At 63.3% G+C, this 57,671-nt stretch carries 52 protein-coding genes (1 of these 52 running past the window's edge); 30 read left to right on the top strand and 22 right to left on the bottom strand.

Annotated features, from left to right (window positions below; genetic code table 11):
• On the top strand, positions 1-507 hold the 3' portion of the coding sequence (locus FJ548_RS10805; protein WP_140764955.1) for an alpha/beta hydrolase. The gene continues 309 nt to the left of window position 1, outside the view; only the last 507 of its 816 coding nucleotides appear in the window; its start codon lies off the left edge, out of view; it ends in the stop codon at positions 505-507.
• 9 nt (positions 508-516) lie between these two features.
• On the opposite strand, the gene FJ548_RS10800 is transcribed toward FJ548_RS10805, so the two are convergent.
• The 6 genes from FJ548_RS10800 to FJ548_RS10775 all read right to left on the bottom strand — a co-directional run bounded on the left by FJ548_RS10800 (position 517) and on the right by FJ548_RS10775 (position 8,982).
• Positions 517-666, bottom strand: a complete 150-nt coding sequence (locus tag FJ548_RS10800) for a DUF3096 domain-containing protein (protein ID WP_140606758.1) — start codon at positions 664-666, stop codon at positions 517-519.
• 157 nt (positions 667-823) lie between these two features.
• Positions 824-1,579, bottom strand: coding sequence for a hypothetical protein (locus tag FJ548_RS10795; protein ID WP_319022895.1), 756 nt, complete (start codon positions 1,577-1,579; stop codon positions 824-826).
• A 161-nt stretch (positions 1,580-1,740) separates the two neighbouring features.
• Positions 1,741-4,056 (bottom strand): EAL domain-containing protein, encoded by a 2,316-nt coding sequence (locus FJ548_RS10790; protein ID WP_140606756.1) that lies wholly within the window; start codon positions 4,054-4,056, stop codon positions 1,741-1,743.
• A 91-nt stretch (positions 4,057-4,147) separates the two neighbouring features.
• Positions 4,148-7,627 carry an indolepyruvate ferredoxin oxidoreductase family protein gene (locus tag FJ548_RS10785; RefSeq protein WP_140777858.1) on the bottom strand — a complete coding sequence of 1,160 codons (3,480 nt, stop codon included), beginning with the start codon at positions 7,625-7,627 and terminating at the stop codon, positions 4,148-4,150.
• A gap of 217 nt (positions 7,628-7,844) precedes the next feature.
• The gene (locus FJ548_RS10780; RefSeq protein WP_140777857.1) at positions 7,845-8,378 is read right to left on the bottom strand and encodes a hypothetical protein; all 534 of its coding nucleotides are present in this window, start codon (positions 8,376-8,378) and stop codon (positions 7,845-7,847) included.
• On the bottom strand, positions 8,371-8,982 hold the full coding sequence (locus tag FJ548_RS10775) for a CGNR zinc finger domain-containing protein (RefSeq protein ID WP_140777856.1): 612 nt from the start codon (positions 8,980-8,982) through the stop codon (positions 8,371-8,373). Before FJ548_RS10775 ends, FJ548_RS10780 begins: the two co-directional genes overlap by 8 nt.
• A 211-nt stretch (positions 8,983-9,193) precedes the next feature.
• Between FJ548_RS10775 and FJ548_RS10770 the strand changes: the two genes are divergently transcribed.
• The 4 genes from FJ548_RS10770 (at position 9,194) to FJ548_RS10755 (ending at position 13,711) form a co-directional block, all read left to right on the top strand.
• On the top strand, positions 9,194-10,099 hold the full coding sequence (locus FJ548_RS10770; RefSeq protein WP_140777855.1) for a branched-chain amino acid ABC transporter permease: 906 nt from the start codon (positions 9,194-9,196) through the stop codon (positions 10,097-10,099).
• 180 nt (positions 10,100-10,279) lie between these two features.
• Positions 10,280-10,882, top strand: a complete 603-nt coding sequence (locus FJ548_RS10765; RefSeq protein ID WP_140777854.1) for a TRAP transporter small permease subunit — start codon at positions 10,280-10,282, stop codon at positions 10,880-10,882.
• Positions 10,879-12,672 carry a TRAP transporter large permease subunit gene (locus tag FJ548_RS10760; RefSeq protein WP_181168762.1) on the top strand — a complete coding sequence of 598 codons (1,794 nt, stop codon included), beginning with the start codon at positions 10,879-10,881 and terminating at the stop codon, positions 12,670-12,672. Before FJ548_RS10765 ends, FJ548_RS10760 begins: the two co-directional genes overlap by 4 nt.
• 13 nt (positions 12,673-12,685) lie before the next feature.
• On the top strand, positions 12,686-13,711 hold the full coding sequence (locus tag FJ548_RS10755; protein WP_140777852.1) for a zinc-dependent alcohol dehydrogenase family protein: 1,026 nt from the start codon (positions 12,686-12,688) through the stop codon (positions 13,709-13,711).
• A 106-nt stretch (positions 13,712-13,817) separates the two neighbouring features.
• Here FJ548_RS10755 and FJ548_RS10750 read toward each other — a convergent pair whose 3' ends face one another.
• Positions 13,818-14,927, bottom strand: a complete 1,110-nt coding sequence (locus tag FJ548_RS10750; RefSeq protein ID WP_140695338.1) for a TRAP transporter substrate-binding protein — start codon at positions 14,925-14,927, stop codon at positions 13,818-13,820.
• Between the two features lie 263 nt (positions 14,928-15,190).
• On the opposite strand from FJ548_RS10750, the gene FJ548_RS10745 reads away from it, so the two are divergent.
• A complete protein-coding gene (locus FJ548_RS10745) occupies positions 15,191-15,964 on the top strand; it encodes a gamma-glutamyl-gamma-aminobutyrate hydrolase family protein (RefSeq protein WP_140606747.1) in 774 nt (257 codons plus the stop codon).
• Here the strand turns inward: FJ548_RS10745 and FJ548_RS10740 are convergent, their stop codons facing one another.
• From FJ548_RS10740 to FJ548_RS10715, 6 genes are all read right to left on the bottom strand, one after another.
• Positions 15,965-16,366 carry a hypothetical protein gene (locus FJ548_RS10740; protein WP_140606746.1) on the bottom strand — a complete coding sequence of 134 codons (402 nt, stop codon included), beginning with the start codon at positions 16,364-16,366 and terminating at the stop codon, positions 15,965-15,967.
• Positions 16,367-16,448: 82 nt separating this feature from the next.
• A complete protein-coding gene (locus FJ548_RS10735) occupies positions 16,449-17,432 on the bottom strand; it encodes a 2-hydroxyacid dehydrogenase (RefSeq protein WP_140606745.1) in 984 nt (327 codons plus the stop codon).
• Positions 17,429-18,451 (bottom strand): LacI family DNA-binding transcriptional regulator, encoded by a 1,023-nt coding sequence (locus FJ548_RS10730; protein WP_140606744.1) that lies wholly within the window; start codon positions 18,449-18,451, stop codon positions 17,429-17,431. Before FJ548_RS10730 ends, FJ548_RS10735 begins: the two co-directional genes overlap by 4 nt.
• A 124-nt stretch (positions 18,452-18,575) precedes the next feature.
• Positions 18,576-19,460, bottom strand: coding sequence for a DMT family transporter (locus FJ548_RS10725; protein WP_181168761.1), 885 nt, complete (start codon positions 19,458-19,460; stop codon positions 18,576-18,578).
• A gap of 197 nt (positions 19,461-19,657) precedes the next feature.
• The gene (locus tag FJ548_RS10720) at positions 19,658-20,110 is read right to left on the bottom strand and encodes a GFA family protein (RefSeq protein ID WP_246678618.1); all 453 of its coding nucleotides are present in this window, start codon (positions 20,108-20,110) and stop codon (positions 19,658-19,660) included.
• A gap of 189 nt (positions 20,111-20,299) precedes the next feature.
• On the bottom strand, positions 20,300-20,707 hold the full coding sequence (locus tag FJ548_RS10715) for a DUF2000 family protein (RefSeq protein ID WP_140777851.1): 408 nt from the start codon (positions 20,705-20,707) through the stop codon (positions 20,300-20,302).
• 53 nt (positions 20,708-20,760) lie between these two features.
• Between FJ548_RS10715 and FJ548_RS10710 the strand changes: the two genes are divergently transcribed.
• Positions 20,761-21,630 carry an AraC family transcriptional regulator gene (locus FJ548_RS10710; RefSeq protein WP_140777850.1) on the top strand — a complete coding sequence of 290 codons (870 nt, stop codon included), beginning with the start codon at positions 20,761-20,763 and terminating at the stop codon, positions 21,628-21,630.
• Positions 21,631-21,647: 17 nt separating this feature from the next.
• Here FJ548_RS10710 and FJ548_RS10705 read toward each other — a convergent pair whose 3' ends face one another.
• Entirely contained in the window at positions 21,648-22,118 is a 471-nt protein-coding gene (locus FJ548_RS10705; protein WP_140744370.1) for a MarR family winged helix-turn-helix transcriptional regulator, read from the bottom strand.
• Positions 22,119-22,539: 421 nt separating this feature from the next.
• Between FJ548_RS10705 and FJ548_RS10700 the strand changes: the two genes are divergently transcribed.
• The 7 genes from FJ548_RS10700 (at position 22,540) to FJ548_RS10670 (ending at position 29,561) form a co-directional block, all read left to right on the top strand.
• Positions 22,540-23,607 carry a GTP-binding protein gene (locus FJ548_RS10700; protein WP_140777849.1) on the top strand — a complete coding sequence of 356 codons (1,068 nt, stop codon included), beginning with the start codon at positions 22,540-22,542 and terminating at the stop codon, positions 23,605-23,607.
• An 82-nt stretch (positions 23,608-23,689) separates the two neighbouring features.
• A complete protein-coding gene (locus FJ548_RS10695) occupies positions 23,690-23,968 on the top strand; it encodes a DUF1778 domain-containing protein (RefSeq protein WP_140606738.1) in 279 nt (92 codons plus the stop codon).
• Positions 23,965-24,492, top strand: coding sequence for a GNAT family N-acetyltransferase (locus FJ548_RS10690; RefSeq protein ID WP_140777848.1), 528 nt, complete (start codon positions 23,965-23,967; stop codon positions 24,490-24,492). Before FJ548_RS10695 ends, FJ548_RS10690 begins: the two co-directional genes overlap by 4 nt.
• Before the next feature lie 88 nt (positions 24,493-24,580).
• A complete protein-coding gene (locus tag FJ548_RS10685) occupies positions 24,581-25,555 on the top strand; it encodes a WD40 repeat domain-containing protein (protein WP_140777847.1) in 975 nt (324 codons plus the stop codon).
• A gap of 186 nt (positions 25,556-25,741) precedes the next feature.
• Complete coding sequence (locus FJ548_RS10680) at positions 25,742-27,124, top strand: aspartate aminotransferase family protein (RefSeq protein ID WP_140777846.1); 1,383 nt, start codon at positions 25,742-25,744, stop codon at positions 27,122-27,124.
• Between the two features lie 32 nt (positions 27,125-27,156).
• The gene (locus FJ548_RS10675; protein ID WP_181168760.1) at positions 27,157-28,542 is read left to right on the top strand and encodes a glutamine synthetase family protein; all 1,386 of its coding nucleotides are present in this window, start codon (positions 27,157-27,159) and stop codon (positions 28,540-28,542) included.
• A gap of 284 nt (positions 28,543-28,826) precedes the next feature.
• Positions 28,827-29,561 carry a UdgX family uracil-DNA binding protein gene (locus FJ548_RS10670; protein WP_281407066.1) on the top strand — a complete coding sequence of 245 codons (735 nt, stop codon included), beginning with the start codon at positions 28,827-28,829 and terminating at the stop codon, positions 29,559-29,561.
• Between the two features lie 241 nt (positions 29,562-29,802).
• Here the strand turns inward: FJ548_RS10670 and FJ548_RS10665 are convergent, their stop codons facing one another.
• The 4 genes from FJ548_RS10665 to FJ548_RS10650 all read right to left on the bottom strand — a co-directional run bounded on the left by FJ548_RS10665 (position 29,803) and on the right by FJ548_RS10650 (position 34,362).
• A complete protein-coding gene (locus FJ548_RS10665) occupies positions 29,803-31,068 on the bottom strand; it encodes a glycerate kinase (protein ID WP_140606733.1) in 1,266 nt (421 codons plus the stop codon).
• 175 nt (positions 31,069-31,243) lie between these two features.
• Positions 31,244-31,750, bottom strand: coding sequence for a heme-degrading domain-containing protein (locus FJ548_RS10660; protein WP_140606732.1), 507 nt, complete (start codon positions 31,748-31,750; stop codon positions 31,244-31,246).
• 78 nt (positions 31,751-31,828) lie between these two features.
• Positions 31,829-33,142, bottom strand: coding sequence for a guanine deaminase (gene guaD / locus FJ548_RS10655; RefSeq protein WP_140606731.1), 1,314 nt, complete (start codon positions 33,140-33,142; stop codon positions 31,829-31,831).
• Between the two features lie 2 nt (positions 33,143-33,144).
• Entirely contained in the window at positions 33,145-34,362 is a 1,218-nt protein-coding gene (locus FJ548_RS10650; RefSeq protein ID WP_140606730.1) for a urate hydroxylase PuuD, read from the bottom strand.
• Positions 34,363-34,499: 137 nt separating this feature from the next.
• Between FJ548_RS10650 and FJ548_RS10645 the strand changes: the two genes are divergently transcribed.
• From FJ548_RS10645 to FJ548_RS10635, 3 genes are all read left to right on the top strand, one after another.
• Positions 34,500-35,420 (top strand): LysR family transcriptional regulator, encoded by a 921-nt coding sequence (locus tag FJ548_RS10645; protein ID WP_140606729.1) that lies wholly within the window; start codon positions 34,500-34,502, stop codon positions 35,418-35,420.
• Between the two features lie 127 nt (positions 35,421-35,547).
• Positions 35,548-36,540 (top strand): LLM class flavin-dependent oxidoreductase, encoded by a 993-nt coding sequence (locus tag FJ548_RS10640; protein ID WP_140606728.1) that lies wholly within the window; start codon positions 35,548-35,550, stop codon positions 36,538-36,540.
• On the top strand, positions 36,537-37,790 hold the full coding sequence (locus tag FJ548_RS10635; RefSeq protein WP_181168759.1) for an LLM class flavin-dependent oxidoreductase: 1,254 nt from the start codon (positions 36,537-36,539) through the stop codon (positions 37,788-37,790). Before FJ548_RS10640 ends, FJ548_RS10635 begins: the two co-directional genes overlap by 4 nt.
• A 13-nt stretch (positions 37,791-37,803) precedes the next feature.
• Here the strand turns inward: FJ548_RS10635 and xdhC are convergent, their stop codons facing one another.
• The 4 genes from xdhC to uraH all read right to left on the bottom strand — a co-directional run bounded on the left by xdhC (position 37,804) and on the right by uraH (position 43,302).
• The gene (xdhC, locus tag FJ548_RS10630) at positions 37,804-38,802 is read right to left on the bottom strand and encodes a xanthine dehydrogenase accessory protein XdhC (protein WP_140606727.1); all 999 of its coding nucleotides are present in this window, start codon (positions 38,800-38,802) and stop codon (positions 37,804-37,806) included.
• A gap of 62 nt (positions 38,803-38,864) precedes the next feature.
• Positions 38,865-41,228: a xanthine dehydrogenase molybdopterin binding subunit gene (xdhB, locus tag FJ548_RS10625; RefSeq protein WP_140690793.1), complete on the bottom strand. Its 2,364-nt coding sequence runs from the start codon at positions 41,226-41,228 to the stop codon at positions 38,865-38,867.
• A gap of 214 nt (positions 41,229-41,442) precedes the next feature.
• Positions 41,443-42,924 (bottom strand): xanthine dehydrogenase small subunit, encoded by a 1,482-nt coding sequence (gene xdhA, locus FJ548_RS10615; protein ID WP_140777843.1) that lies wholly within the window; start codon positions 42,922-42,924, stop codon positions 41,443-41,445.
• 3 nt (positions 42,925-42,927) lie between these two features.
• Entirely contained in the window at positions 42,928-43,302 is a 375-nt protein-coding gene (gene uraH / locus FJ548_RS10610; protein ID WP_140690797.1) for a hydroxyisourate hydrolase, read from the bottom strand.
• Between the two features lie 182 nt (positions 43,303-43,484).
• Here uraH and puuE point away from each other — a divergent pair, with 182 nt between their 5' ends.
• The 13 genes from puuE (at position 43,485) to FJ548_RS10545 (ending at position 57,553) form a co-directional block, all read left to right on the top strand.
• Positions 43,485-44,903, top strand: coding sequence for an allantoinase PuuE (gene puuE, locus FJ548_RS10605; RefSeq protein WP_140777842.1), 1,419 nt, complete (start codon positions 43,485-43,487; stop codon positions 44,901-44,903).
• 10 nt (positions 44,904-44,913) lie between these two features.
• Positions 44,914-45,777, top strand: coding sequence for a bifunctional allantoicase/(S)-ureidoglycine aminohydrolase (locus FJ548_RS10600; RefSeq protein WP_140690801.1), 864 nt, complete (start codon positions 44,914-44,916; stop codon positions 45,775-45,777).
• Positions 45,774-46,280 (top strand): ureidoglycolate lyase, encoded by a 507-nt coding sequence (locus FJ548_RS10595; RefSeq protein WP_140690804.1) that lies wholly within the window; start codon positions 45,774-45,776, stop codon positions 46,278-46,280. Before FJ548_RS10600 ends, FJ548_RS10595 begins: the two co-directional genes overlap by 4 nt.
• Entirely contained in the window at positions 46,277-46,870 is a 594-nt protein-coding gene (locus FJ548_RS10590; protein WP_140777841.1) for a nucleoside deaminase, read from the top strand. The genes FJ548_RS10595 and FJ548_RS10590 overlap by 4 nt, the downstream gene beginning before the upstream one ends.
• Before the next feature lie 236 nt (positions 46,871-47,106).
• The gene (locus FJ548_RS30380; RefSeq protein WP_246678615.1) at positions 47,107-47,238 is read left to right on the top strand and encodes a type II toxin-antitoxin system MqsR family toxin; all 132 of its coding nucleotides are present in this window, start codon (positions 47,107-47,109) and stop codon (positions 47,236-47,238) included.
• Positions 47,235-47,660, top strand: coding sequence for a type II toxin-antitoxin system MqsA family antitoxin (locus tag FJ548_RS10580; protein ID WP_246673143.1), 426 nt, complete (start codon positions 47,235-47,237; stop codon positions 47,658-47,660). Before FJ548_RS30380 ends, FJ548_RS10580 begins: the two co-directional genes overlap by 4 nt.
• Before the next feature lie 79 nt (positions 47,661-47,739).
• Positions 47,740-49,725, top strand: a complete 1,986-nt coding sequence (locus FJ548_RS10575) for a CocE/NonD family hydrolase (RefSeq protein WP_140777840.1) — start codon at positions 47,740-47,742, stop codon at positions 49,723-49,725.
• 154 nt (positions 49,726-49,879) lie between these two features.
• On the top strand, positions 49,880-51,466 hold the full coding sequence (locus FJ548_RS10570; protein ID WP_140777839.1) for an ABC transporter substrate-binding protein: 1,587 nt from the start codon (positions 49,880-49,882) through the stop codon (positions 51,464-51,466).
• A 16-nt stretch (positions 51,467-51,482) separates the two neighbouring features.
• Positions 51,483-52,442 carry an ABC transporter permease gene (locus tag FJ548_RS10565; RefSeq protein ID WP_140606715.1) on the top strand — a complete coding sequence of 320 codons (960 nt, stop codon included), beginning with the start codon at positions 51,483-51,485 and terminating at the stop codon, positions 52,440-52,442.
• Positions 52,443-52,451: 9 nt separating this feature from the next.
• Entirely contained in the window at positions 52,452-53,276 is an 825-nt protein-coding gene (locus FJ548_RS10560) for an ABC transporter permease (RefSeq protein ID WP_140777838.1), read from the top strand.
• Positions 53,276-54,931, top strand: coding sequence for an ABC transporter ATP-binding protein (locus FJ548_RS10555; RefSeq protein WP_140777837.1), 1,656 nt, complete (start codon positions 53,276-53,278; stop codon positions 54,929-54,931). Before FJ548_RS10560 ends, FJ548_RS10555 begins: the two co-directional genes overlap by 1 nt.
• A 114-nt stretch (positions 54,932-55,045) precedes the next feature.
• Positions 55,046-56,632, top strand: coding sequence for an ABC transporter substrate-binding protein (locus FJ548_RS10550; protein ID WP_140606712.1), 1,587 nt, complete (start codon positions 55,046-55,048; stop codon positions 56,630-56,632).
• 81 nt (positions 56,633-56,713) lie between these two features.
• On the top strand, positions 56,714-57,553 hold the full coding sequence (locus tag FJ548_RS10545; RefSeq protein ID WP_140690810.1) for an alkaline phosphatase family protein: 840 nt from the start codon (positions 56,714-56,716) through the stop codon (positions 57,551-57,553).
• Positions 57,554-57,671: the final 118 nt, after the last annotated feature.

The following is a 57,671-nucleotide window of genomic DNA, read 5'->3' as shown; positions in this document are numbered from 1 at the left end:
GCGTTGCGCGCACATCTGATCGACGGCTGCGACTATGACAGATTGCTGCTGATCGATCCGGTGGCGGTGCGGCCCTGGGGCTCGCCCTTTGTCCAGCATGTCCGGCAGCATGAGGCTGCCTTCGCCGGAGCGCCGGACTACATACAGGTGGCGATCCTGAAAGCGTATGTTTTGGGCGCCGCGGCCAGGCCTTTGTCGGACCTTGACCTGGAACCCTACATGGCACCGTGGAGAGGCCCGATTGGCCAGCCGGCCTTCTATCGTCAGATCGCGCAGATGGACCAGCGCTTCACCGACGAGGTCGAACCGCTTTACCAGAACGTCCGCTGCCCGGTGAGCTTGCTGTGGGGAGAGGAAGACCACTGGATATCACCGGACAGCGGCGCGAAACTCGCGGCCATGCTGCCGGATTGCACCTTGACGCTTGTTCCAGGTTCCGGCCATCTCATGCAGGAAGACGCACCAGAGGCGATCATCGGCGCAGCCCTGCGCTTCTTCGCCGGCTGACAGCTTGCTTCAGCTGGCAAGGTGCGGGAAGAGCCCGAGCAGTCCAACGACGATCAGGTAGAGCGCGACGATGTAGTTCAACAGCCGTGGCATGATGAGGATCAGCACGCCGGCGATCAGCGAGATAAGCGGCGTGAGCGCGAGCTGGGAAATATGCATGTCCTGGTCCTTTCCTGAGGCGATGGCCACCAACTTGCGGTGGTGCCGCCACCTACAACGCTATCAGGCCCGGAAAGCTCCATCGTGATCCACGCTGGCCAAAAAGCGGCCCGGCCGAGCCGCCGGCATGCGGGAGGCAAGCGGCCTGAAGACCGCGTCAGGCTGCTTCGAAATACTTGGCGGTGGGCAAGATGGTGAGCGGCGCCAATTCGCCTCTCTTGGGACGTTGGAACAGCATGCGTTGCTCGAATGCAGTGGAGTTGAAGAATGGAAAGCGGTCCAGCGTCGCCTGCATGTTCTCGGAGCATTTCGACTGGAACAGATGCACGGGCACGGTAAGTCCGGGATAATTTCGCGGAGGCACCGCCTGCTCCGATCGGAAGATGCGATGATAGAAGGCGGAATGCTCTTCCTTGATCGCCGTCAGGCAATAGGTCGGCTTGAAATGGCTGCAGGCAACCACCGCCAGCCTCAGGGTGACATACGGCAGCACGCGCAGACTGCTGGACCACTCAAGATCGGCGGCGAACCGGCTTGGGTCGACGAAAGTCTCGCCAGCCGCCAGGCGCCGCGCCAGCACATCGCCGAAGACATCGGTGCTGGGTGAGACAGGACATCTTGCGCTGGCGTAGTGGATTCTGATGGTGCTGACGAGTGCGCCATCGAAGAAAACGCCAAAGCGATAGGAATTGGGCAGGTCGTCGAAGTCGTCTTTCACCATGCGGGAGGCATCCGGCTTCACCATGCCGGCGTGAATATAGGAGTTGTAGCGAAGCCTGTAGATCGCCTCAAGATCCTCGGCGCCATCGCAAAGGCGATACTCCACATGCTCCAGCACATCCATGATGTGATCTGAGAAGACCGAGGGGCGATTCTTGTCCCTGCCCGTAGCCGCCGCAACGGGTTTATCCAACAACTTGTTTTCCATTTTGTCCTCGCACTGCCGCACAACGACAATAGCGAAGCACAGTGGAAACCAGAAGCAAAATTCCGAGCGTTTTCGTTTACCCTAAATTAACGTTAACAAATGGTAAATTGCACATACGGGGAGAAGCAGGGCTCGATGGCTGGATTTCAGGTGGCGGCGCGCTTTGCAGCCGGCTGCAATTCCGCAGCGAAGGGCCAGGTCGCATTGGACATGGCTTCGATGCCCGACGCGCTGAGCGCCGCGCCGAACAGGAAGCCTTGGACAAGATCCGGCTTCACCGAATGCAGCAGGATCTTGAGCTGCTCGAACGTCTCCACGCCTTCGATGGTGACGGTGAGACCCAGGATACGGGTCAGGTTGACGACGCCCTTCAACAGCTCGAGCGACCGTGGATTCTGGGTGACGTCCATCACGAACGACCGGTCGATCTTGATCTTGTCGAGCGGCAGCTTGTGGAGGTAGCTCAGGCTTGAATAGCCGGTGCCGAAATCGTCGAGGGCGATGCGCACGCCGAGGTGTTTCAGTTCCTCGATATATTGGCGCGTCAGGGACTTGTCGTCGAGCAGGGCGGTTTCGGTGACTTCGATCTCGAGCCGGCCGGCGGCGAGCCCGGAAGAGTCAAGCGCATCGCGCACCTTGCGGATGATGTCGCCGTTGCGGAAATCCCTGGCGGAAAGATTGACCGAGACGCTGGTCTGGTCGGGCCACTTGGCGCATTCGGCGCAGGCCGCCTGGAGTACGAAGGTGCTGATCTCGGAGATGATGCCCATCTCCTCGGCCAGCGGAATGAAGACGCTAGGCGAAATCGGCCCGAGATCGGGATGGTCCCAGCGGCACAGCGCCTCGCAGCTGGCGATGCGCATGGTGTTCATCGCCACGATCGGCTGGTAGACGACCCGCAGGCCCTTGCCTTCCACGGCGGTGCGCAAATCCGCCTTCATCAGCTGACGGTTGCGGAACGCGGCATCCATGGCGGCCTCGAACAGTCGCCAGCCGTTCTTGCCGAGCTCCTTGGCCTTGTAAAGCGCCAGGTCCGCCTTGACGATCATGGCGTCGACATCGGTTTCATCGACTTTGGACAGCACCGCGCCGGCACTGGCCTGGATCCGCAACCCATGACCCGCGACGTCGACCTCACCCTGCAGGTCGGCGAAAATCTGGTCGAGCAGGCTGGCCAGGTGGCTTTCGTCCTCGATGCGGTCGAAGAACATCATGAATTCGTCACCACCGAAACGGCTGACGGTAATGCCGCGCCCGGCGATGGCCGCGAGCCGCTCGGCGACGGCATAGATCAGGCCATCGCCGACGGGATGGCCGAGGGTGTCGTTGACGCTCTTGAAATCGTCAAGGTCGACCACGGCCAGGCCGCACAGGCGATCACGCTCGCCGGAAGCCATCGATTCGCCGACCAGCTCATGGAAATAGGCGCGGTTTGGCAGGCCGGTGAGGTTGTCGTAGCGCGCCATGAAACGGATCTTGTCCTCCGCCTCGACACGCGCCGTGACGTCTTCAAAAGTGATGACCCCCAATTCCTGGTTGCCTTCGCGGGCAGAGAATTCAAAGTGCTGACCGTTGGAAAAGGAAACCAGCACCTTGCGGTCGCGGCCCTCGCGCAGCGCACGCGTCAGCTGCGCCTCGACGTAGCGGCAGTCCTTCGGCGCCAGCATGCCGCCGGCAACGCCGCGCAGCAGCAGTGAATGAATCGACCGTCCCAGCAGTTGGTCCGGCGATTTGAGCGACATCAGACGGGCAGCCTCGGCATTGCCGACGACCACCTTGCCGTCGGGCCCGAGCATGACCAGGCCATGCGACATGGTGTTGAGGGCGCGGTTGAAGCGCTGCGCGATCTGCCTCGCCTGCTTGTGCCCTACGACGGCCGAAAACAGCACGTTGCGGACATGGTCGGCGCTGCCCTTGATGATGAACATGAAGGGGATGATCAGCAGGCCAAGCACGACGTAGGGGATGTCGAACCTGAGAATGAGTGCAGCGGCGATCGGCCCGACGAAGGTGACCGCGAAGATCATGACCATGCGAGGCGAGCCGTAATTTCGGCCGACCACAGTCACCAGGGAGGCAAGCGTTACCGAAAGCGCCCCGATCTCGGCATAGGAGTCAGAGTAGACATAGATGGAAATGAAGCAAAAGAACCCCAGCAACAGCCCTTGAAGGCTGCCCTTCAGGATGTATTCGCGCTCCCACTTCGTTGCATCGGCGGCGTCGCGCATCTCGCCGCCCGAGCGATGGAACCGCCGCAGGCTGAAGTAGCGCCAGACGCCGATGCCGAGCAGCGCGCCGGCCAGAGCCAGGAAAATAGGCTGGCCGTTGCGCCAGTAGACCATGAGGCTGATTACAGCGTGGCAAAGCGCGCCGATGACCAGCATATGCGCGTTGTCGAACAACGAGCGCACAAACTGGATATAAACATCCACTGGGATGTTATCGGTTTTTGTTTTGCCCATTACTGGCGCCCAATGAGCCCCAGCCTTGGCATAGTCCCATTAAAAAACCTTTAGCCTGGGCTGAAACGCCTGATTTTAGGCGCTTTTTGGATCATTCGGCGGCCTGAAGCTCGGGCCTTGCCGGCGCCGCCGCCAAGCGTTCGAGCAGCCTTTGACGCTCGCCTGCGGCCCTTTCGGCACTGGCTTGCCGGACATGGCCGTAGCCACGGATGAGCGCGGGGACCGAAACGAGGGCGACCGCCGCCTCGGCCTTGCCCGGCGCCAGCGACCTGGCGACCAATTCCAGGTCGGCCTCATATTGAGCCAGCAATTGCCGTTCCATGCGCCGTTCGCCGGTGTACCCGAACGGGTCGAAAGCGGTGCCACGCAGCCCCTTCATCGCCGCAAGCAGGCGAAAACCCTTCATCATCCACGGGCCGAAGCTCGATTTCCTCGGTTTGCCGTCATTGCCGCGCCGTCCCATGATGGGTGGCGCGAGATGGAATTCGAGTTTCTCGTAGCTCTGGAACTGCTTTCCAAGCTCGGCGGCGAAGGAGCCGTCGGTATAGAGCCGCGCCACCTCGTATTCGTCCTTGATCGCCATCAGCTTGAACAGACTTTTGGCGGCCGCCGCGGTCACAACGGTCGAACCCGGTATGGCCTTCGTTTCGGCCGCCCGCAGTGCCGAAATCCTGTCGGCATAACGCTTGCCGTAGGCGGCGTTCTGATACCCGGTCAGGAAGGTGACACGGCGGGCAATGATCTCGTCCAGCGTCTCGGCGATCGCAGCTGCCTGCGTCACCTTGCCGGGCTTGGTGATGAGACCGCGCACAAAATCCGGCTGGTGTGCGGCGCGGCGGCCCCAGCGGAAGGCGGCGATGTTCATCGCCACCGCTTCGCCGTTCAATTCAATAGCCTTTTCAATGGCTTCCGCCGACAACGGCAGGCCGCCATGCTGAAAGGCAAAGCCAAGCATGAACATGTTGGCGCCGAGCGAATTGCCGAACAGGGTGGTGGCGGTGCGGGTCGCGTCGAAGAAATGCGCCTTCTCGTCGCCGGCGGCGGCACGGATCGCCTTCTTCAGCCGTTCGACCGGCAAGAAGAAATCGGCCGACCGGGCAAACTCGCCAGGCATGATCTCGGCGGTGTTGGCGAGGAAGATCGTATGTCCCTCGCGGACAGCCGTCAGCACTTTCTTGGCGCCCGACACGACGAGGTCGCAGCCAAGCACGAGATCGGCCTTGCCCGCGGAGACACGGATGGCATGGATGTCGTCCGGCGTGCGGGCGATGCGGACATGGGTGAACACCGAGCCACCCTTCTGGGCGAGGCCGGCCATGTCGATCATGCCACAGCCTTTGTCCTCGAGATGGGCCGCCATGCCGAGCACGGCACCCACGGTGACGACGCCGGTGCCGCCGACACCGTCGATGATCGCCGCCCAGCCCTCTGCGCCCAGCGGGAATTCGGTGGGCATGGGCACGCCGTCGAGCGGATCGGCCTTGCCGGCCAATCCTTCGGCCTTGCGGATCTTGGCGCCGTGCACGGTGACGAAGGACGGGCAGAAGCCGTTGACGCAGGAGAAATCCTTGTTGCAGCTCGACTGGTCGATCTTGCGCTTGCGGCCGAATTCGGTCTCGACGGGCTGGATGGAGACGCAGTTCGACTGCACGCCGCAATCGCCGCAGCCCTCGCAGACCAGCTCGTTGATGAAGACGCGCTTGTCGGGATCGGGAAAGGTGCCGCGCTTGCGGCGGCGGCGTTTTTCGGCGGCACAGGTCTGGTCGTAGAGCAGGATCGATACGCCCTTGACGTCGCGCAGCTCGCGCTGGACGAGATCGAGGTCGTCGCGGTGGTGAATGGTGGCACCAGCCGGGAATTCGGCCTTGCTGGCATATTTGTCGGGCTCGTCGGTGACGATGGCGATGCGGTCGACGCCTTCGGCCCGCACCTGTCTGGCGATCATGTCCACCGTCAGACCGCCCTCATGCGGCTGGCCGCCGGTCATGGCGACAGCGTCGTTATAGAGGATCTTGTAGGTGATGTTGGCTTCGCTCGACAGCGCAAAGCGGATCGCCAGCGTACCGGAATGGTTGTAGGTGCCGTCGCCGAGGTTCTGGAAGATGTGGTCGCGCTTGGAGAACGGTGCCTGACCGACCCATTGCGCGCCCTCTCCGCCCATGGCCGTGAAGCCCAGGGTGTTGCGGTCCATCCACAGCGCCATGAAATGGCAGCCGATGCCGGCGGCGGCGATCGAGCCGTCCGGCACCTTGGTCGAGGAATTGTGCGGACAGCCGGAACAGAAGAAGGGCGTGCGCGAACCGATATCGGTGGTGTCCGCCAGCATCGCCTGGAACTGTCGCAGCTTCGCCACCCGCGCCGAGATCTCTTCGGACGCACCGACGGTTTTGACGATCCTCTCGCCAAGGGCAATCGCGATCTCGTTGGGGTCGAGCGCGCCCTTGGCCGGGAACAGCCAGTCGCCGCGCTCGTCTTTCTTGCCGACGATAACCGGCTGCGAGGCGGTGCCGTAGAGGCCTTCGCGCAGTTGCACCTCGATCAGCGAGCGCTTCTCCTCGACGACGATGATGGTGTCGAGACCGCGTGCAAACTCCGCGATATGATGCAGGTCGAGCGGCCAGGGGCAGCCGACCTTGAACAGCCGTACGCCGATGCGGTTGGCGGCCGCCTCGTCGATTCCGATATCCTCCAGCGCCTGGCGGACATCGAGATAGCTCTTGCCCAGCGTGATGATGCCGAGCTTAGGGTTGCGACCACCCGAATAGATGATGCGGTTCAACCCGTTGGCATGGATGAAGGCGGAGGCGGCTGCGCGCTTGAATTCGTGCAGCCGCTCCTCCTGGCCGAGCATGTCGATTTCGTGGCGGATGTTGAGACCGCCCGGCGGCATGTCGAACTCCGGCACGACGATGTTCAACCGCTCGAGCGAAGCATCGACAGAGGCCGTCGATTCGATGTTGTCCTTGACGCATTTGATCGCCGCCCAGGTGCCGGCGAAACGCGACATGGCAAAGCCATAGAGGCCGTAATCGATGATCTCCTGGACCCCAGCCGGATTGAGGATCGGCACCATGGCGTCGACGAACAGGAATTCGGTGGCATGCGCATTGGTCGAGGATTCGGCCATATGGTCGTCGCCCATGAGCGCGAGCACGCCGCCATGCTTCGACGAACCGGCGAGATTGGCATGGCGGAACACGTCGCCTGAACGATCGACGCCCGGACCCTTGCCATACCAGACGGAGAAGACGCCGTCATGGGTGCCCTCGCCCAGCAATTCCGTCTGCTGCGATCCCCAGCAAGCGGTGGCGGCAAGCTCTTCGTTGAGGCCGGGCTGGAAGACGATATCGGCCCCGGCGAGCTGCTTCTTCGCCTTCCACAACTGCATGTCGAGGCCGCCGAGCGGCGAGCCGCGATAGCCGGAGACGAAACCGGCGGTGTTGAGGCCAGCGCGGCGGTCGCGCTCGCGCTGCATCAGGAGCATGCGGATGACCGCCTGCGCGCCGGACAGGAAGATGCGCTCCTTCCCGAGGTCGAACTTGTCGTCGAGCGCGACATCATGCAGCGTCATCAGGCATTTCCTCTGCGAAGGCCGCGCGGGGCAGCAGCCAACGTCGGGATCGGATGACGCATCCTTTCTCCCCTTGCAAGGCAGGTCAAACAAAATCGAAGAGGCCAGGCAACGCGCAACAAACGGTCCGCCGGGCGCTGGGCCGCGCAGGAAACGGTTCGCCAACCTTGCAACCGCGTACGAAAATTTCAGATAAAATCGATGTCGTCAGAGGATGTCAGCCGGCTTTCGAGCAATCCGGCTTCGGCTCACCCGGCAGTTTGCCGTCGGGATGGCCGGCAAGGTCGGGATTGGCCGTATAGAGCTGGTCGATGACCAGCGGCCGGTCGGGCAGGATCGACTGGTCTTCCGTCGACATTAGCGTGGTGTCGATCTTCTGCAGGGCCGTCCCGTCGGCACCCCTGATGGTGATGGCGATGGCATAAGGCTTGTTCTTGACGATACAGGTCAGCGCCGGGCTCTCCAGGCTAACCTTGTCGAGCTTCGGCCAGACCTTCTGCTCGACCACGAAAGGCGCGCCGCCGGCGGGATTCTGGAAGCTGGCAACCGCCACCTGCCCCTCGCCCATCGGCTGCAGGGGCCGCAGCGTCACCACATAGGTGGCCCTGGCGAGACGGTAGTTGAAGACGAATATCTTGCCGGAAACCTCGAACAGCTTACCCTCGCCGCCGGTATCGCGACAGGCGCCGAGCGCAACGGCGGCAATCAACATGGCGCCGGCACCGATCGCACGTGAGAATCCTCTAGGCATCCTTGACCTCACTGGCCGCCAAGCGGCGGCGGCGATAGTGACGACTTGCCTTCTGGCGGTTGCCGCACACCGCCATGTCGCACCAGAGGCGGCTGGAATTGCGGCTTCTGTCGACAAACAGCCAGGTGCAGTTGGGACAAATCCTGAGCCTCGCGACCGTGTCGTCACGCAGCAGCGAAAGCGCTGAAACCGCCAGCGCCGCCTCGAAGGCGATCGGTGTCGCGGGATTCCCGAAGGGCCTTCCCGGCGCACCGATCTCGGTGTGGCTGCCGGCCAGCCCCTCGGCACAGGCCCGCAGGAATTCGGGCAGGTCGGCCGTAGCGACCGCGCCCTTCGACACCGCGCCGCGAAACAGCCGGTCGGTCGCCTCGCGGATCGACAGCACGACGGGCGCGATTGCTGCCGGCGAGGACACCGCCAGTCGCCTGCCGCCAAGCTCAGTGGCGCGAAAGCCGCTGGCCGCGTCGGCAAAGCGCGCGATTTCGGCGGGATCCTCGAAGCGGTCGAATGTCCGTTCCGGATCGCCACGCAACACGACGGTGTTCGCCGTGTCGAGCGCAAGCAGGCCGCCCGTGAAGCGGTGTGGGGTCCAGGCAACTGTCATAGTCCAAAAATCTAACCGATAAATCGCATTTGACAAGTTAGATTCAGCGATGCAAACCTTTCCGGCGCGCATGGTATCGTCGTTTTGTCTTGAGCACGTCGTCCCCCAAACCGCTTCGCACTTTTGGGCGACATGCGCCTGTTGTCGTTAAGCATGTCGTTGTCCCAAAAACCGCTTCGCACTTTTGGGCGACATGCTTTGAGGGTTTTGCATGCTCTATTTCTTCCAGCAGGTGCTGAACGGGCTGCATTCAGGCGCGCTCTATGCACTGCTGGCCTTCGGCTACGTGCTGACCAACGGCATCCTGCACCGCACCAACCTCGCCTATGGCGCGCTGTTCGCCTTCTGTGGCCAGGCCATGATCCTGACCGTCGCCTTCGGCTACCAGGTGCTATGGCTGACGGTGTTGGCGTCGGTGCTGCTCGGCATCCTCGCCGCGTTCCTCTATGCCGCGCTCATCAGCCATGTGCTGTCGCGGAGCGTCTTCGAACCGTTGGCCGACCGCTCGCCCAATGCCATCGTGGTGACCACGCTCGGTATCCTGCTCGTCCTGTCTGAAGCGAGCCGCATCGCAGCCGACACGCATGATCTGTGGCTGCCGCCATTGTTGGCCCAGCCCATCGTTTTCGCCGAAGGCTCCGGCTTCAAAGCGACGCTGACGCTGATCCAGACGCTCGACTGCGCGGTGATCCTGGCGGCGGTCGCACTCGCCACCTGGGCGTTTGCCCGCTCCAACTTCGGACGGTCCTGGCGCGCTGTCTCCGACGATCCAAGGGCTGCCGCCATGTGCGGCATCGACGTGCGCGGCGTATTCCGGCGCGCCGTCCTGTTTGGCGGTTTCTGCGCCGCGCTGGCCGGTGTCATGGCCAGTCTCTACTATGGCAATGTCGGCTTTGGCTCCGGCCTCGTCTATGGCCTGAAAATCCTCTTTGTGACAGCGGTCGGCGGTTATCTGTCGCCGCCACGGGCAGCCCTTGGCGCAGCCGTCTTCGGCATGGCCGAATCGCTATGGGCCGGTTATTTCCCGGTCGAATGGCGCGATGCCTGGATGTACCTGTTCTTGGTGGCCATGCTGATCCTGGTCGGCGCCGGCCGGGACGCCGGCAAGGCCGTCTGATCCCATCAGACTTTGGTTGCATGACGTTCCGTCAGGCTGCGGTTTTCCACCATGCCGCATGGATCGACGGGGCGCATCCTCGCTCCTCGTGTTGACCAACCGGACCACGCACTGCATACCGTTGGTCCAGGAGGCGCGACGAAGGGGGAATCGCGCGTCACCACCATCAGGGAGGAAGGCATGGCAGGGCTTCTCGCTCTATCCAGGACGATCGACCGTATCAACGAGTTCATCGGCCGGTGGATTTCATGGCTGATCCTGCTGGCGATCCTGGTCAGTGCCGCCAATGCCGTCATCCGCAAGGTGTTCGACACCTCGTCCAACGCCTGGCTGGAGCTGCAATGGTACCTGTTCGGCGCCGCCTTCATGCTGGCCGCCGCCTACACGCTGAAGCAGAACGAGCATATCCGCATCGACATCGTCTACGGCCTGTTCCCGCGTCGCGTACAGCACTGGATCGACCTCCTTGGCCACGTCTTCTTCCTGATGCCGTTCGTGACGCTGATGGTGTTCTATTTCGTGCCCTACGTATCGCTGTCGTTCCACAGCGGCGAAATGTCGACCAATGCCGGCGGGCTGATCGTCTGGCCGGCGAAAGCGATCCTGCTTGCCGGCTTCTTCCTGCTGGCACTGCAGGGCATTTCCGAGATCATCAAGAAGATCGCCATCATGCGCGGGGCTATGGATGATCCCAATCCCTTCATATCAGCGCATGAACAGGCGGAACTCGAAGCCAAGGCGCTCGTGGAAGAGACCAAGGCGCTTGGCGAGGTGCGCTCGTGATGGAGTTCATCGCCCAGAACATGGCTCCAATCATGTTCGCCTCGCTGATCCTGTTCATGCTGATCGGCTATCCCGTCGCCTTTTCGCTCGCCGCCAATGGCCTGCTGTTCTTCTTCATCGGCGTGCTTTTGACGCCCTATTCGGGCGGTGCGATCAACCTCGCCTGGCCGCTGCTCTATGCGCTTCCGGACAATTTCTACGGCAGCCGGGTGATGTCGAACGACACGCTGCTGGCCATCCCGTTCTTCACCTTCATGGGCATCGTGCTTGAACGATCCGGCATGGCCGAGGACCTGCTCGACACGATCGGCCAGCTGTTCGGACCGATCCGGGGCGGCCTCGCCTACGCCGTGATCTTCGTCGGCGCGTTGCTGGCCGCGACCACCGGCGTGGTCGCGGCATCCGTCATCGCCATGGGGCTGATCTCGCTGCCTATCATGCTGCGCTATGGGTACGACCGCCGGGTAGCATCCGGTGTCATCGCGGCATCAGGCACGCTTGCCCAGATCATCCCGCCATCGCTGGTGCTGATCGTGCTCGCCGACCAGCTCGGCCGCTCGGTCGGCGACATGTATGCCGGCGCCCTGATCCCCGGCCTCGTGCTGACGGGCCTCTACACCAGCTACATCCTGCTCATGTCGATCGTCCGGCCAAAGTCGATGCCGGCCCTGCCTCTCGAGGCACGGACACTCGGCCATGGTGTGGTGTCGCTGGCGGTCGCGCTGATGGCGGCCGTGGCGATCGCCTACGCGGCCTACCGCTATCTGGTACCCGCGCATGGCGACAACGCGGACATTCTCGGCGCGGCCGTCGGCGTCATCTTCATCTACGTCGTCGCGGTCCTCGATCGCGGCATGAAGATCGGCATGATGTCGCGGCTGGCGCAGCAGGTCGTCATTGTGCTCATTCCGCCGCTGGCCCTGATCTTCCTGGTGCTCGGCACCATCTTCCTCGGCATCGCCACGCCGACGGAAGGCGGCGCCATGGGCGCGGTCGGCGCGCTGGCAATGGCAGCGGCCAAGGGCCGGCTGTCGCTGGACGTGGTCAAGCAAGCGCTTGCCTCGACGACCCGGCTGTCATCCTTCGTGCTGTTCATCCTGATCGGGGCGCGCGTGTTCTCGCTTACCTTCTACGGTGTCAACGGCCAGATCTGGGTCGAGCATCTGCTCACCTCTCTGCCGGGCGGCGAAGTCGGCTTCCTGATCGGCGTCAACATCCTGGTCTTCTTCCTCGCCTTCTTCCTCGATTTCTTCGAACTGGCCTTCATCATCGTGCCGCTGCTGGCGCCGGCAGCCGACAAGCTCGGCATCGATCTGATCTGGTTCGGCGTGCTTCTGGGCGTCAACATGCAGACCAGTTTCATGCATCCGCCGTTCGGCTTCGCGCTGTTCTACCTGCGCTCGGTGGCAGCGCGCGTGCCCTATCTCGACCGTCTCACGGGCAAGCAGATCGCGCCGGTAACGACCGGACAGATCTATTGGGGAGCCGTGCCGTTCGTCTGCATCCAGGTGATCATGATCGGGCTGACCATTGCCTTCCCGCAAATGGTGATGCGCTACAAGGGCTCGGCGGTCGAACCCGGCGTGATCGACTATCAGGTACCGGAAGCGCCCGGCCTGTCGCCGCTCGGCTCGCCGCCGGCGGGCGGCACGGCGCCGGCCAATGGCGGTACGGCGCCGGCCGCGCCCGCGGCACCCGACTTGTCACAACCGCCGAGTTTCGGTGACACGCCGCCAGCCAAGCCGGCCGCTCCGGCGCCGGACCTTTCGCAGCCACCGAGCTTCAACTGATGGGGGCGACGCCATGAAAGCAGTGCGACTGGAGGCGGTGGGCAGCATCTCGCTGCGCGAGATCGCCAAGCCCTTTCCGGGGCCGGACGAGCTTCTGGTGCGGATCGAGGCCTGCGGCGTCTGCGGCACCGACCGGCACCTGTTTCATGGCGAATTTCCCTGCCGACCGCCTGTAACGCCCGGGCATGAATTTTCGGGCATCGTCGAGGCGATCGGCCCTGCCGTCTCCGGCTTCGCCGTCGGCGACCGCGTCACCGGCGACCCCAATATCGCCTGCGGCCGTTGCCCGCATTGCCATGCCGGCCGGGTCAATCTCTGCCGCAATCTCAACGCCATCGGTATCCACCGCGACGGCGGTTTCGCCGACTTTGTCGTGCTGCCGCAGAAACAGGCCTTTGTCCTGCCCGCCGGCTTGCCGCCGACACATGGCGCGTTCTGCGAGCCGCTTGGCTGCTGCCTGCATGGCGTCGACCTTGCCGAGATCAAGCCGGGCAGTTCGGTGGTCGTGCTCGGCGGCGGCGTCATCGGCCTGCTCACCGTGCAACTGGCGCGGCTGGCAGGCGCCACGACGATCATCCTGTCGACAAGGCAGGCCTCGCGGCGCGCGCTTGCCGAGAGGCTCGGCGCAACGGCGACGGTCGATCCCGCCGCCGCCGATGTCATCGATGCCATTGCCGGGCCGACGGGGCTGATGCCAGGCGGCGCCGACGTGGTGTTCGAATGCGCCGGCGTGCGCGACACCGTGGAGCAGTCGATGCGGGTCGCGAGAGCCGGCGGCACGGTCGTCATTGTCGGTGTGACGCCGCAAGGCATGAAGGCGCAATTCGAGCCCTTCGACCTCCTGTTCCGGGAACTGAAGGTGGTGGGCTCGTTCCTCAATCCCTACACGCACCGCCGTGCCGCCGAGCTTATCGCGTCAGGCGCGATCGAGATCGACCTGCTGATTTCCAGGCAGGTCACCCTTGGAGAGGCCCCGGCGGTGATTGCCAATCCGCCCGCGCCGGGCGAGGTCAAGGTGCTGGTGGTGCCGGGCCACTAGCTCTTCCGTGCAGGGCAATTGTCTCGATCAGGGTTGGCGCCGCCCCTCATCCCCCTGCCGGGACCTTCTCCCCGTATAGTGACGGGGAGAAGGGGCTGGTCGCGACCTACAGCTTGCCGTTGCGTTGCTGCACCATCATGAACGTGTCGTAATTGTATTCCGCTACCTGCGCCCAGAGATAGTGCTCCTTGCGGAAGCCCTTGATCGATTCCCAGATCTTCTTGAACGGCGCGTTCGAGGCCTCCATTTCGGCATAGACCTCGTTCGCCTTCTCGAAACAGGCGGACATGATGTCCTGACTGAACGGACGCAGCTTCGCGCCGCCAGCCACCAGCCGCTTCACCGCCGGCGGATTCACATAATCGTATTTCTGCAGCATGTTGGCGTCGGCGGCCTGCGCGGCGGTGCGCAGCAGCGATTTGTAAGTCGGCGAAAGTTCTTCGTATTTCGCCTTGTTGAACATCAGGTGGACGGTCGGGCCGCCTTCCCACCAGCCGGGATAATAGTAATAGGGCGCGACCTTGTAGAAACCGAGCTTCTCGTCGTCATAGGGACCGACCCATTCGGCGGCGTCGATGGTGCCTTTTTCCAGCGCCGGGTAGATATCGCCGCCAGCGATCTGCTGCGGCACGACGCCGAGTTTCTGCACCACCTTGCCGGCAAAGCCGCCAATGCGCATCTTGAGACCTGACAGGTCGGCGACGGTGTTGATCTCCTTGCGGAACCAGCCGCCCATCTGCACGCCGGTGTTGCCGCCCGGCAGGCCGAACAGGCCTTGCGTGGCGAGAAATTCGTTGAACAGGTCGATGCCGCCGCCATGGTAATGCCAGGCGTTCATGCCGCGCGCGTTGAGCGAGAAGGGGACCGCCGCGCCCAGCGCCCAGGTCGGATCCTTGCCCCAATAGTAATATGCCACCGTGTGGCAGGCCTCGACCGTGCCGGCCGTGGTGGCGTCGGCGGCCTGCAAGCCGGGTACGAGTTCGCCGGCGGCGAAGACCTGGATCTGGAAATTGCCATCCGTGGCTTCCGACAGCATCTTGGAAAACACCTCGGCGCCGCCATAGATGGTGTCGAGCGACTTCGGGAACGACGACGCAAGCCGCCATGTCACCTTGGGATTGGACTGGGCTATAGCCGGTGCCGCCAGAGTTGCCGCCGCCGCAGCGGCGCCGACACCGGTCACGCCGGCCTTGCGAATGAACGAACGACGATCCATGAAGTCCTCCCTTTTGGATCAACAGACCGATGCCGAGGACAAGCTTCGTATCCGGATCGGTCGGGACGAGACAATACACGGGCAAGAAGTCGAGTCCAGCATAGCGGAGGGATTTGACAGCGCAGGCGCGCGACCTTGCCACTATAGTCTAACGGGCTGTCTGCTGGCCTATCCGACACGCTGAAACTTGGCATGGAAAAAAGCCAGGGGATCGCCTATTTTGAGGGCAGGACATCCCTTGCCAGATGGAAAACAGACCCAAAATGCATCAGCCGCTCGTCGCCATATCGACCGACGTCCGCCAGTTCGACAACTACACCTGGCATGCCGCCCCGCAGCAATACCTGGAAGCCGCAATCGTGGGTGCGGGCGTGTTTCCCTTGCTGGTGCCGTCGTTCGGCGACAGGCTCGACTTCGATGAACTCCTGTCATCGGTCGATGGTGTGATGGTCACCGGCTCGAAATCCAACGTCCACCCCTCGCTCTACGGCGGCGACCCCAGTGAAGCCAACGGCCCCTACGACCCGGCCCGCGACGCCACCACGCTGCCGCTGATCCGCAGGGCGATCGAGCGTGGCGTGCCGCTGCTTGCCATCTGCCGTGGCATCCAGGAGATGAATGTGGCGCTGGGCGGCACGCTGGCGACCGAGATCCAGGAGCGCGAGGGTTCGCTCGACCACCGCGCACCGGTGAGCGACAATCAGGACGAGCGCTTCGGCATCCGCCAGAGGGTGACGATCAAGTCCGGAAGCTGCCTGGCCGGCGTGTTCGGGGAGGGCGAGATCATGGTCAATTCGGTGCACCGCCAGGCCGTCGACCGGCTCGGCCCGAAACTGCAGCTCGAAGCCGTCGCTGCCGACGGCACGGTCGAGGCGGTTTCGGTCAGGGATGCCCGCGCCTTCGCGGTCGGTGTCCAGTGGCACCCGGAATATTGGGTCAAATCGGACAGCATCTCGGCCAAGATCTTCCGCGCTTTCGGCGATGCGGTGCGCCTGCACGCCACAGCAAAAGCCGGTGCACGGGCCGCTGCGGAATAATCAGTCTTCAGTCTTCCGATCGCCCGCCAGCGACAGCAAAGGTGCGGTCGGGGCGTAGGATTCATAGCCGCCGCCATCGGCCACGGCGAAGGTCACGATCGGATCGATGCCGTTCGCGCTGAACGCGACCGTTCCGTCCTGTCCTTCACGCCAAAATTTTGCCTGTTCGATGCCTGGCAAGAGCCGCCGGCAATTGGGCGCTACCGTCAACAGCGACAGGCCGTCCGAGACCGGGGCGCCGCGCGTGACCGCGCAGGCCCCTTCGTCGCCATTGGCGACCAGCCTGTAGGTGTTGCCGGGCGCCGGGGCGTCTTCGGCGACGCTTTCGCCATTGCCGCCGTGAAACAGTTGGACGCCGCCAAACAGCGCGGCGACGGCAATCAGTGCGGAAAGCACTTTCATTCTTTCTTCACCCTGCGAACTTCTGGATAAAAAATGATTTCAAAGGGTTAAGCTGGCGTTAATAATATGGTGGCCTGGCCGCTCAGCTGCGAGCCTTCACATGCGCGGTCTCGGGCACCGGTGTCAGCGGCCGGCGGTCGCTGAACCAGGACACCAGATTATCGACGCACAGATCCGCCATCGCGCGGCGCGTATGCTCCGAGGCGGAGCCGACATGCGGCAGCAGCGAGGTATTCGGCGCGTCGAGCAGCGCCTTGGGCACGTTAGGTTCGTCGGCGAAGACATCGAGCCCGGCGGCGGCGATGGTGCCGTCGGCAAGAGCCGCCGCAAGGGCCGTCTCGTCGACCGTGCTGCCGCGGCCGATGTTGACGAAGACACCGTTGGCGCCGAGCGCCGACAGGATCTCGGCGTTGACCGCCTTCTGCGTCGAAATTCCGCCGGGTGCGACCGAAATCAGCGTGTCGACCGCTTCGGCAAGGCCCTTCAGTGTCGGATGATACTGGTAGGCAAGACCTTCGACACGACGCCGGTTGTGATAGGCGATCGGCAGGCCGAACGCTTCCAGCCGCCGGGCAATGGCTTGCCCGATACGGCCCATGCCGAAAATACCAACGCTGCGACCACGCAAGGTCAGCCGGCTCAGCGGATAGTTGCCCTTGCGCACCCAACTGCCGTCACGCAGCCAGGTCTCGGCGCGCGGCAGGTCGCGGACCGTATTGATGAGCAGCCCGATCGCCGTGTCCGCAACCTCTTCGGTCAAGACGTCGGGCGTGTTGGTGACCATGATGTCCTTCGCCGCCGCATGGCTGACATCGACCGAATCGTAGCCGACACCGAAGGAGGCGATGATCTCGAGATTGGGCAATGCGTCCATCATCGCCGCGCCGATGCCGGCAAAGGAGGCTATGCCACGCACCGTGCGGCGCATCTCCTCGGTGACCAGCGCCGGATCGGTGCGCTCGATCCCGACGCGCCTGAACGTGCGGTCGATACGCTCTGCCGCATGGCCGCTGAAATCCGCCGGCACCAGAACGGCAATGGTATCGAGCTGTTCAGCCTTGGTCATGCACGCTCCACCGGCTTGCCGGTCGACTGACGCACATGCAGCTCCGGCTTGATCAATTCCTGCGAGGGCCGCACCGTCTGCCCGTTGAGCTTGTCGAGCAGCGCGCTGGCGGCACGGCGGCCGACCTCGCGCTGGCCGTTCCAGACGGTGGTCAGCGCCGGAGTGGCGATCGCAGCTTCCTCGAGATCGTCATAACCGGTGACGGAGATGTCGATGCCCGGCACCAAACCGGCACGCGCGATGCCGTTCATCAGGCCGATGGCGACGAGGTCGTTCCAGCAGCAGGCGGCGGTCGGCTTGTCCTTCAGCGCCAGGAATTGCCCGGCGGCTTCGAAGCCGGCCTGCTTTGTGCGCGGCCCGGCGATGCGCCAGGACGGTCTGACTTCGAGCCCCGCCGCCTCCATGGCGTTGACATAGCCCTGGTAGCGGTCGCGGCCGGTCGAGGTCTGGTCGGTGCCGCCGATCATGGCGATGCGCTTGTGCCCGAGCGAGATCAAATGGTTGGTGGCAAGGCCGGTGCCGTAAGCATCGTCGCCGCGAAACACCGGCACGTCGGCGCCCTCGACCGTGCGGGCGATCAGCACTGCCGGCAGGCCGTTCTCCTCGGCCATCAGGATGTCGGAAGCTGGCGTGCCGATGGCCGGCGACATGATGACGCCGTCGGCGCCGAGCTGCAGCAGCGTGTCGATGAAGGTGCGCTGCTTCTCGAGCTGGTCGTAGTGGTTGGACAGGATGAAGGTCTGCCGGCTGCGGTCGAGTTCGCTTTCGATCGAGCGCAGGATCTCGGCGAAGAACGGGTTCATGATGTCGTGGACGACGACGCCGACAATGCCCGAGCGCGAGGTGCGAAGGCTGGCGGCGCGGCGGTTGTAGATGTAGCCGATGGCGCGCGCATGTTCCTTGATGCGATCGCGCGTGCTGCCGGCAACCAGCGGGCTGTCGCGCAGCGCCAGTGACACCGTGGCGGTGGACACGCCGAGCGCATCCGCGATCGTCGACAGCTTGATCTTCTGTGCCAGTGACCTGTGCTCCCCGACCGGCTTTAGTCCCTATGCATGTGGTTGTCCCGGAACCGGTTCCCACTTTTGGGTAACATGCATTAAACAGTTTAAAGGCGGCCTTATGCCATCGATTGGGGGCAAATCAAAGTTTTTTTGCCAGCGCTTCGGCTTCGACATCGGAGACCGCTCGGCTCTGCAGCCGGAGCCGGTGCTCGCGGTGGACGATGTAGAGGCCGCTGGCGACGATGATGGCGGCGCCGACCAGTGTCCAGCGGTCGGGGAATTGGCTAAAGACGATCCAGCCGGAGAGGATCATCCATACCATCTGCGAATAGGGATAGGGCGCCAGTGCCGTGGTCGTCGCCAGCCGATAGGCCTGGACCAGCAGCCAGTGCCCGACGCCGCCGAAAACGCCGAGCATGAGCAGCACGAACCAGTGCCAGCCATCATGCGGCAGCGAGAATGAAAACGGCAGCATCGGCAAAAGCAGCACCGCCGGGGCCAGCGCCGAGAACAGGATCAGGCTTTCCGGCGTTTCGGTGGCCGACATGCGGCGCGTCATGATGACGTAGAAGCTGTTGGACAGCATCGAGCCGAGCGCGAAGAGATGCCCGATGCCGAAAACGCCGACACCGGGCCGGGTGATGATCAGAACCCCGGCGAAGGCCGCCAGAATGGCCAGCCAGCGCCGCCAGCCGGCCCATTCGCCGAGCAGCGGACCGGCAAGTGCGGTGATCACCATCGGCCCGAAGAAATAGATCGACGTCGTCTCGGCCAGTTGCAGGGAGCGCAGGGCCAGGATGTTGCACATGGTCGAGCCGAACAGGAACACACCGCGCAGCACATGCGCCGGCAGATTGACCGGGCGAAACCGCACCGGCTCGCGCCAGCCGCGCAGCAGCGCGCCGACAAGCACCACATGCACGGCAAAGCGCACCCAGGCGACGATCAGCGCGGAAACACCGGCCAGGACGAGATATTTGCTGCTGGTGTCGAGGAAGGTGAAGAAGACGTAGGTCGCAAGCATGCACAGGATCGCCACGGGCGGCGTCGCGCTTTCGACATATCTTTGGGGAGCACTCACTTGCAGGCCGGGGGAAGCTGGGGCTGGAATCCACCTTTGCGGCAATTATCGCTTGCCGGCAAGCCAAAAGCGTCTGGCACAACGATACGCCTGTGCAGGCTTAGCCCTCGTCCTGCCTGTGGTTGTCCATCACTTAAGATCTAGCTTTTCGTGTAGTCAGGCCCAAACCGTGTCGGCAGGCCGTCGGCGAGTTTCAACCAAGGGAGCTTCTCCTCAAAGGCGACATGCAGCGTGGGTGCAAATTTTTCCGGCTCCTCCATCGCTGCGGCAAAAAAATGCATGACACCAGACATGTTCGTTGAACGGAAGGACAGCGCCGAGCCACAGTGACCGCAAAATGTTCTTTCTACACGGGGAGAAGAGTTGAACATTTTCGGCGGCTTGCCCAACCATCGCCAGTGACCATCCAAGACGCCAATGTAGGTGGTCATCGGCGCGGAACATTGCCGCCGACAACTTTCACAATGACAAACCACGCATGCTTGCGCCGGACCATCGACTTCAAAAGCAATAGCGCCCCCCGCATGCAAATCCTCCTTAAGCCCACTGACCTGACCAGTAATTTGCACCTGGCGTATTGAGAGAGTCGCCATGAGATACGCCGAGCTGGCGCTCAATTGCGACATTCGGCGCCAGCACTTGTGCGCTGGGAGTTGCTTACAATCGGCATTCACTACCGCCTTGGCGGCAATATTGAAATGTTCGTGGAGTTTGTCGGTCGTCAGATTGTCGCTTCGCTTTAAGAGTCCACAGCCCAGTGCGGCCTAAGCAATCTTTTGCCTCTATGCGTGCATACGGGCGCCCTTGGTGATCTTGTCGACGACCTTCTTCTCGGCGCGCAATGCGATGCCCACCACCTTGGCGTCCTCGGGCGCGAATTCGGCGAAGACGGCGCGGTTGGCAGCGTCGAAGCCGGTCGAGAACATCTCCTCGACATAGAGCGAGGTGGTCACGCCGCGCTCCAGCGCGCGCCGGTGAATCGTGGCCAGCGTCGCCTGATCGGCCGACAGCATGATGACCGGCTGGATCGACAGCGGGTTGTACAGATTGCCGGCGCGGTCGCGATAGGGCTCGCCGATGATGTCTGGAAACTGCGCGACGACGCCGCTGGTCAGGAAGGCGGTGACGTTGAGTTTCTGCCAGACCGGCAAGTCTTCCCGCAGGACGATTGCAAATTTCGTATCGAACATGAGAAAATGGACCATTCGAGAATTAGGCCCCGATTGCGAGGCTGAAGGAGACGATGTCGTTCGAACTAGACCGCCAGGCCTTCGAGGGTCTTGGACGTTTGTGCGCTGGCGCGGCCGAAAACTGCATCATCTCCGCTCCCGACCCTGTCGGCATGGAGCGGATCGAGGCGCGGTTTCACGGCAGCGCCTTCGATCCGCACCGTCACAATACTTACGCGATCGGGGTGACGCTGCAGGGTGTGCAGACCTTTCGCTATCGCGGTGCGGTGCGGCTAAGCCTGCCCGGCCAGATCATCGTGCTGCATCCCGACGAATTGCATGATGGCGGCGCCGGCACCGAGGACGGGTTGCGCTACAGGATGCTCTATCTAGAACCGTCGCTGATGCTCGATTGCCTTGGCGGGCTATCCCTGCCCTTCGTCAGGGATGCCGTGGTGAGGGACGATGCCTTCTGCGCGACGCTGCTTTCAGCACTGGGGCCGTTGCGGCAGGAACTCGACGAGTTGTTCGTTGCCGACTTCCTCAGCCAGTTGATGCGGAGCCTGTCGCGCCATGCCGGCCAGCCGGCTAAGCCGATGGCCAGAACGGCGTGGCGGGCGGCAGCGCTGGCGCGCGACTATCTCACGGAGAACGCCACTCGCCCCGTGACCTCCGGCGAACTGGAAGCGGTCACCGGGCTCGACCGCTATGCCTTGTCGAGGCATTTCCGCGCCGCCTTCTCGACCAGCCCGCATCGTTTCCTGGTGATGCGCCGGCTTCAGCGCGCGCGGCGGATGATCGCCGCCGGCGAGCCCCTGGCGCAGATCGCGGTCGAAGCGGGCTTCACCGACCAGAGCCACTTCAACAGGCAATTCAAGAAGGCGTTCGGCATGACGCCGGGGCGCTGGTCCTCGCTGATCCGGGAAGGTCCGGCAGCTGCCTGACCGTTGCAATCAGGCGATCAGTCGTCCGACTCGGCGTCGTCGTCGATCAAGACCAATTCCGCGTTGGAGAGATTGGCCTCGATGCGGGCAAGCAGCTTGAACAGCGACTTCTGGTCCTTCTTGTCGAGGCCCTTCAGCGCCTGCTTTTCGGTCTTCTTCACCGACTTCTCGATGGCGCGAATGGTTTCGCGGCCGGTATCGGTGAGGAAGATATGCGCCTGACGAGCATCGGACTCGGAGGCGCGCTTTTCCAGAAAGCCCTGGGCCTGCAGCCGGTTGATGGTCTTGGTGATGGTGGGCGGGCGCACGCCGAGGCGACCGGCGAGGTTGCCCGGCGTCTGGCCGTCCTCGCGATCAAGCGCCAGCATGATCTGATCCTGGCCGGCATAGAAGCCATGCGCCAAAAGCCGCGCCGCAAGTGCCGTTCTTGCCAGCCTTGCCGCCGAATGCAGCCGGCTCATTGTTGCAGTCTTGTCCGCCTTGGCCATGGTCATCCCTCTTCGGCCGTACCGGTGCGCGTAGCATAGACGCAGCCGGCCGGTTGGCAATCGACGATCGAAAAAAAGATTCCGGCGCCCCAACAGCTTTGCCGGCAAGCATTGTGGTGTCCGCCGTGGCTAATGCCAGATGTTTATTTCAGTTAGATGACAAACGAGTTTCCCGAGCCTCGGATCCGCGACGATGACGACGACGGCCGCTGCGACGATCGGCGACTCCTGGCAAGATGCCTTCTTTGCCTTCCAATCACAGAAACGGCGACACTTTCCGCCACCATCACCACAGGACAATCCCGGCCGGCCGCTTGGCCCATTGGTTTGCCCCGTGCAAAAGCCCGGCACACCTCCTATATGGAACCGACAATCCCTTTATTCGGCCTGGATTTCCAGGCCCAGTCATTCGAGGCAAGCTATGAGCGACGCACAGACGCAGATTCCCGTAACCGTTCTCACCGGCTATCTCGGCGCCGGCAAGACGACGCTGCTCAACCGCATCTTGTCGGAAAACCACGGCAGACGTTACGCGGTCATCGTCAATGAATTCGGCGAGATCGGCATCGACAACGACCTGATCGTGGAATCCGACGAGGAGATTTACGAGATGAACAATGGCTGCGCCTGCTGCACGGTGCGCGGCGACCTGATCCGCGTCGTCGAAGGCCTGATGCGCCGGCCCGGCCGCTTCGACGCCATCGTGGTCGAGACCACCGGCCTCGCCGATCCGGTGCCAGTGGCGCAGACCTTCTTCATGGACGATGACGTGCGCTCCAAGACCAAGCTGGACGCCGTCGTGGCGCTGGTCGACGCCAAGCATCTGCCGCTCAGGCTCAAGGATTCCAAGGAAGCCGAGGACCAGATCGCCTTCGCCGACGTCGTCGTGCTCAACAAGACCGACCTCGTCACCCCCGAAGAACTCGCCAAGGTCGAGGCGACGATCCGCGCCATCAATCCGGCGGCAAGGATCCATCGCACGACGCGCGCCGGCGTTGCTCTGTCGGAAGTTCTCGACCGCGGCGCGTTCGACTTGTCCAGGGCGCTGGAAAACGACCCGCATTTCCTCGAAGCGCGCGACGATCACGACCATCATGACCACGATCATCACGACCACGACCATGATCACGAAGGGCATGACCACCACCATCATCATCATGATCATGACCATTCGCATCCTTCCGATATCCACGACGTGACGGTGAAGTCGGTGTCGCTGCGCGGCGGCGAGATGGACCCGAAGAAATTCTTCCCCTGGATCGAGAAGATCACCCAGATGGAGGGTCCGAACATCCTGCGCCTGAAAGGCATCATCGCGCTCAAGGGCGATGACGAGCGCTATGTCCTGCAGGGCGTGCACATGATCATCGAGGGCGATCACCAACGCGCCTGGAAGGACGGCGAAAAGCATGAGAGCCGGCTGGTGTTCATAGGCCGCGAGCTCGACGCCGAGCGGCTGAAGAAGAGCTTTGACGCCTGCCAGGCGTAGACCTGACCTCACGGCGCCTTAGCGGGTTGAATATCTCACGATGTACACATAGTATGTGTACATCGACACTGGGAAGATATCTATGCCTAGATCAGCCGACAACAAAAGCGAGCGCTTCCAAATCCGCATTCCTCCAGCGCAAAAGGCGATGATCGCCCGCGCCGCAGCACTGTCGCACAAGGACATGACCGATTTCATCCTCGACAAGATCGTGCCCGAAGCGCAGGCCGTGATCGAAGCCGCCGAGGTGACGACGGTATCCGGCCGCGATTTCACGCGCATCCTTAACCTGTTGGAACACCCGCCAAAACCCAACGCCAAGCTCCGGGCCGCGATCGCCACCTTGCCGGATACACTGTGACGCTTCCGCCTTGGCACGAGGAACCGATCGCGAAAGGACACGATCGGGCGTCTTTCGATTGCGGCGACAGGCAAATGAACGACTTCCTGCGAAGGTTCGCGCGACAGAGCCACGACCAGAATGCAGCCAAGACCTTCTGTGCGATCGATGACACAGCTTCGGAGCGTATCCTCGGTTTCTATACCATCGCGCCGTCTGCCGTAGCTCATGAAACCGTGCCCGAAACAATGACGAAGGGCCTTGCGAGACACGAGGTTTCCGGTTTCAAGCTTGCCCGGCTTGCAACCGACCGCACCGTTGCCGGGCATGGGCTTGGAGGTCAACTGCTTGCCGCCGCCGCGTTGCGCTGCCTGCGGCTCGCCGGCGAGGGTGGCGGCATCCTGCTCATCATTGATGCCAAGAGCGAGCGAGCCGCGAGGTGGTACGCCAGCTATGGAGCCGAGCGCGTGCAAGGGCGGGAATTGACCTTGGTGATGCCCTTGGCAACGTTCGCGTCCGACCTGCGCGCCAAGGGATTGCTTTGATGACCCCATGGCGATCCTCCTGGTTGCCCGAACCGCAAACGTCGAGTAAGCCGCCTGTGTAATCTCATCCCGTTGAACAAAGATAATCATGCCAACCGTCGCCCCGCTTGATCTCGAAGGCCATTGCGTCGCCGCCGTCTTTCTTGGCGATGTGCCGCATTTTGCGCTGGCCGATGGCGCCATTCATCGGCTCGACAATGGCCACAAGACCGTCCAGGCCAATGACGGATTGCTCAGCGCCTTCCATGACGCGGCCAATGACCGGCTGATCACCGGCGGCGAGGACGGCAAGGCGTTCGCCGTGAAGGCCGGCGGCGAAGTGACCGAATTGGCGAGCGCCGGCAAGAAGTGGATCACCAGCGTCGCCGCCGGGCCGCAAGGCACCATCGCCTATGCCTCGGGCAAGACCGCCTTCGTGCGCTTTGCCGACGGCAAGACCAGGGAGTTCGCCCATCCGCGTTCCGTCGAGGGGCTGGCGTTCTCGCCCAAAGGCATGCGCTTCGGTGTCGCCCGCTACAATGGTGCGACGCTGCATTTCCCGGCCGTCGAGGGCAAGCCGGTCGAGCTTGAATGGGCCGGCGCCCATACCGGCATCACCTTCTCGCCCGACGGCGCCTTTCTGGTTACGACCATGCAGGAAAACGCCTTGCATGGCTGGAAGCTGGCCGACGGCAAGCACATGCGCATGAGCGGCTATCCCGGCAAGGTCAAAAGCCTTTCATGGAGCGTGAAGGGCAAATGGCTGGCGAGTTCCGGTGCGCCGGCGGCGATCGTCTGGCCGTTTTCCGGCAAGGACGGGCCGATGGGCAAGGCGCCGCTGGAGCTCGGCACGCGCGGCAACGCCATGGTGACCTCGGTCGCCTGCCATCCGAGCCAGGACGTCGCGGCCATCGGCTACGATGACGGCATGGTCATGGCGGTGCGCTTCGCCGACGCCAAGGAAGTGCTGCTGCGGCGGCCGGGCAAGGGCGCCATCACCTCCATGATGTGGGACAAGGAAGAACGCCGGGTCGTTTTCGGCAGTACGGCCGGCGACTGTGGCGTCATCGACATCACGGCCTGAGCGAATAGGCAGCAGGTAGTATGTTCCGGACCTGAGAACAGGCCGGGAAACTGCCTCCCTACTGCCCTACTGCCCTACTGCCCTACTGCCCTACTGCCCTACTGCTGAGCCAATGCAGAACAGACGCGCGGCCAATTGCGGTCGCGGAGGTTGATTGTCTAAGAGGAACCTATCAGAGGGGGTTTCATGCACAGCAGCGACAGTTCCAGGACGCCCATCGGCGGCATCAGCCGTGACCGCATCGCCGAACTGCGTGAGACGGAAGGGGCGGCGTTCCGCGAGGCGCGGCCGAAGTCGCAGGCCAAGGTTGGAAACGGCCTGCCGGGCTTCTTCGGCGGCGTGCCGATGCATTGGATGAACGACTGGCCGACGCCGTTTCCGATCCTGGTCGACAGCGCCAGGGGCGCCACGATCACTGATATCGACGGCAACAGGCTGGACGATTTCTGCCTTGGCGACACCGGTTCGATGTTCGGCCATTCGCCGCCGCCGGTGGCGCGCGCCATCCGCCGTCAGGCCGGTCGCGGCCTGACCTATATGCTGCCTTCAGAGGACGCGCTCGCCATCGGGCCGCTGCTGCAGCGGCATTTCGGGCTGCCGTTCTGGCAGATCGCGACCACGGCGACCGACGCCAACCGCTTTGCGCTCCGCATCGCCCGCGCCGTCACCGGCCGCGAGAAGATCCTGGTCTTCAACGGCTGCTACCACGGCTCGGTCGACGAGACGATGGTGCGGCTGATCGACCGCAAGCCGGTCAACCGGCCTGGGCTGGCGGGCGAATTCCGCGACCTGACCCGCACGGCCAAGGTCATCGAGTTCAACGACGTTGCCGCGCTGGAAGCCGCGCTCGAGGACAGGGATGTAGCCTGCGTCATCGCCGAGCCGGTGCTGACCAATTCCTGCATGGTGCTGGCCGATTCGGGCTTTCATGACGCGCTGCGCAAACTGACCCGCGCAGCCGGCACGCTGCTCCTGATCGACGAGACCCACACGATCTCGACCGGGCCCGGCGGCTACACAAGGAAATATGGGCTCGATCCGGATCTCTTCGTGCTGGGCAAGCCGATCGCCGGCGGTGTCCCGGCAAGCGTCTGGGGCATGAGCGACGAGGTCGCCTCGCGCTATGCCGATTACAACAGGACAAAAGAGCCCGGCTATTCCGGCATGGGCACGACGCTGTCGGCCAATCCGCTGCAGTTCGCCACGATGCGCGCCACGCTGGAAGAAGTGATGACGCAGGAGAATTATGACCGCATGGACCATCTCGCGCGGCGTCTGGATGCCGGGCTGACCGGAGCGATCGACCGCTATGGCCTGCCATCGCATGTCGCCCGTGTCGGCGCCCGCGTCGAATTCATCTGCGCGCCCGGCCCGTTGCGCAACGGCGCCGAGGCGGAGACCGCGCATGCGCCGGAACTGGAGGCCGCCATCCATGTCGCGCTGGTCAATCGCGGCGTGCTGATCGCGCCGTTCCACAACATGATGCTGATCTCGCCGGCAACCCGCGCCGCGCAGGTGGACCGGCTGATCGCCGCCTTCGGTGCGGTTGCGGCAAAGCTTGCGGCATGAGACAAGCGGCCCAGCCAAACCCGAGTGCCATCATGATTTCACCTTCGGGCTCCTCGCCCACCGAGGCGCAAGCCTTTCTCGATGCCCATCCCGAGATCGAGGCCTTCGATATCGTGCTGACCGACGCCAATGGTGTCGGCCGTGGCAAGATCGTGCGCCGGCACGAGCTGAAAAGCATCTTCGAGGGCGGCCGGCACATGCCGATCTCGATCCTCGGCCTCGACATCACCGGCGAGGATGTGCACGAAACCGGGCTGATCTGGACTACCGGCGACGGCGACCTCAGGGCATGGCCAATTCCCGGCACGCTGGTGCCGCTTTATGGCACCAATCCGCCGCGCGGCCAGGTGCTGATGGCGATGTATCACCTCGACGGCCAACCGATGTCGTCGGACCCGCGCCTGGCGCTCGCACGGCAAGTCGAGATCCTGGCGGGCAAGGGCCTCTATCCCGCGGGCGCCTTCGAACTGGAATTTTTCCTGCTGGCCAACGAGCGCGATGCCGACGGCAAGGTGCAGCCGGCACGCGCGGTGCTGGACGGCCGCGTCTCGGGCAAGACGGAGGTCTATTCGGTCGACCATCTGCACGGCATGGAGCCGCTGTTCTCCGACATCTATGCCGCCGCCAAGGCGCAAGGCATTCCCGCCGAGACGGTGATCTCCGAGTATGCGCCAGGCCAGTACGAGTTGACGCTGAACTACCGCAAGGACGTGATGCGGGCGGCCGACGATCTGGTCATGCTGAAGCGGCTGGTGCGGGCGCAGGCGCGCCGCCATGGCGTCACCGCCTGCTTCATGGCCAAGCCGATCGAGAAATATGCCGGCTCGGGCATGCATTTCCATGTCTCGCTGCAGAACAAGGACGGCAAGAACGTCTTTTCGGAAAGCCCCGGCGAAACCTGGTCGCTGCCGCTGCTGCGCGGTCTCGGCGGCCTGATCCAGACCATGGCGGAATCGATGCTGGTGTTTGCGCCGCACGCCAATTCCTGGCGCCGCTTCGTGTCGCAATCCTATGCGCCGGTGGCGCCCACCTGGGGGGTCAACAACCGCTCCGTGGCGCTGCGCGTGCCAGCGGGCGACGCCAGGAACCGGCGCATCGAGCATCGCCCGTCGGGCGTCGACGCCAATCCCTATCTGATCGCAGCGACAGTGCTGGCCGGCATCATCAAGGGTCTCGACGAAGCGCTCGACCCCGGCCCCGAGACCACCGGCAATGGCTATGAGGCCGAGGTGACCCGCACCACCATGCCGGCCGACTGGCGGGCGGCCATCGAAGCCGCCAGAGCGTCCAGCTTCCTGAAAGGGGCGCTTGGCGAAGATCTGCACCGAACCTTCGTGGCGATCAAACAGTCCGAATATCTGCGCGTGGCACGCACGGTCAGCGAACTGGATTATCATCTCTACCTGCACGAGGTGTGACGACCTGACGATGGGGCGGCGTTCACTTTTCGCCGCCTGCCCGCAAAAGAGGTAGCGTAGCGGCCAATTAGAACATACCGTGAACGTATGAGTGCTCTTACCATCCGAGATGGCTGGCGATCGGGCCGGGCGCCGCGAAGGGTGACGTGCCGGCACAGGATGATACCGAGGCGCTGTGGCGCACCCATTTCGAGAACATCTTCAATCCGGCGCGGCGAAGGTGAAGACCATGCAGAAGGAGATGCCGAAAAAAATATTGGCGGAACCTTCCAGAGGCTTCGCTCATTCCAGATCTAATCGCAGGAGCGGACAAGGCCGCTACAGCTATGATCGCCAGGATGTCGACAACGCCCGCGCCGCGTCACGCCAAGGTGCAGGCAAAGCATTGGCCAAAACGCCAGCCGGCCGAAGAGCTTGAGGACGATGGTGCGAGCACCATCACCGAGTTGCGCGAAGTCGCGAAGGGTTGTCGCCGCTGTCCCTTGTGGCGCGATGCGACACAGACCGTGTTCGGCGAAGGGCCCGACAACGCCAAAGTGGTTTTCGTCGGCGAACAGCCCGGCGACCAGGAGGACCTCACCGGCAAACCTTTCGTAGGCCCCGCCGGCAAGGTGTTCGACGCCATCCTGGACGACGCGGGCGTCGACCGCCTGAAGGTCTATGTCACCAATGCGGTCAAGCACTTCAAGTTCGAACCGCGCGGCAAGCGGCGCATCCACTCAAAGCCCAATGCCGGCGAAGTCCAGGCCTGCCGCTGGTGGCTCGACAGGGAGTTCGCGCTCATCAAGCCTAACCTCGCCGTGGCGCTCGGTGCCACGGCGGCATTGTCGTTGCTGGGCAAGGCGATCCCGGTGACCAAGATGCGCGGCCAGGTGATCGAGCGAGAAGATGGCTTGCGCGTCTTCATCACCATCCACCCCTCCTTCATCCTGCGCATCCATGAGCCAGCCGACAAGGAAGCCGAGCGCGAACGGTTTTTGAAGGATATGAAGCAGGTGAAGAAGCTGATGGGGACGTGAGATCATGCGAGCTTGGAGATTAGCCGAAAGCTCATCGTTTCGTCATCCTTGGGCGAAGCAAGGAGCGAAGCGACGCGGCGCAGACCCGAGGATCCATGCCGTTGCTTTCACGCGCTGCAACGGTGAAGAATTTCTGCTCCGACGCACTTTGTGGCTAAGGTAACGGCATGGATCCTAGGGTCTTCGCGACGGAGCTTCGCTCCTACTTCGCCCTAGGATGACGACGTCGGAGGCCCTGCCGTCAACGGACGAGGATCGCCCTCAAATCATTGACGTTCGTACCGGTTGGGCCAGGCGCGAAAAGATCGCCGACGGCATTGAAGGCCGTCCAGGCGTTGTTACCCGCCAGCATCGCCTTGGCGTCGACGCCGGCCGCGCGCATGCGTGACACGGTTGAGCCGTCGGCGAAAGCGCCGGCGTTGTTTTCCGAGCCATCGATGCCGTCCGTGTCGGCGGCCAGCGCATGGATGCCTTCCACGCCGTTGATACCGAGGGCGAAGGCGAGCAGGAATTCCGAGTTGCGGCCGCCCTTGCCCTTTGCCCGCAATGTCACGGTGGTTTCGCCGCCCGACAGGATCAGCACCGGCTTCTTGAACGGCCGGTCGCGCGTCGCCACTTCGCGAGCGATGGCCGCGTGAACACCGCCGACCTCACGTGCCTCGCCCTCAATGGCATCGGAAAGGATGACGGCTTCGACGCCTTGGCGCCTGGCTTCCGCCGCAGCTGCTTCCAGTGACACGCCAGCCGAGGCGATCAGATGCACCTCATTGCGCGAAAAGCGCTGATCATCGGGATTTGGCGCATCGGCCGCCGGCGAACTGATGTGCGCCATCACTGCCTCCGGCAGGTTCATACCATAGGCCGAGATCGACGCCAGCGCATCTTCGCGGCTGCCGATGTCCGGCACGGTCGGGCCGGACGCGACAAGTGCCGGATTGTCACCGGGAATGTCGGAGACAACCAGCGACACCACCTTGGCCGGCCACGCGGCTGCGGCCAGCCGGCCACCCTTGATGGTGGAGACATGCTTGCGGATGGTGTTCATCGCCGCGATCGGTGCGCCGGAAGCGAGCAACGCCTCGTTGACGGCGATCTCGTCGGCCAGTGTCAAGCCCCCGGCCGGAGACGGCAGCAATGCCGAGCCGCCGCCGGAAATCAGCGCCACGACCAGATCGTCCGCCGTGAGGCCGTGGACCTTTGCGAGCAAGCGCCGCGAGGCTTCGAGGCCAGCGGCATCCGGTACAGGATGCGCCGCCTCGATGATCTCGATGCGCTCGCATTTGGCGCCATAGCCATAGCGGGTGACGACCAGCCCTTCGATCGGCCCGTCCCACACCTTTTCGAAGGCCGCCGCCATCTGCGCCGAGCCTTTCCCCGCGCCGATGACGATGGTTCGGCCCTTGGGTCTAGCCGGCAAATGATGCCTGATGGTCTTTTCCGGGTCGGCGGCGGCAACGGCCGCCTTGAAGATCGAGGTGAGAAAGGGTTTGGGGTCGAGCACGGTCATGGTGTGATGCCGTCGATGCTTCGCGAATGCTTGCAAGGCTGGCGCCGCCCCTCACCCTTACCCTCTCCCCGTGAAGAACGGGGAGAGGGGGTCGCTGGCGTCGCGACAAAATCCCTTCTCCCCGTCCCTATACGGGGAGAAGGTGCCGGCAGGCGGATGAGGGGCGGCGTCAACGTCACGAATTTGTTTCCGGCGACAGAGCAAGCTCGCTTGCTTCGATGCCCAGGTGATTGCACAGCGCCTCGACCACCACGCCATGATCCTCGCGCTCCGGCAGTCCGGAGACGGCGATCACGCCAATGACGCCGGCGCCCTTGACCGTGACGGGAAAGCCGCCGCCGGCCAGCACGTAGTCCGAGATGTCGAGCCCCTCACCGACCTTGAAGGTGCGGTCCGGGCGCTGCTGTTCCAGCACCATGCGGTAGGTGCTTCGCAGGAACCGTTTGACGACATTGATCTTGCGCCGCGCCCAGTCGGGATTGGAGGCGTTGGAACCGGGCATTGCCGCATAGAACAGCGGCCGGCCCCACAGCCTGATATCCACGATGATGGGCAGGGTTTCGGCGAGAGCCCGGTCCCGGATGGCCGAGCCGATCTTGAAGGCAACGGCTTCATCGAAGGCGGCAAAGACAAGGGTCTCTTCCTGTCTCTTGATCAGAGCGATGTCGTCAGCAACGGCCATGTCGTTCCCCTGTCAACTTCGCCGCACGCTTTGACCGATGGCTGCCGCCGGGTCAAGCAAGGAACGCACCGTAGGCCTCTAATTCGCCAGGTCACTCTTGGCCGGCTGCCCCGCGACATAGACTTCGCGCACGGCGCGATCGTCGCCCAGCGTCTGCAGCAGAAACAGTTCCTGCGCCAGCGTCTCGACCGTTTCCATCCTGAGCCGCATCGCGGGCGTTGCCCTGGCATCGAGCACGACGATATCGGCGTCGGTGCCTTCATCCAGCGTGCCGATCTTTTCCGCCATCGACAGCGCCTCGGCATTGCCGCGCGTAATCTGCCAGAAGGACTGGAACGGGTTCAGCTTCTCGCCGTTCAGCGCAATCACCTTGTAGCCTTCGTCCATGGTGCGCAGCATGGAATAATTGGTGCCGCCGCCGACATCGGTGGCCGCCGCGATCCGCAACGGTTTCTCGCGACGGCGGTAGCGCTGATAGTCGAACAGGCCGGAGCCGAGGAACAGGTTCGAGGTCGGACAGAACACCGCCACCGAACCGCTATCCGAAAGCGCATCGGCCTCACGATCCCCGAGATGGATGCAGTGGCCGAACAGGCTCTTTTTGCCCAGCAGCCCATAATGTTCGTAGACGTCGGTGTAGTCGCGCGACCAGGGGTAGAGCTGTTGCGTGAAGGCGATCTCGGCATGATTTTCCGAAAGATGCGTCTGCATGTGCAGGCCGGGATGCTCGCGGCAGAGTGCGCCGGCCATCTCCATCTGCTCCGGCGAGGAGGTGATGGCGAAACGTGGGGTGATGGCGTAGTGCTGGCGGCCCTTGCCGTGCCATTCCGCGATCAGTGCCTTGGTGTCGTCATAGCCTGATTGCGCCGTATCGAGCACGCCCTCGGGCGCGTTGCGGTCCATCATCACCTTGCCGGCGATGTTGAGCATGTTGCGATCATGCGACTCGGCGAAGAAGGCCTCGGCCGACGCCTTATGCACCGAGCAATAAGCCACCACTGTCGTGGTGCCGTGGCGCACCATCTCGTCAAGGAACAGCCGCGCGATGCGGCGGCCATGCTGCGCATTGGCGAATTTCGTCTCTTCCGGGAAGGTGTAGGTGTTCAGCCAGTCGAGCAGTTCGGCGCCGTAGGAAGCGATGATCTGCATCTGCGGGAAATGCACGTGCGTATCGATGAAGCCCGGCAGCAGCAGATGCGGCCGGTGATCGATCTTTGTTGTCCCCTCACCGGCATGCTTCTCGACATCGGCATAGGCGCCGGCAGCGACGATCATGCCGTCGCTTATCAGCAGGCCGCCATCCTCCTCGTAGCGCCAGGCGGAATGATCGTCGATGGTTTCGGGCCAGCGCACGAAGGACAGCGTGCGGCCGCGCAGAAGTGTCGAGGTCATGCTTATTTCCCCGCGCCTTCGAACCAGGCCACCAGCAGCGCCCGTTCCTTGTCCGATATCTGGCTGACATTGGCGGGTGGCATGGCGTGGCTGCGGCCAGCCTGCAAATAGATCTCGCGGGCGTGATCGGCGATGTTGGCATCGGTGTCCAGCATTACGCCCTTGGGCGCATGGTAGATGCCTTCATAGACGGGTTCGGCCGCATGGCACATCGCGCAACGGCCGAGCACGGTGTCGCGCACGGCTGGGAAATGCGCGGAGGCGACATAGACTTCCGCCGAGGCGGAAGCCTTCGGTTCGCCAGTCAGCACCTTCGGCACGGTCGACAGCCAGATGATGACCATGAACAGGACAAGGGCGCCGAGCCATGTCCAGTGCGGATTGCCGGCACGCTTGTGCACGGTGTTGAAATAGTGCCGGATCAAGACGCCGATGATGAACACCAGCGAGGCGATGACCCAGTTGAACTGCGTGCCGAACGCCAGGGGATAGTGGTTCGACAGCATCAGGAACAGCACGGGCAGTGTCAGGTAGTTGTTGTGAAGCGAGCGCTGCTTGGCGATCTTGCCATATTTGGGGTCTGGCTTGCGGCCGGCGATGAGGTCGGCGACGACGATCTTCTGGTTGGGAATGATGACCATGAAGACGTTGGCCGACATGATCGTCGCGGTGATGGCGCCCAGATGCAGGAAAGCGGCGCGGCCGGTGAACAGGTGCGTCAGCCCCCAGGCGATGAACACCAGCACGCAATAGAGGACCAGCATCAGGCCGGTGTCGCTCTTGCCGAGCGGCGAGCGGCACAGGAGATCATAGACCACCCAGCCGACGCCGATCGTTGCCATCGACAGCAGGATGCCTGTAGGCACCGACATGGGCAGCACATTGGGATCGATCAGGAACAGGTCGGCGCCGGCGTAATAGACCACGCACAGCATGGCGAAGCCTGACAGCCAGGTGGCGTAGGATTCCCATTTGAACCAGGTCAGGTGCTCCGGCATCTCGGCCGGCGCCACCAGATATTTCTGGATGTGGTAGAAGCCGCCGCCATGCACCTGCCATTCTTCGCCGAAGGCGCCGACAGGCATGCCTGGACGCTGGCGCAGGCCGAGATCGAGCGCGACGAAATAGAATGACGAGCCGATCCATGCGATGGCGGTGATGACGTGCAGCCAGCGCACGGCGAAGCTCAGCCAGTCCCAGAAAATCGCGAAATCCATCATTGAAGTCGTCCCTGCCGATTGGCTGACTTTACGGTGTGGCGCGCAAACGAAAAGAGGCGAGGTGTGCGATGACTTTCAAAAAAAAATGGAAAATACTAGGTTGGCTATACGCAGCCGCATGAAAGCCCCGGAACCGCATGGCCTATCTCGACAACATCGCCGTCTTCGTTCGCGTCGTCGAACTCGGCAATCTGTCGGCGGCGGGGCGCGACATGCGCATTTCGCCAGCGGTCGCCTCCAACCGCATCAAGGAACTGGAGAAGCATCTTGGCGTGCGGCTGTTCAACCGCACCACACGGCAATTGATGCCGACCGAGCATGGCACCGTGTTTTATGCCGGCGCCAAGCAGGTGCTGGAGGCGATCACCGAGGCGGAGGCCGCCGTCTCGGCGCTCTCCGGCCAGCCACGCGGCACCATCAAGGTGACGGCGCCGCTCGGCCTCGGGCGCAGGCTGGTGGCTTCGGGGATTCCCGATTTCCACGACAAATATCCTGATATCGAGGTGCGGCTCAGGCTCTCCGACCACAATGTCGACATCATGAAGGAAGGCATCGACGTCGCCTTCCGGCTTGGCATCATCGAGGATTCCAGCCTGCGGATGCGCGGCATCATGGACTGCGAACGCGTGCTGGTGGCCGCGCCCAAATATCTGGAGGCGCGCGGTGAGCCGGCGGAGCCGCAGGAACTGATCGGCCGGAAGCATGACTGCCTGATGCTGCGCTATTCCGGTGCCCGCGAATATGTCTGGACCTTGCAGACCCCCACCGGGCCGCAGAAATTCGAGGTGCACGGGCCCTACGATACCGATGATGGCGACGTGCTGACCGGCTGGGCATTGTCCGGGCGCGGCATCATCAACAAGCCGCGCTTCGAGGTCGAGCCGTTCATCCGCGACCGGCGGCTTAAGGTGATCCTCGCCAACACGCCACCGACGCCGGTGCAATTCGCCGCCGTCTATCCGCACAAGAAACTGCAAGACCCGAAGGTGCGGCTGTTGCTCGACTTCATGGCGGAGCGCTGCCAGCGGCTGATCAAGGATATTCTCGCCGGGAAATAGAGCTGGCCGGCAAGTGACTGCCTGCTGGTCCATTCACCGGGCTTGCCTTGCCAGAGGACGAACTTAGCTTCGTCCTCTGCGCGGTTTGACCCGGGCAATCCGCACCTGGATGAGATACGAGCAGCCGATGGGCAACACCACGACAATGCATCTCGCCGTCTCACTTGATCTCACATCCATGCCAACGCCGGACTTCGGCCTTGTTGCCGGCCTTGCCCGCAAGGCGGAAGAGGCGGGCCTGGACATGGTCATTATCGCCGATTCCGGACCTGGCAGCGCCGTTTCCAGTAGCCCGTTCGAGGCGACGACACTCGTGGCGGCGCTGGCAACAGTAACCAGCAGGATCGGCCTGGCCGCTGGGGCCTCGACCGTTGTCCACCAGCCCTACAATCTGGCGCGTCGTTTCGCGTCCCTCGACATCATCAGCCACGGCCGTGTCGGCTGGAACGCATCGCTGAGACAAAACCCGCGCGAGGCCGCCAACTTCAGCAAGCCCGAAGGATTTTCGGACGAGGATTTTCGCCGCCGTGCGGAGGAATTCGTCGGCATCGTGCAGGGTCTGTGGCAGGGCTGGGATGCGAATGCGCTGCTGTTCGACAAGAGTGGCGGCCGCTTCCACGATCCGGACAAGATTCACCTGCTCGATCACAAGGGCGAATTCTTTTCCGTGCGCGGACCGCTCAACATCGCACGATCACCGCAGGAGATGCCGGTGCTGGTTCTGTCCGGCCTGTCCGAGCCCGACATGGATATCGCCGCCCGCACCGCCGATGTCATCCTGCTGGACGATGGACCGGCCGAAGGCGCAAAAGTACGCCTTGACAATCTGAAACGCCGCATCATGGCCGCCGGGCGCGATCCGGACGCCGTGCGGGTGCTGATGAATGTCTCGCTCGCCGCCGGTGATAGACCTGACGCCATCGCCGACAGGCTGGAGGAACGGTTCCAGTCAAGGAGTTGCGACGGGTTCAACATCCTGATGCCGGCGCGGGGTCCGGCGCTCGACGATTTCGTCGATCGTGTCGTGCCGGAGTTGCGGCGGCGCGGCCTCGTTCGAGGGGGCTATCGTGGAACAACCTTGCGCTCGCATCTTGGGCTTGCCGGCGGAGGTGACCAATGATCGCGTCCCGCCAGATGAAGCTCGGCGCCTTCCTGTGGGCGACGGGCCATCACATCGCCGCCTGGCGCCACCCCAAGGCGCATGTGACGGCCGGCATCGACATCGACCATTATATCCAATTGGCGCGCACGGCCGAGGCGGCCAAGTTCGACATGATCTTCTGCGAGGACGCCGCCGGCCTGCGCGAAGCCAATGTCAGCATCGCCAGCCAGACGTCGCGGTCGATCGGCTTCGAGCCGATCAGCCTGCTTTCGGCGCTCGCCGTCCAGACCAGCCGCATCGGCCTCGTTTCGACGGCGTCGACGAGCTACAACGAGCCCTACGGCCTGGCGCGAATCTTCCTGTCGCTCGACCATCTGAGCGGCGGCCGGGCCGGCTGGAACCTGGTCACCTCGGCCAGCCCGATCGAAGCCGCCAATTTCGGCGCCACGGGCCTCAAGCCGCATGCCGACCGCTATGAGCGGGCGCGCGAATTCGCCGAAGTAGTTACCGATCTTTGGAGCGGCAAGGGTTCCGCTCACGAGGGCCAGAGCTTTTCGGTGCGCGATCCGCTCGACCTGCCGCGCTCGCCGCAAGGTGCGCCGGTCATGGTCCAGGCCGGCGCCTCGGATGTCGGCCGCGACCTTGCCGCCCGCACCGCCGACGTCGTGTTCACCGCGGCACAGACCTTCGAGGAAGCCAAGGCCTTTTATGACGACCTCAAGGGGCGCGTGGCGGCCTATGGGCGTGAGCCGGACGACATCAAGATCATGCCGGGCGTAGCACCCGTGGTGGCGGAAACCGAGGCCGAAGCCCGGGAGAAACATGAGGAATTGCAGGAACTGATCCCCGACGATGTCGGCGTCGCGCTGCTGTCCAGCTATCTCAGTATTTCAGATCTGTGGCGCTATCCGGTCAACGGGCCGCTGCCCCAACTGCCGGAGAGCGAGGGCATGAAAAGCCGGCAGACGCTGGTTGTCGAGCAGTCGCGCCGCGACGGGCTCTCCATCCGCCAGCTTGCCCGCCACTTCGCCGGCGCACGCGGCCATTGGCGCATCGTCGGCACGGCGGCGCGGGTCGCCGATGAGTTGCAGGCACGGTTCGAAGGTGGTGCGGCCGACGGCTTCAACGTGATGCCGTCTTACTTCCCTGGCGAACTCGACGCCTTTGCCACGCTGGTCGTGCCGGAGTTGCAACGGCGCGGGCTGTTTCGCAGGGACTATGAGGGCCGCACGCTGCGTGAACATCTCGGCTTGAAACGGCCGGCTTAGCCGCGGCGCAAGCTTAGCTCGCCATCACCCTGTCATGGGGACGGTCGGCACTTGAGGCCGCCCCGTGCACGACCAGCGCCGTCATGATCTCGGCGGCGGCGAGTGCGGCGATCACCGGCGGGCGCTTGTCCTTGACGGCATCGCCGCCGATCGGCGAGACGAGGCGGGCAAATTCCGCTTCGCTGCCGTCGGCCGACTTTAGGAACCAGTTCCTGAATGTGGCCTTCTTGGTCTTCGAGCCGATCATGCCAACATAGGCCGCGTCGTCACGTTTCAACGCTTCGGCGACGATCAGGAAATCGAGCGCATGATCGTGGGTGAGGATGGCGAAGGCGGTGCCGGCCGGGGCGTTGCGCACCTCGGCCTCGGGCATCGGGGTCAGCCGCGTCTCGACGGTTTCCGGCATGCCTTCCAGCGCCTCGGCGCGTGTCTCGATGACGACGCCGTGGACGGGAAGAAGCGCTACCGTCGACGCCAGCGCCTGGCCGACATGGCCGCCACCGAAGATATAGACATGCGGCAGATGCGCCTCCTCGGCTTCGGCGGCCGCCACCAATTCGGCGGCGAGTGCGGCATCGACCAGCCGGATCAGCACCTCCACGCGCCCGCCGCAGCATTGGCCGATTTCTGGCCCCAACGGCACATCCAGCGTGGCGCAGACTTCGTCGACCTCGATGCGGGTTTCTTCACCCTCCCCCTTGTGGGGAGGGTCGGACGACGCAGTCGTCCGGGGTGGGGGTTCTCCGGACGCTGCGCCCCCACCCCGGCCGGCCTTGCCGGCCGACCCTCCCCACAAGGGGGAGGGTGAAGACCCAACCATCTGCCGTGCCCTGTCGATCGCCATATATTCAAGCTGGCCGCCGCCGATCGTGCCAAAGATCGCCGACGCCGAGACGAGCATGAAGGCGCCCTTCTCACGCGGCGTCGAGCCTCTTGTCCCGGCCACCTCGACCAGGGCAAGCCGGCCGGTGCTGCCGAGAAAGGCTTTCAGGCTTTGCACTTTCGAGTTCATGGTTCACGTTCCCGAACAGGCAATATAGGGTTTTTCGGCTGGGATTGCACGTTTGCCGGCCTTCAGTCGCCGGCCTTGACCTCGTTCTTCAGCCGCTCGATCGCCATCAGCACGCGTTCCGGCGTTGCCGGCGCATCGAGACGCGGGCAGATCTTGTGGTCGGCAACGCTGGCAACCGCATCGGACAGCGCGTGCAGGACCGCCATGCCATGCGGCAGCGGCGGCTCGCCCACCGCCTTGGAGCGATGGATGGTCGGCTCATAGGCTTGCGACCAGTCGGTCAGCGCCACGTTGAAAATCTTCGGGCGATCCGACGCCAGCGGGATCTTGTAGGTCGAGGGCGCATGCGTGCGCAGCCGGCCCTTGTCGTCCCACCACAGCTCTTCCGTCGTCAACCAACCCATGCCCTGGATGAAGCCGCCCTCGACCTGGCCGATATCGATCGCCTGGTTCAGCGACCGGCCGCAATCGTGCAGGATATCGGCGCGCTCGACGACATATTCGCCGGTCAGCGTGTCGACCGACACCTCCGCGCAGGCCGCGCCATAGGCGTAGTAATAGAAGGCATGGCCCTGGCCCTTGCTGCGGTCCCAATGGATTTTCGGGGTCTTGTAGAAGCCGGCGGCCGAAAGCTGGACGCGCGCAATATAGGCCTGCTTGACCAGATCGTTGAAGCTGACCTCCTGGTTGCCGACCCGCACCCGGTTGGGCAGGAACACCACCTGATCGATCGGCACCTGGTACTTTTCAGCGGCGAAATCGGTCAACCGCTGGCGAATCTGGCGCGCTGCATTCTGCGCCGCCATGCCGTTGAGGTCGGCGCCCGATGACGCCGCCGTCGGCGCGGTGTTCGGCACCTTGGCGGTGGTGGTGGCCGTGATCTTCACCCGGTCGAGGTCGATCTGGAATTCTTCCGCAACGACCTGCGCCACCTTGAGGTGCAGGCCCTGGCCCATTTCGGTGCCGCCATGGTTCATGTGCACCGAACCATCGGCATAGACGTGCACCAGCGCGCCGGCCTGGTTGGACTCGGTCTTGGTAAAGGAAATGCCGAACTTCACCGGCGTCAGCGCCAGGCCGCGCTTGATGAAACGGCTGTTGGCGTTGAGGGCTGAAATTTCGCGCCTGCGCCGCGCGTAACTGGCACTTTCCTCGAGTTCGGCGACGATGCGCTGGATGATGCAGTCCTCGACCTTCTGGTGATAGGGCGTGACATTGCGGCTGCCGATCGCTTCCATCGGGTCATAGAAATTCAGCTTGCGTATCTCGAGCGGATCCTTGCCGACCGCGAAGGCCACCTCGTCGATGACCCGCTCGGCGCCGACCATGCCTTGCGGGCCGCCGAAACCGCGAAAGGCGGTGTTGGAGACGGTATTGGTGTAAAGCGGCGCCGATTTGGCCAGCACGTTCGGGTAGAAATAGGCGTTATCGCAGTGGAACAACGCGCGATCGCCGACCGGCCCGGACAGATCGGCCGAGAAGCCGCAGCGCAAGGCGTAGGTGAAGTCGACGCCGAGAATATTGCCCTCGTCGTCGAAGCCCACTTCATAGTCGATGGCAAAATCATGCCGCTTGCCGGTGGCGGTCATGTCCTCGTCGCGGTCGAGGCGGATCTTGACCGCGCGCTTCAGCTTCTTGGCCGCGATGGCGGCGATCGCGGCACACTGGTTTGCCTGCGTTTCCTTGCCGCCGAAGCCGCCGCCCATGCGGCGCACTTCCACCGTCACCGCGTGGCTCGGCACGCCGAGCGTGTGGGCGACCAGATGCTGCGTCTCGCTCGGCCCCTGGGTCGAGCAGTAGACGGTCACTTCATCGTCCTCGCCGGGGATTGCCAGCGACACCTGGCCTTCGAGGTAGAAATGATCCTGGCCGCCGACCCACATGCGGTTCTTGATGCGGCGTGGCGCTGCCGCGATGGCCGCGGCCGCATCGCCGCGGCGCAAGATCAGCGGCGTGGTCACCTGCTTGTCGTTGACCGGATCGAGATCCCAGATTCCGATCACGGCAGGCAGTTCTTCATACTCGATTCTGGCCAGGCGCGCCGCGCGGCGCGCGGCCTCGCGCGTCTCGCCGATCACGGCGAAGATCGGCTGGCCAAAGAACTGCACCTTGCCTTCGGCCAGCACCGGATCGTCATGCATGTTGCTGGGCGAAACATCGTTCTCGCCGGGCACGTCGGCATAGGTCAGGACATCGACGACCCCAGCGGCGGTCCGCACCGCCGACAGGTCGATGCTCCCGAGCATGCCGTGCGCCACCGTGGACAGGCCGAGGCCGACATGCAGCGTGCCGGCCGGTTCCGGCATGTCGTCGATATAGACGGCTGTGCCGCTGACATGTTTGTGCGCGGAATCATGGCGCTGGTCGGTGGCGACGCCGCCGGTGATTTTTTCGGCCTTGAGGTTGGGGGCAGCGTGCTTGTTCATCGAGCGCCTCTTTTCCCTTCTCCCCGTTCACGGGGAGAAGGTGGCCCGGAGGGCCGGATGAGGGGCCGCGCCAAGGCTGATAAGTTTCCGGGAGCTGGCACAGCACGGCGCCGCCCCTCATCTGCCTGCCGGCATCTTCTCCCCGTGAACGGAGAGAAGGACGCTATTCGCGACCGTCCGGTCCCTTGGCCGAATGAGTTGATCTGCAAGCCCATCACGCTGCCTCGTGCCTTGAAACCTGGATCGGCTCGCTTGTGCCGCTGGTCTCGGCAAAGAACCGCAAGAGAAGATTACGAGCCGCCAGAGCCCGGTATTCGGCGCTTGCCCGCATATCGGTCAGCGGCGTGAAATCCTTGGCGTATTCGGCCATTGCAGCCTCGACCGTCTGTTCGGTCCACGGCTTGCTCAGCAAGGCCTGTTCGACGGCCGACGCTCGCTTCGGCGTCGCCGCCATGCCGCCATAGGCAATGCGCACATCCGCGACCGTGCCGTCCTTGGCGACCGTCAGGAAAAAGGCGCCGAGGGCCGCCGTGATGTCTTCGTCGCGGCGCTTCGTGATCTTATAGACAGCGAACTTTGTGCCCTTGGCCGGCACCGGAACGTCGACGGCCTCGACGAACTCACCGGGCTGCCTGTCCTGTTTGCCGTAGGCGATGAAGAAGGTTTCCAGCGGGATCGTGCGCCGCTTGTCGCCCTTGCGCAGTGTCAGCCGCGCGCCAAGCGCGATCAGCGGCGGTGGCGTATCGCCGATCGGCGAGCCGTTGGCGATGTTGCCGCCGATAGTGCCCATGTTGCGCACCTGTTCGCCGCCGATGCGGTCGAACAGCGGCCCGAGCGCCGGGATGCGTTTCGACAGCGTCGAGAAGGCTTCGGTGTAGGTGACGCCGGCGCCAATCGTTATGACGCCGTCATCTTCCGAAATGGTGCAAAGCCCGTCGAGATCGCCGATGAAAATCGCCGGCGAGATGTCGCGCATGTGCTTGGTCACCCACAGGCCGACATCGGTCGAACCGGCGACGATGGTGGCGCCGGGTTCCTTATCCAACACCGTGGCGAGATCGTCGACATCGGCCGGCACGATTAGCCGCGCCTTGCCCGACCCGATTTCGATCCGGGCTCGGTCATCAAGCGCCTGCAGTCGTGCGGTAATGTCCTGACGCTCCGTGGCGAGCGGGTCGTTCGCCGCCTTGCCGTAGCTGGAGATGGCGTGCGCGGCACGCATGATCGCCTCGTAGCCGGTGCAGCGGCAGAGATTGCCTTGCAAAGCCTTTTCGATCGCCGCATCCGATGGGTCCGGCGACTTCATCCACAGCCCATAGAGCGACATGACGAAGCCCGGGGTGCAGAAGCCGCATTGCGAGCCATGGAAATCGACCATCGCCTGCTGGACGGGATGCAACTGGCCAGGTTCCCCGCGCAGATGCTCGACGGTGACGACATGGGTGCCGTCGAGCGAGCCAAGGAAGCGGATGCAGGCATTGACGCTTTCATAGACCAGGCCATCGGCCGAAAGCTTGCCGACCAGCACGGTACAGGCACCGCAATCGCCCTCGGCGCAGCCTTCCTTGGTGCCGCGCAGCGAACGGTCGAGCCGCAGCCAGTCGAGCAAGGTCGCGTCGGGCGACACGGACGACAGCACGACATCGCTGCCATTGAGGATGAAGCGGATCTCGTTGCGGATATTGACCTTGGCCATGCCTCAACTCCCCCTGTAGGTGGAATAGCCGTAGGGCGAGATCAGCAACGGTACATGATAATGCACCGACTCCGCCATGCCGAAGCGGATCGGCACGCTATCGAGGAAGGCCGGCTTCGGCAGTTTCGTGCCCTGGCCGCGCAGGTAGTCGCCTGCCGCGAACACCAGCTCGTATTCACCGGCGCGGAATTCACTGCCTGCGAGCAGCGGCGCGTCGCAGCGGCCATCGGCATTGGTGGTAACTGTCTTCAGATGTGCCCGCGCGTCGCCGTCGAGACGGTAGAGCGCGATCGACAATCCCGCCGCCGGCCTGCCGGTGGCCGTGTCCAGGACGTGCGTCGTCAGACGACCGCCATCGGCTTTCGACGTTTCTGCCACTGGCCGCCTCCCATGCTGGTACAACAGAACAATATTGATGAATTGTGCGCCAATTAAAGGCGATGCATAAGTCCCGGTCGAGCGGAGTGCGACAAAAACACTTTCAAAAATTTTCGGGGGAATGCGAGAAGCACCCTTTCGATATCCTGATCATACTTCGGGCCATGCTGGCGGGAGGGACGATGCGTTACACCAGGGACATGCGCGGCTATGGAGCCAATCCGCCGGATCCGAAATGGCCTGGCGGTGCCCATGTCGCCGTGCAGTTCGTCGTCAACTACGAAGAGGGCGGCGAGAACTGCGTTCTGCATGGGGATAAGGCCTCGGAAGCCTTCCTATCGGAGATCGTCGGCGCCGCGCCGTGGCTCGGCCAGCGCCACTGGAACATGGAATCGATCTACGAATATGGCGCCCGCGCCGGCTTCTGGCGGCTGCTTCGGCTGTTTAGCGAGGCCGAGGTCCCCGTGACCTGCTATGGCGTAGCCACAGCGCTCGCCCGCTCGCCGGACCAGGTTACGGCCATGCAGGAAGCCGGCTGGGAAGTCGCCTCGCATGGGCTGAGATGGATCGACTACCGCGACCACAGCGCCGAAGACGAGCGCCGCGACCTCGAAGCGGCGATCAAACTGCATTATGAGGTGACCGGCCAGCGCCCGACCGGCTGGTATACGGGCCGCACATCCGTCAACACGGTGCGCCTGGTGGCTGAAGAAGGCGGCTTCGACTATGTGTCGGACACCTATGACGACGAGCTGCCCTACTGGTTCGAGCACGAGGGCGGCACGCAGCTCATCATCCCCTATACGCTCGACGCCAACGACATGCGCTTCGCCACGCCGCAGGGCTTCAATTCAGGCGACCAGTTCTATGCCTATCTGAAGGACAGTTTCGACACGCTCTATGCCGAGGGCAAGGCCGGGCGGCCGCGCATGATGAATATCGGCCTGCACTGCCGCCTCGTCGGGCGGCCGGGCCGGGTAGCGGCGCTGAAGCGTTTCGTCGACTATGTGAAATCGCACGACAAGGTCTGGCTGGCGCGGCGCGTCGACATCGCCCGCCATTGGCAAGAGAACCATCCCTACAGGCCGGCGGCACTCAGACCATCGAAGATGGAGTTTGAAACATTCGTGCACGCCTTTGGCGGCGTGTTCGAGCATTCGCCCTGGATCGCGGAGCGGGCCTATGAGCTGGAACTCGGTCCGGCGCACGATACATCAGGCGGCCTGCACAATGCGCTCTGCCGCATCTTCCGTGCCGCCAGCGAGACCGAGCGGCTCGGCGTGCTCAACGCCCATCCCGACCTTGCCGGCAAATTGGCCAAGGCCAAGCGGCTGACGGCGGAATCGACCCGGGAGCAGGCGTCGGCCGGCCTCGACGCGCTGACCGACAAGGAACGCGAGCTGTTCTCCAAGCTCAACGCCGCTTATGTCACCACCTTCGGCTTCCCCTTCATTATCGCGGTGAAGGGCAAGACCAAGGAGGAAATCCTGGCGGAGTTCGAGGCACGCATCGGCAACAGCCGCAGCGTGGAATTCGAGACCGCCTGCAAACAGGTCGAGCGCATCGCACTGCTCCGCCTCAGGGATATGCTGCCGCAATAGGTTTGAACCCATGGATACGATCAGGATGCCCGAGCGCACCTACTACGCACCGCATGGCGGCCATTCCGGCCAGACCGAGCTTTTGACCGGCCGCGCCGTCTTCACCGAGGCCTATGCCGTCATCCCCAAGGGCGTGATGCAGGACATCGTCACCAGCGCCTTGCCATTCTGGGACAAGACCCGCGTCTGGATATTATCGCGGCCGCTGTCCGGTTTTGCCGAGACGTTTTCGCAATACATTGTCGAGGTCGCGCCCGGCGGCGGCAGCGACAGGCCCGAGCCCGATGCCGGCGCCGAGGGCGCCCTGTTCGTGGTCGAGGGCGAACTGACGGTTCTGCTCGCCGGCAAGAAGCATAGCTTAAGGCCCGGCGGCTTTGCCTTCCTGCCGCCAGCCAGCGGCTGGACCGTTCGCAACGAGGCCAAGGCTGCCGCTCGTTTCCACTGGATTCGCAAGGCTTACGAGGCGGTCGACGGTCTCGACACGCCGGAAGCTTTCTTCACCAACGAGCAGGAGATCGCGCCGACGCCGATGCCCGGTACCGAAGGCCGCTGGGCAACGACGCGCTTCGTCGACCCCGCCGATTTGCGCCACGACATGCACATGACGATCGTGACGCTCGAGCCCGGCGCCGTCATTCCGTTCGCCGAGACGCATGTGATGGAGCACGGCCTCTACGTACTCGAAGGCAAGGCCGTCTATCGCCTCAACCAGAACTGGGTCGAGGTCGAGGCCGGCGACTATATGTGGCTGCGCGCTTTCTGTCCGCAGGCCTGTTATGCCGGTGGCCCCGGCAAATTCCGCTATCTGCTCTACAAGGACGTCAACCGGCACGCCAAGCTCGGCGGGGCGGGTATCGGCGGGCGCGCGCGGTGACCCGCATCACGGCTCGACCGTTGACCCGCGAGGCCTTTGCCGAGTTCGGCGACGTCATCGATATGGGCGGCGACAACCACTATCCGATCAATGGCGGCAAGGCCGAGCGCTACCATGATCTGGCGACCGCCGAGGCGACAGGGCCGAATGCCCGCGTGCTGATCTCGATGGTGCGCGGCACGCCTTACGAGATGCCGCTGAAACTGAGCATGGTGGAGCGCCATCCCTTCGGCAGCCAGGCCTTCATTCCGCTGTCGCCACGCCCATTCCTCGTCGTCGTCTGTCATGACGGCAAGGAAGGGCCGGGCGAGCCGCACGCCTTCCTCACCGCGCCAGGACAAGGCATCAACTATTCCCGCAATCTCTGGCATGGCGTGCTGACGCCGATCGGCGAGCCTCAGGATTTCCTGATCGTCGACCGTGGCGGCGACGGCTCCAACCTCGAGGAATTCCATTTCTCGCACGCCTATGAGATCCATCTCCCCGACGAGACCCAGTCATGACCGAGATTTCGCTGATCGACCGCCTGCTCGACGTCATCGAGCACGACATCGTGCCGAAGACGGCGGATGGCGTCGCCCATGGCAACAAGCTGTTCGGCGCGGCGATCCTGCGGAAAGCCGACTACTCGCTGGTGCTGGCCGAAACCAACAATGAGATGGAAAACCCGCTTTGGCACGGCGAGGTGCATTGCCTGAAGCGCTTTTATGAGATGCCCAAGGCCGAGCGCGTCGACACCAAGGACGCCATTTTCCTCGCCACGCACGAGCCCTGCTCGCTCTGCCTGTCGGCGATCACCTGGACCGGCTTCGACAATTTCTACTACCTGTTCAGCCACGAGGATTCGCGCGACAGTTTCGCCATCCCGCACGATCTCAAGATTCTGAAAGAGGTCTTCACCCTCGATCCGGGCGGCTACAATGCCGAGAACGCCTACTGGAAGAGCTTTTCCATACGCAGGCTGGTGCGGGCGTTGCCCGAGGCCGAACGCCAACGGCTGGAGACGCGCATCGGGAAAATCTCGGCGCGCTACGACGAGCTGTCGGATGCCTACCAGGCAAGCAAGGCCGAGAACGACATTCCGCTGAATTGAAGGTTGCGGAATTTCGCTGATTATCATCTCTTGAATTGCCCCCTTTATGGGGGCATATTGCGCCATGGAAAAGCGCAGGCCTACTTATGATCTTGATGCGATCAAGACGACATTTGGGTCTGTCGATACGCTGGCAATTACAACATGGCGCTGCGCGACGCTATTGGCCTCGGTTTCGATCGCGCGGGCGTGGTCGAGGTGATCGGCAGCATGACGCGAAAGATGTTCGTAAGTCGATGACTACCTTCGCGGATCATCGGGTCTGGCAGGATGTCTATCATGTCCCGTCACGCGACCTGATCCTCTACGTGAAATTCCAGGCAGATGTCGTGACCGAATTCATGATCATGTCGTTCAAGGAGAAATGACCATGGCGACGAGAGAAAGCAGTGAAACGAATACGATGATCTCTCCCGAAACCGGAGAAACGTTGATGCGCGGAGTGCGTCCATTCACCGTGACCTATAAGGGCGAAAGCATGATCGTCGACCTGCCAGGTTACTATCCGGCATCGGGCGGCGAAGGCGTGCATGTCGGAGACGACATGATCCCTGTCGACGCGGCTCTGCGCGTCCTCAAGGAAAAGATCGACGGTGTCCCCGCCCCTGCAACCATCCGTCGTGTCCGCACGAAACTCAAACTGTCGCAGCGCGAGGCGGGATCTCTGTTCAAGGTTGGCGAAAACGCCTTCGACAAATATGAACGCGGTTTGATCGAGCCGAGTGGCCCGACCATTCAACTAATGACCCTGCTTGAAAGGCACCCCGAACTGCTGGACGAATTGCGGTAACGGCACAGGTCGCATAATTCGCTGCTCCAGTCGCGAATCGCGATTGAAAGTTGCGGCGCAACGGGGCGTTATGCGCGCCATGAAAATCGTCACCGAACTTCCCCGCAAGGTCGTCGAATTTCCCGACATGGGCATCGTCATGCCGGATGGCTGCCGGCTGTCGGCGCGTGTGTGGATGCCGGAAGATGCCGGCGACGATCCGGTGCCGGCAATCCTCGAACATCTGCCCTACCGCAAGCGCGACGGCACGATCTTTCGCGATCAGCTGACGCATCCCTATTTTGCCGGCTACGGCTATGCCTCGATCCGCGTCGACATGCGCGGCAATGGCGATTCCGAAGGGCTGATGGATGACGAATACTCCGAGCAGGAATTGCAGGACGCCTGCGATGTCATCGCCTGGGCGGCGGCACAGCCCTGGTGCAACGGCAATGTCGGCATGATGGGCATCTCCTGGGGTGGCTTCAACTGCCTGCAGGTGGCCGCCAAGCAGCCTCCGGCGCTGAAGGCGGTGATCAGCCTGTGCTCGACCGTCGACCGTTATGCCGACGACATCCATTACAAGGGCGGCTGCCTGCTGATCGAGAATTTCGGCTGGGCCTCGACGATGCTTTCCTATTCGTCGCGGCCGCCGGATCCGCTGATTGCCGGTGGCAACCGCTGGCGCGACCTGTGGTTCAGCCGGCTGGAGAACCAGCCTTTCCTGCTGCCCCTGTGGCTCAGCCACCAGCACCGCGACGCCTACTGGAAACGCGGTTCGATCTGCGAGGATTTCTCGGCGGTCAAGGCGGCCGTGCTGTCGATCGGCGGCTGGCATGACGGCTATCGCAACACGATCTCGCATCTCGTCACCAACATCGAAGCTCCGGTCAAGGGCATCGTCGGCCCCTGGATCCACAAATACCCGCATTATGCCGGGCCGAAGCCGGCCATCGGCTTCCTGCAGGAAGCGCTGCGCTGGTGGGACCATTGGCTGAAGGGTTCAGAGACCGGCGTCGAGGCCGATCCGGCCTACCGTGCCTATGTGATGGACAGCGTGCGCCCGGCACGCTGGCATCCCGAGAGGCCAGGCCGCTGGGTGGCGGAGAAGCAATGGCCGTCGCCAGCCATCAAGGCGCATTCGATCGAGCTGATCCCCGTTGGCGGCAGGCCGGCCATAGTCGCCTCGCCGCAAAGCTGCGGGCTCGCCGGCGGCGAGTATTTTCCGTTCACCTTCGGCCCGGAACTGCCGGGCGACCAGCGCCTCGACGATGCGCTGTCGGTGTGTTTCGACCAGCCGGAACTTACCGAGGCCATCGACATTGTCGGCGCGCCTGAAGTTCGGGTCACGCTCGCTTCCGACCGCCCGCAGGCCAATATTGCGATCCGGCTGTGCGACGTGCATCCCGACGGCGCTTCGGAATTGATCTCCTATGGCGTGCTCAATCTGACGCACCGCAACTCGCACGAATTCCCCGAAGCGTTGGTGCCGGGCGAAACCGCGTCGGCGCGCGTGGTGCTCGACCAGTGCGCCTACCGGGTGCCGGCCGGCCACCGCCTGCGCATCGCGGTGTCGAACGCCTATTGGCCCGCCATCTGGCCCTCGCCGGAGCCGGTCCAGCTAACCTTGTCGGCCGCCGCGCTATCCCTGCCGCTGCGCCCGCTGGCGGCGGGCGACGAAGCAACGTTCGCCGAGCCTGAAGGCGCTACACCCTGGGCGACCGAGACGGTTCGGCCCGCCAATTCCGAGCGCCATGTCGATCGCGACGAAAAGACCGGAATTGTCACGCTTTCGATAATGGACGACTTCGGCGAAGTCCGTGATCTCGACCATGGCCTGGCCAATGGCAGCATTGTGCGCGAGACCTGGGCGATCCATCCTGACAATCCTTTGTCAGCCTCGGGCAAGACGCATTGGACGCAGACCCTGTCGCGAAATGGATGGTCGGTGCGCACCGAGACATGGGCGGAGATGCGATCGGACGCTGAAAATTTCATCGTCAGCGCCAGAATCGAAGCCTACGAGGGTGAAAGACTCGTCTTCGAGCGCAATTTCGAGGAAAAGGTCCCGCGCGCACTGGTTTGAACGCCGAACCTGTTGGTCCAAAAGCGACGTGCGATTTACGCCACGGCATGTCGCATTCGGTCTTGCTTACCGCTTTCTCTTGCGGTCATTATTCCCTTTAACAAGAAGCAAGAAAATCGACCGCAGAGTCGAACCAACAGAGTGAGGAACTCAAATGTCAAACGAACTGGAATTCCTTAGCCGGCGCGTCGCGTCCGGCAAACTGAGCCGTCGTGATTTTCTCGGGCGGGCAGCCGCGCTCGGCATCGCCGCCCCCTTCGCCAACGCACTGCTTTCCAGCGCCGCGCGGGCGGCAGGTCCGGTCAAGGGCGGCACGCTGAAGGCCGGCCTGGTCGGCGGTGAATCCACCAACAGCCTCGATCCGGCGCTGATGATGACGCAGGTGCCGTTCGCGTTCGGCAAGTGCTGGGGCGAAATGATCGTCGAGCTGTCGCCTGAGGGCAAGCTCGAGAACCGCATCGCCGAGGAGATCGGCTCGTCCAAGGACGCCAAGGTGTGGACGCTGAAGATCCGCGACGGCGTCGAGTTTCACAACGGCAAGACCGTGACCGCCGAGGACGTCGCCGCCACACTCGAGCGCCATTCGGACGAAAAGTCGAAATCCGGCGCGCTCGGCTACATGAAGGGCATCCAGACCATCAAGGCCAATGGCAAGGAAGTGGTGCTGACGCTCAAGGAAGCCAACGCCGACCTTCCCTACCTGCTCAGCGACTATCACCTGATCGTCCAGCCCAATGGCGGCAAGGACAAGCCCGATGCCGGCATCTCGGCCGGCCCTTATGTGGTCAAGACCAACGAGCCCGGTGTGCGCCATGGCGGCGAGCGCTTCGCCAACTACTGGCAGGGCGACAAGATGGGCCACGCAGACCAGGTCGAGGTCATCGTCATCAACGACGCGACGGCGCGCACGGCGGCCCTGCAGGGCGGCCAGGTCAACATGATCAACCGCGTCGAGCCGAAGATCGTCGACCTGATCAAGCGCGTGCCGGGCGTGACCATCCGCAACCATGCCGGTCCGGGCCACTACGTGTTCATCATGCATTGCAACACGGCGCCGTTCGACAACAATGATCTGCGCATGGCGCTGAAGCTCGCCATCGACCGCGAAGAAATGCTGACCAAGGTGCTGCGCGGCTATGGCTCGCTCGGCAACGACTTCCCGATCAACGCGTCCTATCCGCTGTTCACCGAAATCGAGCAGCGCAAGTACGATCCCGACAAGGCCAAGTTCCACTACAAGAAGTCCGGTCATGAGGGCACGGTGTTGCTGAGGACCTCGGACGTCGCCTTCCCCGGCGCCGTCGATGCGTCCCAGCTTTTCCAGCAGAGCGCGGCCAAGGCCGGCATCAAGATCGAACTCAAGCGCGAGCCCGGGGACGGTTACTGGAACGAGGTCTGGAACAAGCAGCCCTTCTGCGCCTCCTATTGGGGCGGCCGCTCGACCCAGGACCAGATGTACTCGACCGCCTATCTGTCGACCGCCGACTGGAATGACACGCGTTTCATGCGCCCGGACTTCGACAAGATGGTTCTCGCCGCACGCGCCGAGCTGGACGAGGCCAAGCGCAAGCAGATGTACCACGACATGGCTGTCATGGTGCGCGACGAAGGCGGCCTCATCCTGCCGATGTTCAACCAGTTCATCGACGCCACCGGTGCCAAGGTCGATGGCTGGGTGGATGATCCGCACCAGGAACTGATGAACGGCTACGCCTTGGCGAAGTGCTGGCTGCAGGCCTGAGCCCGGCTTTGCAGAGATGTCGTCGCCCGTTGTGAAACTAATTGCCCAGCGCATCGCGCTGGGCATCCTCCTTCTGTTGGCCATATCGGTCCTGATTTTCGCCGGCACGCAGATCCTGCCCGGCGACGTCGCGCAAGCCATACTCGGACAGTCGGCGACGCCGGAGTCGCTCGCCAATCTGCGCGAGCAGCTCGGGCTCAACGACCCGGCCTATATCAGGTATTTCCGCTGGCTTGGCGGCGTGCTCACAGGCGACCTCGGCACGGCCATGTCGAGCGGGCAAGATATTGCCACCTCGATCAAGGACCGGCTGTGGAACACGCTGTTCCTGGCCTTCTGGGCGGCGATCGTGGCTGTGCCGCTGGCGATCATCCTGGGTCTGATCGCGGTGCGCTACCGCAATGGCTGGGTCGACAAGCTGATCTCCGGGCTGGCGCTCGCCTCGACCTCCTTCCCGGAATTCTTCGTCGGTTATCTCCTGGTCTATTTCTTCGCCGTGAAATGGCAGGTCTTCCCCGCCATCTCGACCGTCTATGACGGCATGCCCCTTGGCGAGCGGATGCAGGCGATCGCGCTGCCTGCGACAGCACTGACGCTGGTGGTGCTTGCCCACATGATGCGCATGACCCGCGCGGCGATCCTCAACGTCATGCAGTCGGCCTATGTCGAAACGGCGGAGCTCAAGGGGCTTTCGGCCTTCGCCGTCATCCGCAAGCACGCTTTCCCGAACGCGATCGCGCCGATCATCAATGTCGTCATGCTCAACCTCGCCTATCTCATCGTCGGCGTCGTCGTGGTCGAGGTGATCTTCGTCTATCCCGGCATGGGGCAGTATCTGGTCGATCACGTCACCAAGCGCGACGTGCCCGTGGTGCAGGCGGTCGGCCTGATCTTCGCCGCCGTCTACATCAGCCTCAACATCATCGCGGACATTGCGGCGATTGTCGCCAATCCGCGTCTTAGACATCCAAAGTGAGGGGCGGGCATGCTTGACATAAAACGCATCCCCATCCCCGCCCTGATCGGCCTGGTGCTGACGGCCCTGTTCGTGTTGGCGGCGATCTTGGCACCGTGGATTTCGCCGCACGACAATGCCGAGATCGTCGGCGATGTCTGGGAACCGATGTCGGCTGCGCATTGGCTGGGCACCGACAACCTCGGCCGCGACCTGTTGTCCCGCATGATCTACGGCGCCCGCATCACCTTGTTCATCGCCGTTCTCGCTACCGCGCTGTCCTTCTCGCTCGGTGCCATACTGGGCTTCTCGGCGGCGGTGTTCGGCGGCTGGTTCGATACGATCCTGTCGCGCCTCGTCGACCTTTTGATGTCGATCCCGACGCTGATCATGGGCCTGGTCGTGCTCTCTGTTTTGCCAACGAACCTGGTGACGCTGATCCTGGTCATGGGCATTCTCGACTCGACCCGCGTCTATCGCCTGTCGCGCGCAGTCGCCGTCGACATCAACGTCATGGATTATGTCGAGGCCGCCAAACTGCGCGGCGAAGGCAGCGCCTGGATCATCTTCCGCGAGATCCTGCCAAATGCGCTGTCGCCGCTGGTCTCCGAACTCGGCCTGCGCTTCATCTACGCGGTGCTGTTCCTGTCGACGCTGTCCTTCCTCGGCCTCGGGGTGCAACCGCCTGACGCCGACTGGGGCGGCATGGTCAAGGAGAACAAGGACGGCATCGTCTTCGGCATAGCCGCGGCGCTCATTCCGGCGGCTGCCATTGCAGCCCTAGCCATCTCGGTCAACCTTGTCGCCGACTGGATTCTCAACCGCACGACAAGCCTGAAGGGAGGACGCGGGTGATGGCAGACAGCAAAGCGAAACCCGGCGTGCTGCTCGATATCCGCAATTTGCGCATCGAGGCGATGGTATACCCGCCCGGCGAGGCGCCAAGGAACATCGTGCTGGTGCATGATGTCTCGCTGACGCTCGAGAAGGGCAAGGTGCTCGGCCTGATCGGCGAGTCCGGTGCGGGCAAATCGACCATCGGCCTGTCGTCGATGGGTTATGGCCGTGGCGGCGTGCGCATCACCGGCGGCGAAGTCATTCTCAACGGCCGCGACATCCTGAAAGGCGGCAAGGAAGGTTTCCGCAAGCTGCGCGGCCGCGAGGTCTGCTATGTCGCGCAATCGGCGGCGGCGGCTTTCAATCCGGCGCACAGGCTGATGGATCAGGTGGTGGAAGCCACGCTGCTGCACGGCACGGCGACACGCGCCGAGGCCGAGAAGCGGGCTGTCGCGCTGTTCAAGAAGCTCAGCCTGCCCAATCCGGAAACCATCGGCGAACGCTTTCCGCACCAGGTCTCGGGCGGCCAGTTGCAACGCGTGATGACGGCGATGGCGCTGTGCTCGGAGCCGGACCTGATCGTCTTCGACGAACCGACGACGGCGCTCGACGTGACGACGCAGATCGACGTGTTGTCGGCGATCAAGGATGCCATCCGCGACACCCATGTGGCGGCGCTCTACATCACCCACGACCTTGCCGTGGTCGCCCAGGTCTCCGACGAGATCATGGTGCTGCGCCATGGCCGGCTCGTCGAATGGGGCGGCACCCGCCAGATCATCAAGGAACCGCGCCAGGAATACACCAACGCCCTGGTCTCGGTGCATGAGATCGAACATGCCGAGCAGAACCCTGGCGCCACGCCGTTCCTGTCGGTCAAGAACGTCACCGCCGCCTATGGCGGCGGCCACGTCAAGGTGTTGAAGAACGTCTCGGTGGATATCTATCCCGGCCAGACGCTGGCCGTGGTCGGCGAATCCGGCTCCGGCAAGTCGACGCTGGCGCGCGCCATCACCGGGCTTTTGCCGCCAGAACAAGGCACGGTCACCTTCGATGGGCGCCCGCTGGCCAACCGGCTTGCCAACCGGCCGAAGGAGGATCTGCGCCAGCTGCAGATGATCTACCAGATGGCCGACGTGGCGATGAACCCGCGCCAGACCGTCGGCACCATCATCGGCCGGCCGCTCGAATTCTATTTCGGCATGCGCGGCAGGGAGCGCGACAGGCGTGTAGCCGAGCTGCTCGACGAGATCGAGATGGGCAAGGGCTTTGTCGACCGCTATCCCGCCGAGCTTTCCGGCGGCCAGAAGCAGCGCGTCTGCATCGCCCGCTCGCTGGCCGCCAAGCCCAAGCTGATCATCTGCGACGAGGTAACGTCCGCACTCGACCCGCTGGTGGCCCACGGCATCCTCAAGCTGCTCCTGAGCCTGCAGCAGCACGAAAAGGTCGCCTATCTGTTCATCACCCATGATCTGGCAACGGTGAAGTCGATCGCCGATTCGATCGCGGTCATGTATCGCGGCGAGGTGGTGCGCTACGGCTCGAAGAGCAAGGTGCTGACACCGCCTTTCGACGCCTATACCGACCTTTTGCTGTCGTCGGTTCCGGAGATGGAGATCGGCTGGCTGGAGAAGGCGATCAAGGGGCGTCGCATGGAAAGTGCGGGGAATTAGCGATCGGCCGAATCAGGGACGGCAGCCGTCATCCAGATGCAACACAACAGCGCCACACGTCCTTCGGACAGGCGTCGCCTGTGTGTCGTTGTTTTTTTCAAGAAGGGGTAGGACATGAAGACTGAACTCGACCATCTCGCTGAACTCGCCGGCCGGGGCCGGATATCGCGACGCGATTTCCTTGGCCGCACCGCGGCACTGGGCGTATCGGCGGCGCTGGCAACGACGCTGGCCGGGAAAGCCTTCGCACAGACGCCGGTCAAGGGCGGCATCCTCAAGGCCGGCCTACAGGGCGGCGAATCGACCAACAGCCTCGATCCGGCGCTGAACCTCAGCCAGGTCACCTACAGCTTTGGCAAGCAGTGGGGCGAATATCTTGTCAGGCTGATGCCGGACAATAGCCTGACGCACCTGATCGCCGAGGAGATCGGCGCGTCCAAGGACGCCAAGACCTGGACGATCAAGGTGCGCGACGGCATCGAATTCCACAATGGCAAGACCGTTGCCGCCGAAGACGTCGCCGCCACGCTCGAGCGCCACGCCGACGAGAAATCGAAGTCGGGCGCGCTCGGCGTCCTCAAGAACATCAAGGGCATCAAGGCCAGCGGCAAGGAAGTCATCGTCACGCTCGGCGACGCCGACGCCGATTTCCCCTATCTGATGGCCGACTACCACCTCGTCATCCAGCCGAATGGCGGCAAAGACAACCCCAACGCGGGCATCGGCGCCGGTCCCTACAAGGTCACGGTCAACCAGCCCGGCGTGCGGCATGGCGGCGAGCGCTTCGCCAATTACTGGCGTGGCGACAAAGCGGGTCATGCCGACCAGATCGAGATCGTCGTCATCAACGACGCCACGGCCAGGCTGGCGGCGCTGCAGGGCGGCCAGGTCCACATGATCAACCGTATCGAGCCGAAGGTCGTCGACCTGGTCAAGCGCATTCCCGGCGTCAGCATCGAGAACGTGTCGGGCCGGGGCTATTACCCGTTCAACATGTTTTGCGACACGGCACCCTTCGACAACAATGATCTGAGGATGGCGCTGAAGCTCGCCATCGACCGCGACGAAATGCTTGAGAAGATCCTGCGCGGCTACGGCTCAGTCGGCAACGACTTCCCGATCAACGAGGCCTATCCCCTGTTTACCGCCATCGAACAGCGCAAGTTCGACCCGGAGAAGGCCGCGGCAGCCTACAAGAAGTCGGGTCACAGCGGCTCCATCCTGCTGCGCACCTCCGACGTCGCCTTCCCCGGCGCCGTCGACGCGGCCCAACTCTACCAGCAGTCCTGCGCCAAGGCGGGCATCAAGATCGAGATCAAGCGCGAGCCGGGAGACGGCTATTGGTCGGAAGTCTGGAACAAGCAGCCCTTCTCGCTCTCCTACTGGGGCGGGCGGCCGACGCAGGACCAGATGTATTCCACCGGCTATGTCTCGACCGCCGACTGGAACGACACACGCTTCAAGCGGCCGGAATTCGACAAGATGCTGTTTGCGGCGCGCGGCGAACTCGACCAGGACAAGCGCAAGGCGATCTACCACGACATGGCCGTCCTGATGCGCGACGAAGGCGGGCTGATCGTGCCATTCTTCAACCAGTTCATCGACGCGGCCGCGACCAGCAAGATCAGCGGCTGGGTGAAGAACCCGATCGGTGAAATGATGGACGGCTATGCGCTTGGCGAGTGCTGGCTGAACGCCTGATATCTCCCTGGGACTGAATAGCGCCGCGTGTTCAAACGACACGCGGCGCACGCTTTTTCGCCGAATTGCATGGAGGAGTTGATGGCACTCAAGTCCAAACTCTTGCTGATCATCCTCGACGGCGTGCCCTACCGGAACTGGCGCCGGCTGATGGGCAATCTCGAAGGTTGGGTGCAGTCCGGCGAGGCGCAAGTGTGGAAAATGCGTTCCGTGCTGCCGTCGACCTCCGCCTGTTGCTACGCTTCGATCCACACCGGGGTGTCGCCACAGGTGCACGGTATCCTGTCCAACGAGAACCGGTTCCGGGTCGAGCAGCCCGACATCTTCTGCGAAGTCAGCAAGGCCGGAGGCAAGACCGGCGCGGTCACCCACTCCTACTGGTCGGAATTCTTCCGTTCCTATCCATTCGATCTCGTCGAGGACATGGAATATGACGAGCCCGGCGGGCCGATCACGCATGGCCGCTTCCACACAATGACCGGCTACAACGCCCGCAACCAGATGACGCCGAGCGACGTCGACCTGTTCGCGACGCTGACCATGCTGACCAAACGCCACGGCATCGACTATGGCATCCTGCACACCTGCACGCTGGATTCTATGGGCCACCGTTTCGGCCATGACTGCCACGAGATGGACCATGCCTGCTACGCCATGGACGGCATGCTGGCGGCCTTCCTGCCGGGCTGGATCGCGGCCGGCTACGAGGTCATGGTTACCGCCGATCACGGTCAAACGGATCGCGGCCATCATGGCGGCCGTGATGATGAGATGCAGGATTTCGCGCTGTATTATTTCGGCGCCGGCAAGGGACCGGAGGCAGATGTACTGCTCGACCAGTTGCAGTTGGCGCCGACGGTGTTGAGCCGGCTCGGGGTGCCGGTGCCGGCGACGATGAAGGCGAAACCGTTTTTGGTGTGAGTGGGCAGCCGTGACGTTGGAGCCCCCTCCCCCCATTCCGGCTAGCGTGCGCACACATTTGATTTGGCGGTGGTCAGTATGGGTTTGCAAGGACGAAGCCCTCAACAATGGCGTGGAA

Source organism: Mesorhizobium sp. B2-4-17, assembly GCF_006441275.1.
Classification (GTDB): Bacteria; Pseudomonadota; Alphaproteobacteria; order Rhizobiales; family Rhizobiaceae; genus Mesorhizobium.
This window is presented reverse-complemented; position numbering and strand designations above follow the sequence as displayed.

Bases quoted from the DNA above. Each gene is read 5' to 3' on its own strand.
- FJ548_RS10800 (WP_140606758.1), bottom strand. From the start codon at position 666: ATGCATATTTCCCAGCTCGCGCTCACGCCGCTTATCTCGCTGATCGCC.
- FJ548_RS10790 (WP_140606756.1), bottom strand. From the start codon at position 4,056: ATGGGCAAAACAAAAACCGATAACATCCCAGTGGATGTTTATATCCAG.
- FJ548_RS10785 (WP_140777858.1), bottom strand. From the start codon at position 7,627: ATGACGCTGCATGATGTCGCGCTCGACGACAAGTTCGACCTCGGGAAG.
- FJ548_RS10780 (WP_140777857.1), bottom strand. From the start codon at position 8,378: ATGCCTAGAGGATTCTCACGTGCGATCGGTGCCGGCGCCATGTTGATT.
- FJ548_RS10775 (WP_140777856.1), bottom strand. From the start codon at position 8,982: ATGACAGTTGCCTGGACCCCACACCGCTTCACGGGCGGCCTGCTTGCG.
- FJ548_RS10770 (WP_140777855.1), top strand. From the start codon at position 9,194: ATGCTCTATTTCTTCCAGCAGGTGCTGAACGGGCTGCATTCAGGCGCG.
- FJ548_RS10765 (WP_140777854.1), top strand. From the start codon at position 10,280: ATGGCAGGGCTTCTCGCTCTATCCAGGACGATCGACCGTATCAACGAG.
- FJ548_RS10755 (WP_140777852.1), top strand. From the start codon at position 12,686: ATGAAAGCAGTGCGACTGGAGGCGGTGGGCAGCATCTCGCTGCGCGAG.
- FJ548_RS10750 (WP_140695338.1), bottom strand. From the start codon at position 14,927: ATGGATCGTCGTTCGTTCATTCGCAAGGCCGGCGTGACCGGTGTCGGC.
- FJ548_RS10745 (WP_140606747.1), top strand. From the start codon at position 15,191: ATGCATCAGCCGCTCGTCGCCATATCGACCGACGTCCGCCAGTTCGAC.
- FJ548_RS10740 (WP_140606746.1), bottom strand. From the start codon at position 16,366: ATGAAAGTGCTTTCCGCACTGATTGCCGTCGCCGCGCTGTTTGGCGGC.
- FJ548_RS10735 (WP_140606745.1), bottom strand. From the start codon at position 17,432: ATGACCAAGGCTGAACAGCTCGATACCATTGCCGTTCTGGTGCCGGCG.
- FJ548_RS10725 (WP_181168761.1), bottom strand. From the start codon at position 19,460: ATGCTTGCGACCTACGTCTTCTTCACCTTCCTCGACACCAGCAGCAAA.
- FJ548_RS10720 (WP_246678618.1), bottom strand. From the start codon at position 20,110: ATGGCGACTCTCTCAATACGCCAGGTGCAAATTACTGGTCAGGTCAGT.
- FJ548_RS10715 (WP_140777851.1), bottom strand. From the start codon at position 20,707: ATGTTCGATACGAAATTTGCAATCGTCCTGCGGGAAGACTTGCCGGTC.
- FJ548_RS10710 (WP_140777850.1), top strand. From the start codon at position 20,761: ATGTCGTTCGAACTAGACCGCCAGGCCTTCGAGGGTCTTGGACGTTTG.
- FJ548_RS10705 (WP_140744370.1), bottom strand. From the start codon at position 22,118: ATGGCCAAGGCGGACAAGACTGCAACAATGAGCCGGCTGCATTCGGCG.
- FJ548_RS10700 (WP_140777849.1), top strand. From the start codon at position 22,540: ATGAGCGACGCACAGACGCAGATTCCCGTAACCGTTCTCACCGGCTAT.
- FJ548_RS10695 (WP_140606738.1), top strand. From the start codon at position 23,690: ATGCCTAGATCAGCCGACAACAAAAGCGAGCGCTTCCAAATCCGCATT.
- FJ548_RS10685 (WP_140777847.1), top strand. From the start codon at position 24,581: ATGCCAACCGTCGCCCCGCTTGATCTCGAAGGCCATTGCGTCGCCGCC.
- FJ548_RS10680 (WP_140777846.1), top strand. From the start codon at position 25,742: ATGCACAGCAGCGACAGTTCCAGGACGCCCATCGGCGGCATCAGCCGT.
- FJ548_RS10675 (WP_181168760.1), top strand. From the start codon at position 27,157: ATGATTTCACCTTCGGGCTCCTCGCCCACCGAGGCGCAAGCCTTTCTC.
- FJ548_RS10665 (WP_140606733.1), bottom strand. From the start codon at position 31,068: ATGACCGTGCTCGACCCCAAACCCTTTCTCACCTCGATCTTCAAGGCG.
- FJ548_RS10660 (WP_140606732.1), bottom strand. From the start codon at position 31,750: ATGGCCGTTGCTGACGACATCGCTCTGATCAAGAGACAGGAAGAGACC.
- guaD (WP_140606731.1), bottom strand. From the start codon at position 33,142: ATGACCTCGACACTTCTGCGCGGCCGCACGCTGTCCTTCGTGCGCTGG.
- FJ548_RS10650 (WP_140606730.1), bottom strand. From the start codon at position 34,362: ATGATGGATTTCGCGATTTTCTGGGACTGGCTGAGCTTCGCCGTGCGC.
- FJ548_RS10645 (WP_140606729.1), top strand. From the start codon at position 34,500: ATGGCCTATCTCGACAACATCGCCGTCTTCGTTCGCGTCGTCGAACTC.
- FJ548_RS10640 (WP_140606728.1), top strand. From the start codon at position 35,548: ATGGGCAACACCACGACAATGCATCTCGCCGTCTCACTTGATCTCACA.
- FJ548_RS10635 (WP_181168759.1), top strand. From the start codon at position 36,537: ATGATCGCGTCCCGCCAGATGAAGCTCGGCGCCTTCCTGTGGGCGACG.
- xdhC (WP_140606727.1), bottom strand. From the start codon at position 38,802: ATGAACTCGAAAGTGCAAAGCCTGAAAGCCTTTCTCGGCAGCACCGGC.
- xdhB (WP_140690793.1), bottom strand. From the start codon at position 41,228: ATGAACAAGCACGCTGCCCCCAACCTCAAGGCCGAAAAAATCACCGGC.
- xdhA (WP_140777843.1), bottom strand. From the start codon at position 42,924: ATGGCCAAGGTCAATATCCGCAACGAGATCCGCTTCATCCTCAATGGC.
- puuE (WP_140777842.1), top strand. From the start codon at position 43,485: ATGCGTTACACCAGGGACATGCGCGGCTATGGAGCCAATCCGCCGGAT.
- FJ548_RS10600 (WP_140690801.1), top strand. From the start codon at position 44,914: ATGGATACGATCAGGATGCCCGAGCGCACCTACTACGCACCGCATGGC.
- FJ548_RS10590 (WP_140777841.1), top strand. From the start codon at position 46,277: ATGACCGAGATTTCGCTGATCGACCGCCTGCTCGACGTCATCGAGCAC.
- FJ548_RS30380 (WP_246678615.1), top strand. From the start codon at position 47,107: ATGACTACCTTCGCGGATCATCGGGTCTGGCAGGATGTCTATCATGTC.
- FJ548_RS10580 (WP_246673143.1), top strand. From the start codon at position 47,235: ATGACCATGGCGACGAGAGAAAGCAGTGAAACGAATACGATGATCTCT.
- FJ548_RS10575 (WP_140777840.1), top strand. From the start codon at position 47,740: ATGAAAATCGTCACCGAACTTCCCCGCAAGGTCGTCGAATTTCCCGAC.
- FJ548_RS10570 (WP_140777839.1), top strand. From the start codon at position 49,880: ATGTCAAACGAACTGGAATTCCTTAGCCGGCGCGTCGCGTCCGGCAAA.
- FJ548_RS10565 (WP_140606715.1), top strand. From the start codon at position 51,483: ATGTCGTCGCCCGTTGTGAAACTAATTGCCCAGCGCATCGCGCTGGGC.
- FJ548_RS10560 (WP_140777838.1), top strand. From the start codon at position 52,452: ATGCTTGACATAAAACGCATCCCCATCCCCGCCCTGATCGGCCTGGTG.
- FJ548_RS10555 (WP_140777837.1), top strand. From the start codon at position 53,276: ATGGCAGACAGCAAAGCGAAACCCGGCGTGCTGCTCGATATCCGCAAT.
- FJ548_RS10550 (WP_140606712.1), top strand. From the start codon at position 55,046: ATGAAGACTGAACTCGACCATCTCGCTGAACTCGCCGGCCGGGGCCGG.
- FJ548_RS10545 (WP_140690810.1), top strand. From the start codon at position 56,714: ATGGCACTCAAGTCCAAACTCTTGCTGATCATCCTCGACGGCGTGCCC.